Genomic DNA, 57671 nt, shown 5'->3' on the forward strand with positions numbered 1-57671 from the left:
CACCGACAATATTGAGAAGGCAGCCGACCCATTGCCACATATTGAGATGTTCATTTAAAAAAGCAACGGCAAGCAAAATCGTTAAAACTGGTCCAATTGAAGCAATCATTGCAGATTGAGAGGCACCTAATCGTTCAATGCTTTGCATGAGCATAACGGTGGGTAATACGGTAACTAAAAAGCCTAAGCCAATGCCATACCAAATTACACTAGAGGGGAGTTGTAATAGGAGTTGAATTGGATGAGGTGTGCTTAATGCGTAATGAGTTAATGTGCCGATACAGGCCACGGTTAAGGCTAACCCTGTGAAATTCCAAGAGCCAAATTTCTTAATGAGAGGTGGCGTCAGCAACAAATAGCCGGCGAAAGCCACGGCACTTGCAAATACGAAACTTGTCCCTAACCAGAAGTTGCCCTGAATTGGTGCGTTGTTGTGCTCCTGAAGCATAACCATCACGGTTCCACCATAACTAAGAAAAATGGCAAATAAACTTTTTACATCTAATTTTTGTTTGTAGAGTAAGCTTGATACGATGACTGTAAGCGTGGGATATAAAAATAGAATAATTCGTTCTAGAGAGGCGCTAATAAACATAAGGCCCATGAAATCGAGCCAACTTGCAAAGTAGTAGCCTAATAGACCGGCAAAAATTAAAATTAGCCAATCCTTCTTTTTTATGCCCTGATTATGATGCCTGTTAAACCAGCAAATTAATAGAAAGAACGGTAAGGCGCTTAACATCCGTAAAGCCATCAGGACTGTACCGTCTACTAATGGAGAAAGGGCATAAGTTTGTTTAATAAAAATCGCTTTTGTGCTGAATAGAAAAGCAGAGCAAAGCGCAAAAAAAGACCCAATTTGAAACGAAGATAAAGAAATTTTCATATACAGGACTGTATAAGAGAGACTATTGTCTGCAAAAAAAGAAAAACCTTCCTATATTACACCCCTAAACAAATATCATGAATCATCAGTTCAAAATATGGGTATTTATTAAATAAATAGTGGGTGGTATTTTAAAAAAGTTCAATTAGAATCCAAATTCTGTACAAAGAATACACATGGGGGAAACATTGCAGCTTGCAATGTTTTTGACAATGAGAAATTAGCTTGAGGAACGCTCATGCAGATCGGAATCCCAACCGAAACTGTCGTCGGTGAAAATCGTGTAGCTGCTACGCCAGAGACAGTAAAGAAGTTGATTAGCGCTGGTCATAGCGTTGTGATTGAACGTGGTGCTGGTGTAAAGGCTGCGTACATTGACAGTGCTTATGAACAGGTCGGTGCAACCATTACGGATGATGCCTATACGGGTAGTCAAATTATTTTGAAAGTTCGTGCACCACAGGGCGCGGAAATTCAGAAACTTGCAGCAAATACCGCTGTTGTAGCAATGTTTGATCCTTATCGTAACACCGAGCTAGATCAGTTTGCGAATCAACAAGTGTCTGCTTTTGCTTTAGAACTGCTTCCTCGTACGCTTTCTCGTGCACAAAACATGGATGTATTGTCTTCTCAAGCAAACTTAGCTGGTTATAAGTCGGTTTTACTTGCTGCTGCTGAATATCAACGCATGTTCCCAATGCTTATGACTGCTGCGGGTACTGTAAAGCCTGCGCGTGTTGTAATCATGGGTGTTGGGGTTGCTGGTCTTCAGGCGATTGCAACTGCAAAACGTTTAGGTGCAATTGTTGAGGCGACCGATTTACGTCCTACAGCAAAAGATCAAGTTGAGTCTTTAGGTGGTAAGTGGTTAGACGTACCAATGTCTGAAGAAGAGCAACAACGTGCAGCGGATGCCGCTAAAAATGGTTATGGATGGATGCCGGGTGAGCAATACATCAAAGACCAAGCTGCGATTGTAGATAAAGCTGTATCTAATGCTGACATCGTGATTACTACTGCATTGCTGCCGGGGCGTGATGCGCCACGTCTGATTAAAGCTGAAACAGTTGCCAAGATGAAACCAGGTTCTGTCATTTTAGATATGGCTGTTGAAACTGGTGGTAACGTTGAGGGCTCTAAGGTTGGTGAGACTGTGTTTACAGAAAATGGCGTGAAAATTTTGGGTGTTCCAAATATTCCCGCAACTGTAGCAACAGAAGCTTCTGCATTGTATGCGCGTAACGTTTTTAATTTCGTAGAGACCCTATTCGACAAAGAGAAAAACTTTGCGATTAATCAGGAAGACGAAATCCAAAAAGCCCTATTGGTCACTCATGGCGGTCAAGTACTGCTTAAGCGTGGTTAAGGAGATTTCTCATGGTTGAAACTATTACAATTTTCGTCCTTGCCATCTTCGTAGGTTATTACGTGGTTTGGGGTGTTACGCCAGCTTTGCATACACCACTTATGGCAGTAACCAATGCGTTGTCATCTATTATTGTGGTAGGTGCGATGTTGCAAACTGTAGGTCTGCCAGTTTTAGGTGTAGATGCTAACGTTGCATTTCAAAGTGTGAATGTGGTGAGCGTACTCGGTGCGATTGCAGTATTTTTGGCAAGCATTAATATTTTCGGTGGCTTTGCAGTAACTGCACGCATGCTGGAAATGTTCAAGCCTAAGCAAAAGAAATAAGAGGGCTTTGACATGGAATTTATTCAAGCAAATGCAAACTGGTTGTACCTTGTTGGCGCAATCCTCTTTATCTTGACACTTCGTGGCTTATCTGGTCCTAAAACAGCAATTCAAGGTAACCGTTACGGTATGATCGCGATGGCGATTGCAGTTGTAACGACCTTCTTTGTTGCGAATAACCCAGTCATCTGGATGATCGTTGGGGCAATGGTGTTAGGTGCAATTGTGGGTATTGCACGTGCACGTACAGTACCAATGACTCAAATGCCAGAAACTGTTGCGCTTATGCACTCATTGGTGGGTTTGGCTGCGGTATTAATTGCGATTGCTGCAATTTTACATAACAACCAATTAACTGCATTGTTTGCTCAAAATGAGGCGGCTTTGACTGCAGCTGGCGTACAACATGCACACATGAGTAAAGTTCACTTATTTGAATTGTTTGTTGGTTGTTTCGTTGGTGCGATTACCTTTACTGCATCTGTGTTTGCGTATGGTAAATTGGCTGCGAAAAAATGGGCTAAAACAATTTCTGGTGCATGGGTTAAACCTGTTCAAGCACTTATCTTTGTTGCGATGTTGGCTTGTGGTTTCTACTTCTTTACAACTGGCAACATGACTGCTTTCTGGGCAATGACAGCACTTGCACTTGCATTTGGTTGGGTTTGGATTGCGCCAGTGGGTGGTGGTGATATGCCTGTAGTGGTATCACTTCTTAACTCATTCTCTGGTTGGGCGGCAGCAGGTATTGGTTTTACACTTGAAAACAACATGTTGATCGTTGCTGGTTCGCTTGTAGGTTCATCTGGTGCGATTCTGTCGTACATCATGTGTAAAGCAATGAACCGTTCGATCATCAATGTATTGTTTGGTGGGGCAATGGGCGGTGCAGCAGTTGCATCTGCAGATAAAGGTGAACAAGTTCAACGTAACTACCGTTCAGGTTCTGCTGATGATGCTGGCTTCTTAATGTCAAATGCGGACAGCGTTGTGATTGTACCGGGTTATGGTATGGCGCAAGGTCGTGCTCAAAATGCGGTAAAAGAGTTGTGTGAACTTTTGAAAGAACAGGGTGTTCGCGTTCGCTTTGCAATCCATCCGGTTGCGGGTCGTATGCCTGGTCATATGAACGTATTACTTGCTGAAGCAGACGTAGCATATGAAGACATTTTGGAAATGGATGAGATCAACTCAGACTTCCCTGCAACAGATGTAGTACTTGTAATTGGTGCAAACGACGTTGTAAACCCAGCTGCAAAAGATGACCCAAGCTCACCGATTTATGGTATGCCGATTCTTGAAGCTCATAAAGCGCGTACAATCATGGTGATTAAGCGTTCTATGGCAACTGGTTATGCTGGTCTAGACAACGACTTGTTCTATAACGAAAAAACAATGATGATCTTTGGTGATGCTAAGAAAGTTGTTGAAGATATGACAAAAGCAATTAACGGTACAGGCCACTAATTTGCTTTGAAATAAAAAAACCACCTTCGGGTGGTTTTTTTATTTGAGCTGATTTTTTAAAGAAATTTTTCTACAAGGTCCGTAGATTGTTGATATAAGTCACGTGCGAGTTGCTGATTTTTAGCGTGTGATGATTTCCAGTCTGGCATATGTGCACTCACATATTCACCATTACGGTTCTGCCATGCATCTCCAGTTGCCATTTCTGTAATGAGTTTTGCTGGAACTGAGGTTGGGACTAAGCCTAATTTCATCGCCGCATAGGCAGGTTTGGGTAAGTCGCGATAAATATCAGAAGCAACACCACCTGGATGTAATGCATTATTAGTAATTGAGCTTCCAGTGAACTGTTCTGCTAATACATTACTAAATAATAAATTTGCAAGCTTCGATTGCCCATAATAGAACAGGGGATTGTAAAAACCTTCTGCACGAAACTTGTTGGGTTTAATTGAGCCCACCCAGTGGGCAATAGATGCAAGATGGATAATGCGCGCTTTAGGAGATTGTTGTAAAACGGGGAGTAGTTTTTGAGTTAATAAAAAATGGCCTAAATAATTAACCCCAAATTGTTGCTCAAAGCCTTCACTGGTCAACTGTTTGGTTTTGGCAAATAAACCTGCATTATTAATAAGTACATCAAGGTTGCCATATTTATCTGCAATTTCATCGGCAGCTTTTCTAGTTAATTCAAGACTATTTAAGTCGAGAGAAACGACATCGACTTGTCCTTGGTTAAGTGAGCTTAGTTTGTTTTGTGCTTCTTGCGCTTTCTGAGGATTTCGACATGCCAAAATCACATGTTGCCCTTGTTTAACGAGTTGTTCTGCTGTGGCGAAACCTATGCCCGTATTAGCACCTGTAATTAATATCTTCACTTTCTGTACTCCGGTTATGCTATTTATTGGTGGGGACTTCAAGAATTTGTATAGTGCTGTAAATTTGACAATTTGTCATGTCAAATTTAGATATATGTGATGATTGGTGTTTTGGGGATAGGGTATGGTATTTGAAAGTGCTTAAAATAGATGTGGATAAATAAAAAAAGCGGCTCAAAAGAGCCGCTTTTTTTAAAAGCAAAATTTTAAGCAACCGACTCTGGAGCGGTACGCCATAAGCTTTCTAAATCATAGAATTTACGAGCTGTTGGTAGCATTACGTGTACTACAACAAAGCCGAGATCAATTAAGATCCATTCTGCATCTCGTTCACCTTCAACGCCAATCGGGCGGAAACCGGCTTTTCGAGCTTCTTCTGCAACATTGTCAGCAAGTGCTTTGACATGGCGAGTAGAAGTACCACTTGCAATTACAATAGCATCAGCGACATTGCTAATTGAGCTAACATCTAACTGGAGAATATCTTTTGCTTTTACATCAACTAAAGCGTCGTGGACGACTTTGAGACAAGCTTGTACGTCTTTATTTGAGGTGTTCATTGCGAAATCGTGAGAATTAGACACGCTGGGCGATGGTTCTAAATTCATATAGGGTATATTTTCCTGACAATTACTCACTATCTAATATAGTGGTTTTCGCACTAAACTTCAAACAGAAGTCGTAACAGTTTATATATTTACATCATCAGAAAAGTATTTTTTCTTCCATGTAAACGACTGATTTGAACCATTTTCAGGTTTATATTCCGCTGCAATATAGTTCTGATATGAACTTTGCTTTAACCAAGAAAAAATTTGTTCATAAGGAATTTGAGCTGTATCAGGCTCATGGCGGCCCGGACAGTCTGCAAATTGAATATGTCCAATTAAGTTAATATTCTCTTGCAAACCCTCAAGTACATCTTCACCCATCATGGCCATGTGATAGCAGTCATATTGCATTTTGAGGGCAGGGTGATTGACTGCTTCTAGCATTTCTTGGCCCTGCGCAATGTTCTGCACCAAAAAGCGAGGCATATCCGTGCCATTAATCATTTCAAAAACGGGTTCTATATCATGTTCACTGAGTAAGTTGCAGGCAAGTTTTAAATTGGCTGCTAGTGTTTTTAAACAAGGAAGTAAGTCAGCATCTAGTGGTTGCTTACCCGCCAAAATATTAACACGAGGAACGTTTAAAGCTGTGGCATAGCTAATAGCCAATTCTAATGCCTCATGGAAAGCTGTTTCTTGGCCGGGAATGCCTGCTAAACCGTTTCCGCCTTGCATAAGATCACCTGCAGGCACATTAATTAAACAAAGGCTGAGGTTGTAGTGTTCGAGTTGAGTTTGAATATCTGCAATAGACAATTCATAAGGAAATTGAATTTCGACATATTCAAAGCCCTGAGCATGGGCCAGAGCAAAGCGTTCAATTAAAGGAACTTCTGTAAAAATCATGGATAAATTGACTGCAAGACGACCCATACTCAAACTCCGTTTATTTTTGCTCTATTAATTGAATCATAGTAGCTAAATCTTTCTCGGCAAAGCCATTTTTTTGGTGAGTTTGTAGCTGTAATAGAGCTTTTTGTGCAACTGGGATATCTAAATTAACATTGTTAGCCAATGTTACTGCGTTGTTAAGATCCTTTGATAATGTTTGAACTTTCCACTGAACAGGTTCAAAGGTATGAGTTGCCATACGTGGGGTGAGAATTTGAAAAGGTTTTGAATCTGCAAATCCACCCGCTAAAGCTGGAGCGAGCAAAGTCGTATCTACACCTGCTCGATCTGCAAGAGCAACAGCTTCTGCAATAAGCGCACTGTTGGCTGCAACAATGAGTTGATTGCAGATTTTGGTGGCTTGGCCAGTTCCTGTATCTCCCATCCGTGTTACACGTTGAGATAAAACATTATAAACAGGCGTTAATTCTGTAATGGTTTGAGCATCACCACCTGCAAAAATAACAAGCGTGCCTTGTTCTGCTCCAGCTGTTCCACCTGATACAGGTGAATCAATCCAAATAACGTCATGTGTGGCAGCAGTTTGAGCAAGCGTTTTTGTTGCAGCAACAGATAAGCTCGAGAAATCAACAATTACCTGTTTAGCTTTTAAGTTCGGCTGAATTTGTTCAAATACTGCCTCTACGGCTTTGTCATCTGCTAGACAGATTAAAATAACAGGATATTCGCCAATATTTATAAGATCTAGAGGCTGTGCGCCGATATCAATCAGTTCTTCACATGCAGAAGGGGTTCGATTCCAAACCGCAACTTGAAAGCCAGCTTGAATAAGGCGGGTTGCCATGCGGCTCCCCATAAGCCCTATACCTAAAAAAGCAATAGGGGTGTTGCGATCAAAATTCATAATCTAAGCTCTTTATTTATATTGGCGTGGTAAAAAATTAACTTCCGGATGTTTGTCTTTTTTACGAGCAAGTTTGCTATTTTTACCAAGTAATAATTTAAGTTGCCAGATTTTTTCTAGACGTAATGACTTTTCAGGTTGGTGTTCCATTGCATCAAGTACACGTTTTGCTGCAGTTAGGGCATCAGGTGAGCGTTGTAACATTTCAGCAGCTATTTCATTGGCTTTTTCTAGTGGAGAGTTGCTTAAATGAGTCACAAGACCAATTTCTTTTGCATAATTCCCATCAAAAACACGGGCTGTTAAGGTGAGTTCTTTTGCAAGGTCAACACCAATTAAGCCTTTCAATGAGCGAGTAAGTCCCATATCTGGAACTAAGCCCCAACGGCTTTCCATAATCGACATTTTAGTGTCTGGATGAGAAATGCGAATATCAGCTGCTAAGGCAAGTTGCATTCCGGCACCAAAACAATATCCTTCAAGAGCTGCAATCACAGGTACAGGTAAATTTTGCCAAATCAGGAATGCTTTCTGGAAGAGGCTTTGGCCAGGTTTAACAAGCTCCCAAATGGCAAAAGCGGAGTTTTTCGGATTATTCAGATCAGATAAATCAATTCCAGCACTAAAAACTTGTGCTTCCCCTGTCAAAATCACACAGCGGATATCTCTATCTTTTTTAATGGCTTTTGCTGTTGAAACGAGTTCTTTGAGAAGGGCAAAACTCATGGCGTTACGTTTATCAGGACGGTTTAGATAAACTGTTGCAATGCCATTATTCTTTTCAATACGTAAAAGTGCCATGAAATTCCCGCTTATTTTTTTATCGATAAGCGGAGCATAACATGGCTGTAATTTGGAAACATGACAGCTCAGTCATACCATTTGGTAGATATGCTAGTCAGGAATCACCAAGATTTGGTGGGCTGCACTTTCCACTTCTTTAACAACAAGTCCTAACTCATCAAAGCGTCTCATAACTTCTTCAATAAATCCTTCATCGGCTATACGGCGTTCTTTGCGTAGTGTTGAAATAAATTGCTCAAAATCACCTGTCACTTGTTGCAGTTTTGGAGTACCTACATAGCGGGTAGCACCATAAAGACGATGTAAAACATGCTCAAGTTGAGGGAAGTCTTCAAGCTCGATGAGCTGCTGCATTTCGTCTAGCTCAGTTGGGAAACTATCAACTAACATTTTAAGTAAATCTTGAGCAAGATCTTCTTTATTTGCTGCAAGCTGCAAACTTTGTTGCCAGTTTAGAATTTCTGGGTCTAATGCTTCTGCAACGACATGATGGTCTTTATCTAGAGCTTTTGATGTAAAGTTGTTTTTGGTCCATTGCGTTAAAATTTGGATAATTTGTTCCATTTGAATTGGCTTGGTAACATAGTCATTCATGCCTACTTTGAGGAGTTTTTGCTTTTCATCAGCAAGGGCATGCGCTGTTAATGCAATAATTGGAAGCTGCATTTCACCATCTAAAGTCGACTCTAATGAGCGAATAGCGCGAGTTGTATCAATACCTGACATAACAGGCATTTGAATATCCATAAATACCAAATCAAATGGTTTAAGCTTCTGGTCAATTCGCTCTTGGATCAGGTTCAGCGCTTCTTGACCGCTGAGAGCTTTAGTTGTTCTAACGTTGAGTTCGCCTAGCAAGGCTTCTAAAACAATTAAGTTAGGTAAATGGTCATCGACTGCCAGAATGTGTAAACCTTGACCATTAAAATCTTGTTGCTCCTCTTCAAAAATAGGCTGATCATTTAATAATTGAATGAGTCCGCTTCGACTTAATGGTTGATATAAAGGGCGAGCACGATATTCATTGAGCATATTTGGCTCAAGTGTCATTTGATAGCCATAGACTGCCAAATTGCCTTGATAACGACTACGGATTTCTTTTAATAACGCTTCAGTATCGCCGCTGTGATCAACAATGAGCCATGTATTATCTTTTTGATCAAGATGTTTTAAACGACTAAATAAGTCCAGAATCGATTGTGTCTCGATATGAGAAACATGATAGTTCTCAAGGTAATAACGTAAAACACTTGCTGTAGCAGGGTGGGCAAGATAAGACACCACTTGTAAATGTTCAAAGTGCGGGTGTTCAATCTCGTAATCTTCATCTACTACAAATTGTGCGGTAAACCAGAAGGTTGAACCTTTTTCTGTTGGAGCACGTTCCTGATTGTCCTCAAAGCCAATTTGGCCATGCATGAGATGAACGAGCTGTTTAGAGATCGCAAGACCTAAACCTGTACCGCCAAATTGACGTGTAACGGATGCATCACCTTGCGAGAATGATTCAAATAATTTTTTACGATCTGTACCGCTTAAACCAATACCACTGTCTTGAACACTAAAATGAAGTAGGCACTGTCCGATATCATCATGCTCCATACGAACACGAACAATAATTTCGCCATCTGGAGTGAACTTAATCGCATTCGAAATCAAGTTAGTCAGAATTTGTTTGAAGCGTAAAGCATCACCAATCACTTGTTGTGGAATATTGTCGGCATAGTAAAAAGCCATAGCGATATGCTTTTGGGCAGCCAGTGGAGACAGCATATCCATGACGTCAAAGACGGCTTCTTCTAAATCAAACGGCGCTGTTTCGAGCTCTAATTTACCAGCATCAATTTTTGAGAAATCTAATACATCATTAATTAATGCCAATAAATGGGCTGATGACTTGCGAATAGTTTGCAGGTAAAGATTTTGTTCGTTATTTAGGTTTTGTTGACGAAGTAATAAATGAATAAAGCCATCAATACTGTTTAAAGGCGTTCGAAGCTCATGACTAATATTGGCAAGAAAAACCGATTTGGCTTGGTTTGAAGAAATCGCTTGGTCACGTGCTTGACGATAGGTAATGTTTTGAACTTCTAAGGTATCTAGCGTTCTGCGTAAGTCTTCTTCGGTTTGTTCGGTGTGTTCTTTTAACTCTAAAAAGCTAAAGTGCAATCGTTTAACAACGTTTGCAATATCACGCTGTAATAAGCGCAATTCACCCGTACTGTTAATGACCATATGCTGGTCCAACGTGTCTGCATTTAAACGTTGCAACTGCATGCGAATTTCGTACATCGGTGCAATCCACCGACGCGAATAAAAATTCAAGCAAAGTAAAAGTAACAGTAAGGTCATTAAGCCAGTAATGACGAGGGCAATCAAAATACGGTAACGTGCCAATTCTAGTGGCTGATTATCCATTTCAATCACAAGCCAGACAGGTGCTTTTCCGGGTGTGTCGCTAATCCGCTGTCCATAAATATTGTTGTGGTTATAAGAGATTGGACCAAAAAAATTATTTTTTTCAGTAAAGTTTGGCCAATAACGATTGTCTCGATAACCGATACTTAAATAAGTCTGACCATTGCTATCAATTAACGCAGCACGTTTTAGATTTTTTTCATTAAACATGCTTTGCATGATGTGCTGAGCATGGTCATATTCATCGGGCTGTAGTTCAACTAGGTGGTATAAATCTAGTGCGATTTGATTATAGCGGGCTAAAATTGCTGAGGCATGATGTAGCTGTTGTTGTTTTACTGAATGCGAGGTTTCAGTTAAAACCAGAAAAGCACCAACACACGTTAAAATCATAATGGGCACAAAAATAAGAGCAATCAATTGCCCATATGCGTGATTCAGACGTAAGCGTTTCGATAAGGTTTTATTGAAATTAGACATGGCTACATCAGATTTATCTCTCTGTACGGCATCTTATCACGCTTTATTTTAAAACAGACGGCATTTTATAAATGACCGAGCTTTAATCGCTTTCATGAAAAAGCATATTGAAATGGGTGCAGTACCGAGCATTTTTTCATACAATAGGCCCACCTCGATATAGGTGTTGATCATGAGTAATACACAACCTGATTTTTTAGCTGACGAATTTTTGTTAGATCACTATGTAGGTAAGACACCTCTAGTTCGTTTGCAGCGATTAGCTTCTCATACGCAAGCGATAGTTTTAGCAAAATTGGAAGGTAATAATCCGGCAGGTTCTGTAAAAGACCGTCCTGCATATAACATGATTATGCAGGCAGAAAAACGTGGTCAAATTAAACCGGGTGATACATTAATTGAAGCAACTAGCGGTAATACAGGTATTGCGTTGGCTATGGTTGCGGCAATGCGCGGCTATAAAATGAAACTTATTATGCCGAACAACATGAGCCAGGAGCGTAAAGACGCAATGTTGGCTTATGGCGCAGAGCTGATTGAAGTAACACCACAGCAAGGTATGGAAGGTGCACGAGATTTAGCCTTGCAAATGGAAAAAGAAGGTAAAGGTCACGTTTTAAATCAGTTTGGTAATCCTGATAATGTTGAAGCACATTATTTAACAACTGGCCCTGAAATTTGGAAACAAACAGGTGGGAAGATTACCCATTTTGTAAGCTCAATGGGTACAACCGGTACTATTATGGGCGTTTCTAAATATTTAAAACAACAAAACCCAGATATTCAAATTGTTGGTTTACAGCCAGCAGACGGATCAAGTATTGCTGGTATTCGCCGTTGGCCAAAAGAATATTTGCCTACTATTTTTGATAGTAGCCGTGTGGATCGTATTATTGATATTCCACAAATTGAAGCTGAAAAAACTATGCGTAAATTAGCACGTATGGAAGGTGTTAGTGCTGGTACATCTTCAGGCGGTGCAGTTTGGGCATCAATCAAAATTGCAGAAGAAAATCCAGATGCTGTTATTGTTTGCATTATCTGTGACCGTGGCGATCGCTACTTGTCTACAGGTCTGTTTTCAGTACAGGACGATAACTCATAATTGAGAGAAATAATGCGTTTCCCTACCTTAGTTTTTGATATTGAAACTTTAACTGATTTAAAAGCGGGTGCGCATTTATATCATCTTGATTTACCTGAGGCCGATGTAGAGCAAGCATTGACGAAAATCCGTCGCCAAGAATCTGGTATGGATTTTCAGCGTTTGCCTTTACATGAAATTGTGTGTATTTCTGGCTTATGGATCGATGAGTCTGGTTTTCGATTATTTTCTTTTAGTCGAGAACAATATTCTGAAGCAGAAATTTTGCAGAAATTTCTATCTATTTTTGATAAGCGCCATCCGACTCTAGTAAGTTGGAATGGTTCACAATTTGATTTACCAGTTATCCTATTTCGCGCTATGTATCATGGGCTCTCTGCACCCGGTCTGTTTGATCAAGGTGAGATTGATAGCCAGAAGCGTTTTAATAATTACCAAAACCGTTATCACCATCGCCATATAGATTTAATGGACGTGATGGCAATGTTTAATGGTCGTAATTTTCAAAAGCTTGATGATATTGCCTGTATTTTAGGTTTACCGGGTAAGCGTGGTGAGTCGGGTTATCATGTGCCTGAATATGTTCGTAATCAACAGTGGTTAAAATTGACGAGCTATTGTGAAGGGGATGTGCTCAATACATGGTTTATTTATTTGCGTTGGTTAGTACTAAAAGGCCAATTAAATGCAGATGAGCATAACCATTGGATCAGTTCGAGTATTGAATATTTACAGACTATGCCACAGCAAGCCGATTTCCTTGAAGTATGGGAGCGTACTTCGAAACATACCGAATTTACTTCTCACTATTTTAATTCTTCAGATTTTTAGGTTCATTCTTTGAAACAACAAGCCAAATCTCGCAACCTTCAACAGCCTGAATATATTTTTCAGGTTGAAACACTTTCTCATGAGGGGCGTGGAATTGCGCATTATGGTTCTCATCCTGAGCACCCTGCAGATAAGCATGGCAAAAAAGTTTTTATTCGTTATGCATTGCCAGGAGAAACTGTAAAAGCTCGGATTACCCATCAAGCGAAGCGTCTTGAAGAAGCTGAAATGTTACAGTTGTTAGGAGAACCTTCAGCACATCGTATAGAGGCAATTTGTCCTCATTATGGTATCTGTGGTGGATGTAGCATGCAGCATATTCATCCTGATGAACAAATCCGTTTAAAACAAAATGTACTCCAGTCACATTTACAGCATTTTGCAGGTATTCAACCTGAACAGTGGCTAGAACCGATTCGATCTTTACAAAGTGATTATCGTCGTCGTGCTCGAATAGGCGTGCGCTATTTGCCAAAACCAGATCGCTTAATCATGGGTTTTCGCGAACATCATAGTAATCGTTTAACTTCGATCCATAGCTGTAGTGTTTTGGATAAAAACTTATCAAATAGTCTGCCTGAGTTACGCACTTTACTCCAAAGTCTAAAAGGCAAAGCGCACATTGGTCATGTAGAATTAGCAAAAGGTGATAATGAAATTTCTTTATTGGTTCGTCATGTAGAAAAATTAAACAATTCTGATGTCAACCAATTAAAGCAATTTGCGTTACACAAAGGGTGGCAGTTGTATTTGCAACCTAAAGGTCCTGAAAGCATTCGTCGTATTGATGATGAACAAGGTGCTTTACGTTTACATTATGCCTTAGAAAGGTTTAATGTAAATTTTGCTTTTTCGCCATTGGATTTTACTCAGGTCAATGCCACAGTAAATGAACAGATGGTTCAATTGGCATGTGAATTGCTTCAGTTGCAACCAGGTGAAAAGGTACTTGATCTATTTTGCGGTTTGGGCAATTTCTCACTCCCGTTAGCACGATGTGTTGGTGAGAGTGGTCAGGTTGTCGGTGTTGAAGGGAGTGAAGAAATGGTGCAGCGAGCAACAGCTAATGCGAGATGCAATAGTTTGGTGCAAGCAACCTTCTTTTCACAAGATTTAACAAAAGATTTTTCGCATCATTCTTGGGCAAATCAAGGATTTGATGCATTATTGATTGATCCTCCTCGTGCTGGTGCATATGAAATTATGCAGTATGTATCAAATTTTGGAGCAAAAAGAATCGTTTATGTATCATGTAATCCAGCTACACTGGCAAGGGATGCGGGTGTTTTGGTCCAATATGGTTACCAGTTAAAAAAAGCAGCAGTGATGGACATGTTTACGCATACCGAACATGTTGAATCCATTGCACTATTTGAAAAAATTCAAGAGATAAACGATTAAAAACATGAGTTACATATTGAGGAGAATGGTATGGTCACAGTACGTGAACAGTTACCTGAACAACTAACCGAGTTGTCAGAGGAAACGACTGTAGAGCATGCCGCCGAAACGCAAATCGGTTTAGCCTCATGGTTGGATCGGGTGCGTGAAATATTAGATGGGGCGGAGCTTGAACAACTTGAAAAAGTCGCTCATTTAACCCTGCAGAAAGAGTTAGATTCAACGGTTAATCATCGTTCCAATACTTTTGCTACAGGCGTTGGAATGGCCGATATTCTGGCACATCTTCACGTAGATGAAGATACTTTATCAGCAGCAATGCTTTATCGTAGTGTGCGTGAAGGCATTACCGATATAGAAGAAGTAAAACAGAAATTCGGAGAGCAAGTTTACAACCTTGTCAAAGGTACTTTGGCAATGGGTAAACTCTCAGAACTTATTGAAAAAAATAAACGGTTAGAAGATCACTTTAATAATAATCAACGAGAACATCTAAGCGGCATTTATAAAATGCTGATTTCGGTGACCGAAGATGTTCGTGTTGTTTTAATTAAACTTGCTGAACGTACTTATTCTTTGCGAGAGCTTGCAAATTCCTCTCGTGAACGCCAAGAACGTGTAGCGCGTGAAATCCTTACTATTTATTCGCCGTTGGCACATCGACTCGGTATTGCTCAGCTTAAATGGGAACTTGAAGATCTAGCGTTTCGCTATTTGGCTCCAGATCGTTATAAAGAGATTGCTTCATTACTCAATGAAAAGCGTTTAGAGCGTGAGCATTACATTCAGTTCGTCATTGACCGTTTGAAAAATGAGTTAGCGTCTTACGGCATTGAAGCTGAAATTACAGGGCGTGCAAAACACATTTATTCGATTTATCGAAAAATGAAGAGCAAAAACCTGAGCTTCGACCAACTTTATGACATTCGCGCTTTGCGTGTGTTGGTCAATAGTGTGCCAGAGTGTTACCACTCTTTAGGTATCGTACATCAAATCTGGCGCCATATTCCGCATCAGTTTGATGACTATATTACCAATCCGAAAGCCAATGGTTATCGTTCTTTGCATACGGCTGTAATTGCTGAAAACAAATCTCTTGAAGTGCAAATTCGTACTCACGAGATGCATGATGAAGCAGAGTTAGGTGTATGTTCACACTTTAACTATAAAGAAGGGTCAAAGAATACCGACCATTCCTTTAACCATCGTTTGCATTCATTGCGTGCCGTTTTAGAACACTATCAAGAACGTAATGAAACGACGGTACACCAAAACGAAGATGAAACAGAAGGCTTTGAACAGTTACAAGACTTTGAAGGCTTTGAAAAGATTTATGTTTTCAGTCGTGATGGTGATATTAAAGAATTACCGCGTGGCTCAACAGTTTTAGATTTTGCCTATCATGTGCATACAGAAGTAGGGAATAAGTGTTATGCAGCGCGGGTCAACCAGCGTTATGTGCCACTGACCTATACTTTAAAAACGGGTGAACAGGTTGAAATTTTAACTAAAAAAGATCGTGAACCAAACCGTGACTGGTTGGTGAACTCTTTGGGGTATATTAAAACCTCTCGTGCACGTGACAAGCTGCGTCATTGGTTTAGACAGCAAGACCGTAGTAAGAATCTTGAAGTAGGCCGAGAACTGCTTAATAAAGAGTTAGCTCGTCTTGCGATTCACCCAAAAAGTATCGACCTAAATGATTATTCATCACATTTTAATGTGAAGACCGGCGACGACATTTTGGTGAATCTGGTCAGTGGCGATATTAGCTTACATGCCCTGATTAATCAGGTGAACCGCCAAATGCATCTAGATCAGGATGAGCCTGAACTAGTACTTAAACCAACATTAAATCCACGTGCCAGCCATACACTATCAGCACATGGCATTTTAATTGATGGTTTGGATAATGTAGAGCTGCACATCGCTCAGTGCTGTCAGCCAGTGCATGGGGAATCAATCGCTGGATATATTACTTTGAACCGTGGTGTCAGCATCCATAAAGTCATTTGTTCTGACTATCAGCGTATGATTAAGCAAGAGCCAGAGCGTGCTGTGGAAGCTGATTGGGAAATGCAGCCAACACGTGGTCAAAGCGTTCAAATTGTGGTGGAAGCTTATGATCGTCGTGGTCTTCTTAAAGACTTAACTCAAGTGATTTTCTCTGACCAAATCAATATTCGTCAGGTTAATACAATTTCTGAGGCAGATGGTATTGCTAATATGAAGTTGCTCATTGAGGTTAAAGGTTTAGCGCAGCTTTCTCGTTTATTGGCTCGCTTAGAGCAGCAACCTGGAATTATTAGTGCGCGACGCATGATTCAAGGCGTTTAATAAATTGAGTAAAAAGGCTGTCAAATGACAGCCTTTTTACTGCAAATTATTTTCTAGATAAATAAATATTGGTGAGTCGATTTAGAAATTGTGGGCTCAACGTTGAGAGCTGATAAAGCAGTTTGGTTTTTATACCCACTGGAGTATGGGTAGGCGTCCAAAAATGAGCCCTTTTCTCTACAAGCGTAAGCACCTGCTGAGCAATATCATTGGGGGTTAAATCTATCCCCATATTTTGAATAGTGCCTGCATCCATATTATTAACCATTGCAGTTTGTACAAATAGCGGCATCACATCTAAAACACGAATACCATATTTTTTCCATTCCACATCTAAACCTTCAGTAATTCCACGAACTGCAAATTTACTAGCAGAATAAGAGATCAAATCAGCTTGACCATAAATTGCAGAGGCTGAAGAGAGGTTGATAACGCGTGCAAAAGACGCTTGCTTTAAGTAGGGTAGAGCAGCGTGACAGCCATTGATTACGCCGTTTACATTAATATTTATTGTTCTTTGGTGAGCTTTAATATCAGTCGTTTCAAACGCGCCAGAATATAAAATACCTGCATTATTTACTAAGATGTTGAGTTCGCCAGCCCATTCGGTAAATTCTTTTAATATGTGTTGCCACTGGCTGTAATCACTTACATCTAGATAGCCGGCACGGGCATTTGGGCCTAAGTCATTTGCTAGTTCCTGAGCAAGCGATTCATTAATATCATAAATGCCTACTTTATATCCTTGTTTGTAGAATACGCGTGCAATTTCAGCCCCAATACCTTGAGCGGCACCACTAATCAGAATACTGTATCTCATCTTTTTTCTCTTTGTCAGTACAATAGTGCGACAGATTTAATCGCTTTGATTTTGATCATAACAAATTAAAATCTTAGTTTGACTGACCGACTTTTTAAACTTGAGGGTTACCATGGATAAATTGCTTAAAATCATGCAAGAGTTACGTGAAAAATGTCCGTGGGATCAACAACAAACCCCAATGTCACTGACTAAATATGCGATTGAAGAAGCATATGAAGTCGAGGCGGCCATCCGCCATGGCGATATTAATGAAATTAGAAATGAACTAGGCGATTTGTTATTACAGGTTGTGTTTCAATCACAAATGTTTAGTGAGCAAGGCGCTTTTAACTTTCAAGATGTTGTTGAGGCAATAAGTGAAAAGTTAATACGCCGCCATCCACATGTTTTTCAGGCAGATCAATTTAATAATTTAACACCAGAACAAGTAAGTGAGCTTTGGAAACAAATTAAGCAACAAGAAAAACAAGGCAAGCTGCAATCAAGATTAGATGAAATTAAACATGGGCCAGCCCTGTTACAGGCACAAGAAATTCAAGCAAATGTAGCTAAGGTTGGGTTTGATTTCGAAACGGTAGAAGATGCTTATGAAAAACTAGAAGAAGAGTTGGATGAGTTTAAACAGGCCCTAAAAAATCAAAATATTGATGAAATTCAAGACGAATTTGGAGATTGCCTGTTTTCATTAGTCAATGTTGGACGTAAACTTGCGATTTCAAGTGAAACATCACTTTTATCGACAATACATAAATTTAGAAGCCGTTTTGCTTTTATTGAAGATCAAGCGCAAAAACAGCAAAGAACATTAGAGGACATGACTCTGTCTGAAATGGATGAATTGTGGAATCAGGCAAAGCGGCAGTTAAAGTTAGGGGAAAAAACACATGCAGCTCAGCATGAATCTTTGGAAGAATAAACACAATATTTTCATTGTTTTATTTTGGAGCCTGATCTCATCAGCCCTAGTTCAGGCTCAATCTTTTGATCAAAATTTTAAGGAGTGGAAAGCGAAACAGCAGATGTATGATCAGAAGTTGAGCGTGCAGCGGCCCTCTCATTCTAATAGTCCAAAAAGTTCAGTTATGACTGATTCGTCAGGGCAAATTCACTTAAATCAAGCCAATATTGATGAGCTCCAAAAGCTAAAAGGTATTGGTGAGAAAAAGGCTCAGGCGATTGTGGAATACCGTCAAAAGAATGGTGGCTTTAAAAATATTGATGAATTTAAAAACGTAAAGGGTATTGGTCCAGCCATTTTTGAAAAGAATAAAACGCGTTTGACTTTATAAAGCATCTATCTGTCAATTATCATTTCATGCGCAAACTACAGAGAATCAAATTGCCCTTTGTGTGCGTTAGAGCTATGATTAGCGACAACTTGTTATTTACGTCCTGACGTAGGAGACAGCGTCTTTTGCAAACCTTGCGAGCGTCAAAATGTGGTTTGTCCACAGCCCAACTTCCTTCTTCGATTTTAGATGTGATCGATAGCCTGACTAAAGCTGGCTATGAAGCTTATATTGTTGGGGGTGGTGTCCGTGATTTAATGCTAGGGCTTAATCCTAAAGATTTCGATGCAGTCACTAATGCAACACCTTCCCAGATTAAAGAAGTTTTTGGTCGACGTTGTCGAATCATTGGCCGTCGATTTGAATTAGCACATGTCTATTCAGGGCGTGAGCTTATTGAAGTCGCAACTTTCCGTGCTCCTCCTAAAAAAGCAGTCACCAGTGCTTCAGGCATGATTTTACGTGACAATAACTGGGGAACCATCGAACAAGACTTTGCTCGCCGTGACTTTTCAATCAATACGCTATATTACCAACCGCGTAAGAGTATTGTGCTTGATTTCTGCAAAGCAATTGACGATGTAAAAAATAAAACCCTACGTTTATTGGGCGATCCAGCACAGCGCTTCGAAGAAGACCCAGTGCGTATGCTGCGAACTCTACGTTTTGCAGCCAAGTTAAATTTCAAAATTGATTCAGATATTCTCGATATCTTTGATGCAGAGATGACGCAACTATTGCGTGATGTTTCTCCGCATCGTTTATATGATGAATCTCAGAAGCTCTTTACAATGGGACATTTGGCGCGTGTTTTGCCAATGTTGATTGAGTTTGGAGTTTGGAAGCAGCTCTTTGCCGATATTCAGCCTAACCTCACTCCATTTATTCTAAGAGCAGCAAAGAATACAGATCAGCGTATTCAAGTGGGTAAAACAATTAACCCTGCATTTTTCTATGCGGTCTTGTTGTGGCAACCATTTTTAGAGCGTTGTGAATTTTATTTATCTAAAGGTGTGGTACCAGCTGAAGCGCGTGCACAAGCTGGTTTAGATGTCTTAAAACGTCAGGCAACACGCACTGTGATTCCTCGTTTTGCAGAAACTTTTATTCGTGAAGTTTGGGAAATGCAGACCCGTTTGCTTAATCCGAAATCACAGCAAATTGAAGCATTAGCTGGACATGCGCGTTTCCGTGCTGGTTTTGATTTCTTGTTACTTCGTGAAAAGTCAGGTGATGACACAACACAGGGAATGGGAAGCTGGTGGGAAGCCTACCAAGAAATGTCGAATGACGAAAAAGAAGCTGCAATTAGCCAGTACAATCGTCAGAAGGCTAGAAACCGTCGTAAAGCTGTTGCTGAACCTGTTGAAAACAATAAAGTTGAGACGGAAATCGAACCTTTGGTTGATATTCCTGAACCACGCAGTCGTCGTGGGAAAAAAGAACGTGCTCGACAAGAACAATCGATGGGTCGTTTCGTTGAAAAAGCCTCTGCTTCAGAAGCTGGGGTGATGAGCGACCATCCGATTTTGAAGCGTAAGCGAGTACAACGCGATTTAAGCCAAGTTATTTTTGGGCCAACGCAATGACAACGAAGACCTATATTGGTTTAGGAAGTAATTTGGGTGATTCGCGCCAAATCTTATCTGAAGCCATTGCTAAGCTTAAAACTTTAGGTGAAGTGAAAGTTTCTAAACTTTATCAAAGTCCACCTATGGGGCCTCAAGATCAACCAAATTATTTAAATGCAGTTGCAGAGCTAAATACCGATCTCACGCCTTTAGATTTGTTAGACCAGTTACAGCGATTTGAGAAAGAAGCTGGTCGTGTACGCCTTCGTCGTTGGGGAGAGCGTACATTAGATCTGGATTTGCTTATATATGGTGATGAAAAAATTCAAAATGAGCGCTTAACTGTGCCACACATTGGAATTCTAGAGCGAGATTTCGTTGTAATTCCTTTATTAGATTTAGATGCTGATTTACATATTAACGATCAGCCACTTAAAAATTTAGAACTCATACAGCAGCCCACGCTGACTGTACTTGCTGATGAGTCTTGGGCTTAGAGCCTGACTTATTACGTTCTGCAAACTCCTGTAGAGGATACCATCATGATTAGTCTAAGTGACTTAAGAAAATTTAAAGCCGAAGGACGTAAGTTCTCTTGTCTAACTTGTTACGATGCGAGTATGGCAAAAGCAATGGAACTTGCTGAAATTGATACAATCTTAATTGGTGATTCTCTTGGAATGGCAATTCAAGGTCGTGACTCAACTTTACCTGTAACTGTTGAGGACATGGCTTATCATACGGCGGCGGTGCGTCGTGGTAACCAGCATGCTTTGATTATGACTGACTTACCATTTATGAGTTATGCCACCTTAAATGATGCTTTGCAAAACGCAAGAACAGTTATGCAAGCTGGTGCTCAGATGATCAAAATCGAAGGCGGCGCTTGGCTAAGTGAAACTGTACAAGTGTTAACTCGTAATGGTGTACCTGTGTGCGTACATTTAGGTTTAACTCCTCAATCTGTACACGTATTTGGTGGTTACAAATTACAAGCTAAAACACGTGAAGCAGCTGATCAACTTATTGCTGACTGTACGGCAGTGGTTGAAGCAGGCGCGGCAGTCCTATTGCTTGAATGTGTTCCTGCTCAGTTGGGACAAGAAATTGCTGAGTTATTTCCAAATACACCTGTGATTGGTATTGGTGCGGGTAATGCGACTGATGGTCAGGTACTTGTAGTACAGGATATGTTGGGTTTAACTTTTGGTCGAGTTGCGCGTTTTGTCCGTAACTTTATGAAAGAACAATCTGGCGAAACAGCAATCCTAGACGCTTTTAAAGCTTTTCATGCTGCTGTGCAGGACCAGTCATTTCCAGCCAAAGAACATACTTTCCACGTTGAGCTGTAATTCATGAAAACAGAAACCACCATACAAGGTCTTGCAGCTTCTTTAAATCCTGCTAGAGCTGCGCGTAAAATTATTGGTTTTGTCCCAACAATGGGAAATCTACATGAAGGACATCTCACACTTGTTCGTGAAGCGAAAAAGTTATGTGATGTTGTGGTTGTTAGTATCTTCGTAAACCCAACTCAATTTGGACCGGGTGAAGATTTTGATAACTATCCTCGTACTTTAGAACAAGATAGTCGTCTATTAGCTGATGTAGGTTGTGACATTATTTTTGCACCATCAGTTGAGCAAATGTACGGTACTCAGCCACGTTTAACCAATATAAGTGTTAGCCAAATTACTGATGCTTTATGTGGTAGTTCACGTCCTGGGCATTTTGATGGCGTAGCTTTGGTGGTCACTAAACTCTTTAATATTGTACAACCTAACTATGCTTTCTTTGGTCAAAAAGATTACCAGCAGTTAGCAGTGATTCGTCAGTTTGTACAAGACTTAAATATCCCGCTAGAAGTAATTGGTGTGCCAATTGTTCGTGCAGCAGATGGCTTGGCTCTTAGTTCAAGAAATGGTTATTTAAGTCCAGAGCAACGTCAGGTCGCTCCGGTTATTTATCAAAGTTTAAAGCAAGCTGAGCAGCAGTTACATCAAGGCAAAGATCTACAACAAGTTTTAGAAGATATCAAAACTCAGTTGACAGATAATGGGTTTGTTGTGGATTATGTCGAAGCTCGTCAGTCAAATCTGTTACCTGCTACTCAGTTTGATCGTGATATTGTGTTGTTCATCGCGGCAAAATTGGGTGCAACTCGTTTGATTGATAATTTAGAAGTTGCCTTTACACCCCAATAAACAGATCAAAGGACAGCCATGCCATGAAGCGTATACTTATCGTGACAGGACAGTCTGGTTCAGGAAAATCTTCGGCTCTCCAAGTGTTAGAAGATTTGGGCTATTACTGTATTGATAATTTGCCTTTGGCATTGCTGCCCGAAATTGTGGCAAAGCTAGATCATGAAAATAATCTAGAGCAGTTGGCATTAGGTGTGGATGTTCGAAGCACTCGTGCAGATATGCAAGAGTTTGATCATGTTTTTGAACAACTACAAAAACATGGCACAGTTGATGTGATTTATCTGACTACGCAAGATCAGGATTTGATCGCACGTTTTAGTGCATCGCGTCGTCCGCATCCATTGGCCAATCGTTTTAAAAGTCTGTTGCAATGTATTCATGAAGAAAAGCAATTGCTGCTCCCAATTCAGTTCCGTGCTACGGTTCATATTGATACAACGGATAAAAGTGTTCATGATTTAAAGCATATTTTACTGTCTAAATTGGGGCAGTCAGATAAGCTTATCGTGATATTGCAGTCATTTGGATATAAACATGGCATTCCTTTAGATGCTGATTATGTTTTTGATGTACGGCATTTACCAAATCCGCATTGGGATTTAGAATTGAGACGTTTTTCTGGTTTGGATGAGCCAGTAAGACTATTTTTAGAAGCAAGTCCGCAAGCAAACGAAATGTTTGATGATATTCTTCACTTCTTAAAAAAATGGCTTCCAGCATTTGCTGAAGGGCATCGTCACTATATGACGATTTCTATTGGTTGTACTGGTGGTCAACATCGTTCCGTTTATATCGTAGATAGACTAAAACAAGCACTTGAGGCAGAATGGTCTGTTCAGGTCTTACACAGAGAAATGAAGCACTGGTCATGATAGACACAACTGTTGATGTAATTAATAAACTCGGTTTACATGCTCGTGCATCAGGAAAACTGATAGAGGTCACTACAAAATTTCGTTCGTCGATCCAAATTGGAAAAGGCGATCATTTAGTAGATGCAAAAAATATTATGTCTTTGCTGATGTTAGGTGCAGGTAAAGGGACCACTTTACGATTGGTCATTGATGGTACCGACGAAGAGCAGGCATTAAATGAAGTACAGGCGTTATTCGCTGCAAAATTTTATGAGGCAGATTAATCGTGGCACGTCGTCCCCAACGTTATACTGAAGAAGATTTTGGCTCTTTAGAAGGACGTGCAAGTAAGACAGAGCAGAAAAAAGCAGTTCAACGTATGGCTGCTTTAGGTGAGCAGTTAGCACAACTTTCTATTAAGCAGATTCAAAAACTCCCAGTTGATGAACGTTTAATTGATGCGTTAATGGAAGTACAGAACATTAGTTCTTTTGAAGCTCGTCGTCGTCAGTTTCAACGTATTGGTAAATTATTGCGTAATGAAGATGAGACAGTTATTTTGTCTTATTTAACTCCGCAGCAAGGCGCAAAAAAGCAGGCTCAATTGATGCGTTGGGTTGATCGTATGATCGAACAAGGTGACCCTGCAATTAATGAATTTAGTAAAATTTATAATGCTTCGGAACGTCACACCTTGCGTCAGCATGTGTTGAGAATCAAGCGTGATAAGACTCAAGAAGTGAGTGAAGCAGAGCTTGAGGCATCAAAAGGTAAATTTGTTAACTATGTGCAGCAAATTGCCCTATTGTCTGATCAAGGCTAATTGCTCTTCAATAGTAAAAAGCGACGCTCAAGGCGTCGCTTTTTTATTTATACATTTTCAGCTCTTTCTTTTGCCCATTCACGCAAGATAAATTTCTGTAATTTACCTGTCGATGTTTTCGGAATTTCTGTAATAACCACATCTTTAGGTACTTTAAAGCGCGCTAATTCTTTTTGGCAGTGTGCAATAATTTCTTCAGGTGTTGCTGTAGTACCCATCTTTAATTCAATAAACGCGCATGGTACTTCTTGCCAACGTGCATCGGGTTTAGCGACTACCGCAGCGGTTAATACAGCAGGGTGTTTATACAACACATCTTCTACTTCTAAAGATGAAATGTTTTCTCCACCTGAAATAATAATGTCTTTCGAACGATCAGTAATTTTTGCATAACCATCTGGGTGGCAAACGGCTAGGTCGCCTGTGTGAAACCATCCGCCAGCAAAGGCTTCTTGAGTTGCTTTAGGGTTCTTTAAATAGCCTTTCATGACAATATTGCCACGGAACATGATTTCTCCCATGGTTTGACCATCATTAGGCACAGGTTCCATAGTCTCGGGATCTAACACACGCATGCTGTCTTGCAACGGGTAGGGTACACCTTGACGGGAATGAAGTTGGGCTTGTTCAGCAATTGATAGCTCATTCCATCCAGATTGAGAAGCGCATAGAGCAGAAGGTCCATAAGTTTCTGTTAAGCCATATACATGGTTTACGTTAATCCCCATGTTTCGCATCCCTTCAATAATGGCAACAGGGGGAGCTGCCCCAGCAACCATGACTTCAACATGGTGATCAAAGTTCGCTTGTTTTTCTTTAGGTAAGTTAAGAATCATTGAAAGAACAATAGGTGCACCACAGAAATAATCAACTTTATGGGCTGCAATCAATTGCATGACTAATTCTGGATCGACTTTGCGTAAACAAATATTGGTTCCACCACTTGCTGCTATGCTCCACGCAAAACCCCAGCCATTACAATGAAAGAGGGGTAGTGTCCATAAATACACAGCACGTGGTTTCATTCCACAAGCCAAGATATTGCTTGCAGCATTAAGATAAGCCCCGCGATGATGATAGACCACACCTTTAGGATTACCTGTAGTTCCAGATGTGTAATTTAAGCTAATCGCATCCCACTCATCTTCTGGTAAATGCCAAGAGAAGTTAATGTCGCCTTGAGCGATCCATTCTTCATATTCAAAGGAACCTAAAAACTGATTTTCACCTTCGTATTCCGTATCGGCTACATCAATTACAATAATGTGTTGATTCGGAATAAGTGAGAGAGCCTCTCTTGCCAAATTCACAAATTCAGGGTCAACCAACAGTACTTTACTTTCAGCATGTTCCAGCATGAAAGCGATTGTTTTTGCATCTAAACGTGTATTGAGGGTATTAAGTACCGCACCCGCCATAGGAACTGCAAAATGCGCTTCAATCATGGCTGGAATATTTGGCAATAAAACGGATACCGTATCATTTTTCTCAATTCCCAGTTGCTTGAGCTGAGATGCAAATTGGCAACAGCGTTGGTAAGTTTCTTTCCATGAAATTTGGCGCTTACCATGAATAATTGAAGCTTGATCTGGGTAAATATAAGCCGCACGCTCTAGGTAGCGTAGAGGTGATAACGCAACAAAGTTTGCGGGTGTGCGTGGTAACTCATCATAAGCACTAACCATGTGAAACAACTCCGTGTTCTATTTTTAATTCATTCTTTGAACATATGATTTAATATTAATCAAAGCATCTATGCTTTAGTCTTAAAGAGCGATACCCTCCAGTCAAAAAATGAGCAGAAATGCTATTTTCTTCATCTTAAACCACTTGTGTTAAACATGTTTAAAAATCATCTCAATATATTTTTAAGTCATTTATTGCTGTTTACGCGATAAGCAAAATGTATTTATGATTTTATGGACTCAAAGGTTTTCACATTGCTTGAACAAGTGTAAAATCTTTCAGGTTTTTAACTTTGATTTACACCGTTTTTATATTTTGAGGTTCGCCTCGATCATAATCTCGCGGTGAAATGCTCCTTCGTATAGGGCATCACTCCTTAAGGATTTTTTTATGCCAATTATCACATTGCCAAATGGCGATCAAAAGAGTTTTGATCACGCTGTATCTGTTATGGAAGTTGCCCAAAGTATTGGGCCTGGTCTAGCAAAAAATACTGTTGCTGGCCGTGTAAATGATCGCTTAGTTGATGCATGTGACTTAATTACCGAAGATTCGACCTTACAAATTATCACTCCAAAAGATGAGGAAGGTCTTGAAATTATTCGCCATTCTTGTGCACACCTTGTAGGGCATGCTGTTAAACAGCTTTTCCCGGAAGCCAAGATGGTGATTGGTCCAGTCATTGAAGAAGGTTTTTACTACGACATCTGGATGCCACGTCCTTTTACCTTGGATGATATGGCAGCTATCGAAGAGCGTATGAAAAAGCTCATCGATCAAGATTACGATGTCGTTAAAAAAATGACACCGCGTGATGAAGTTATTGCTGAATTTACTGCGCGTGGCGAAGAATATAAATTACGCTTGATTGCAGACATGCCTGAAGAAACACAAATGGGCTTGTACTACCATCAAGATTATTTGGATATGTGTCGTGGTCCACACGTACCGAATACCAAATTCTTAAAATCGTTCAAGCTCACTAAAATCTCTGGTGCATACTGGCGTGGTGATGCGAAGAACGAACAGCTTCAACGTATTTATGGTACAGCTTGGGCAGACAAAAAACAGCTCGCTGCATACATCAAACGTATCGAAGAAGCTGAAAAGCGTGACCATCGTAAAATTGGTAAAGCTTTAGACTTGTTCCATATGCAAGAAGAAGCACCGGGTATGGTGTTCTGGCATCCAAATGGCTGGACTATTTACCAAGTACTTGAACAATACATGCGTAAAGTTCAGCAAGACAACGGTTACCTTGAGATTAAAACACCACAAATTGTAGATTTTACACTGTGGGAAAAATCAGGTCATGCGGCGAACTATGCTGACAACATGTTTACGACTCATTCTGAAAATCGTAACTATGCCGTTAAGCCAATGAACTGCCCATGTCACGTGCAAGTGTTCAACCAAGGTTTGAAGTCTTACCGTGATTTACCGATTCGTTTAGCAGAGTTTGGTTCTTGTCATCGTAACGAACCATCAGGTTCTTTACACGGCATTATGCGTGTACGTGGCTTTACACAAGATGACGCGCACATCTTCTGTACTAAAGAACAGATCGGTCAAGAAGTTGCTGACTTTATTAAGCTGACTTTAGAAGTTTATAAAGATTTTGGTTTTGAAGAAGTGCAAATGAAACTTTCTACACGTCCAGAAAAACGTGTGGGTGATGATGCACTTTGGGATATGGCTGAAAAATCTTTAGCAGATGCTTTAGATGCAGCGGGTCTTGAATGGGAATTACAACCTGGTGAAGGCGCGTTCTACGGTCCGAAAATTGAATTCTCATTGAAAGACTGTCTCGGACGTGTATGGCAGTGTGGTACTATTCAGTGTGACTTCAACTTGCCAGAACGCTTAGATGCGTCTTATGTGACTGAAGACAATGATCGTGATCAGCCTGTGATGTTGCATCGTGCAATTCTTGGCAGTTTTGAGCGTTTTATTGGTATACTAATTGAACACTACGCTGGTTTCATGCCACCTTGGTTGTCGCCGTTACAAGCATGTGTCATGAATATTACGGACTCTCAAGCTGAAGCTTGTGAGAAAGTCGTAGCAAAACTCAAAGAAAATGGTCTTCGTGCTATTTCTGACTTGAGAAATGAAAAAATCGGATTTAAGATTCGTGAGCGTACTCTAGAGCGTATTCCTTACCTATTAGTTCTTGGTGATCGCGAAGTTGAAGAAGGAACAGTGAATGTGCGTACCCGCTCAGGAAAAAATTTAGGTACTATGTCAGTAGATGCATTCATTGACTTAGTGAAGTCTGCCGTCGCCGAACGTGGCCGGTATATTGTGGAGTAAGAAAGATTAAACAGCCTGACCGTAACCAACAACAAGGTGCAAAAAGCAACCGTCCAGCAATTAACGACGAGATCCGTGCAAAAGAAGTACGCCTCGTTGGTGCTGACGGTGAGCAAAAAGGAATTGTTTCATTAAATGAAGCACTGCGCGCTGCTGAAGAGGCAGATCTTGACCTAGTTGAGATCGTTGCAAACGCCGAGCCGCCTGTTTGTAAAATTATGGATTACAACAAGCACTTGTTTGACCTTAAGCAGAAGCAAAAAGATGCGAAGAAAAAACAGCATCAAGTGCAAGTGAAGGAAATCAAACTGCGCCCTGCAACTGATGTTGGTGATTATCAAGTTAAGCTTCGTGCTATTTTGAAATTCCTTGAAGAAGGAAACAAAGTGAAAATCACTTTACGTTTCCGTGGTCGTGAAATGGCTCACCAACAACTTGGCTTAGCTCAATTACAAAAAATTGAAGCTGATGTTGCTGAGTTTGGGGTTGTGGAACAAGCACCTAAAATGGAAGGCCGTCAAATGGGTATGTTACTTGGACCTAAAAAGAAAAAGTAATACTCAAAAAAAGCACTGCAAAAGCAGTGCTTTTTTATATCCTTATCATAATAAAAAAGATGATTTAATTTTCTCTGTTCAGTTTTATTTAAGACAATTGCTATATCTTTTAAAAGAAATTCAATTCTTGAATTTTATATATTTTTTAGTGTTGGAAATCTCATCGCCTCTCTTAAAACATGCTATAACGCAAGACGCAGTCATGATAACGATGAATAGGAAAATAGAATGATTGATCTATATTATTGGGGAACTCCCAATGGACATAAAATCACAATTGCCTTAGAAGAAATGGGACTGGACTACACTCTTTACCCAATCAATATTTTAGAAAATGATCAATTTCAACCAGACTTTCTGAGAATTTCTCCAAATAATAAAATTCCGGCAATTGTTGACCAAGATGGACCTCGTGGTGAGCCAATTTCAATATTTGAATCAGGCGCGATCTTGCAATATCTAGGTCGAAAAACTGGATTATTTTATCCAACTGATGAGCAAGAGCGAGTTGAAGTTGAACAATGGCTCATGTGGCAAATGGGTGGGCTAGGGCCTATGCTAGGGCAGAACCATCATTTTAACCGTTTTGCACCAGAAAAAATTCCATACGCTATAGACCGCTATGTAAATGAGACTAAGCGCTTATATGGTGTGCTGAATAAGCAGCTCATTGGCCAGAAGTTTGTTGCAGGTGAATACTCGATTGCTGATATGGCAATTTTACCTTGGATTTTGCGCTATGAATGGCAAGGTATTCAGTTAGAGGATTATCCTTATGTACAAGAATATATTGTTCGCTTGACGGCACGTCCTGCGGTACAAAAAGCACTATCAATTAAAGTCATCTAACTTTTATTGGTCGCGTAATGAATAAAGTGAAAGGTGATTTGGTCTAATTTAATATGCTAAGTTACTTTTTACTTTTTTTGAGCGCGTTTGGGGCGGCTACATTATTACCGTTACAATCAGAAGCTGTACTCGCCACCTTATTATTAAAAAAAGAATATTCTGCTTTTCTTCTAATTTCTTTCGCCACTTTCGGAAACGTACTGGGCTCGTGTGTGAACTGGTGGCTTGGTTTAAAAATAGAGCACTTTAAACACAAAAAGTGGTTTCCTGTTTCTGAAAAGCGTTTAGAGCAAGCTCAAAGCTTTTATCATAAGTATGGGTTTTATTCGCTGTTGCTAAGTTGGACACCTGTGATTGGTGACCCAATTACTTTAGTTGCAGGTTTATTCAAAGAAAATTTTTGGCGCTTTTTAATTATCGTTTTGATTGCTAAAGCAGGGCGTTATATTTTTATTTATTGGGTAATTACAGGTTTTATTTAAAATAAAAGCATCCGAAGATGCTTTTAATAAAATGGTCTAACTAGTCTTCTGAGCTTTTGGTAATATCGACTTTAAATAGATCATTGGTTTTTAGCCAACAGAAGGTGACCACTGCAAGTGTCATACAACCCCCAAAAATAGTGGCTGCAATTGTTCCTAAATATTTGGCTGCTAAACCTGACTCAAATGCACCAAGCTCATTACTTGATGAAACGAACATTCCGTTTACAGCAGCAACGCGACCACGCATATTTTCTGGTGGAAAAATTTGCAAAATGGTTTGTCTAACCACAACTGAAATACTGTCACAAGCGCCTGTCATAGCCAACGCAAATAGTGATAACCACATGTTATTTGAGAACGCGAAAAGAATCGTGAAAACACCAAATCCTGCAACAGCAAGTAGCATGTTACGCCATGCATGTTGAGTTGGTGGAAAGCGAGTCAAAGCAATCATAGTGACGAGCGCTCCAATAGATGGCGCCGCACGTAAATATCCCAGTCCTTCTGGACCGACTTTTAAGATATCTTCTGCAAAAATTGGTAATAATGCGATGACTCCACCAAATAAAACAGAAGCTAAATCAAGAGAAATTGCCCAAAGAACAATTTTAGTTTTCCAGATAAAACGGAAACCATCTCCTAAACTTTCTAAAACATTAGCAGTTTCAATTTTAGGAAAAGTACGCTTATGCAATAGGTTAATTAAGATGAAACAAATACCAAGTAAAACCGCAACACTAAATAGACTTGTTTCTCGGCCTAAATAGGCAAGCATGAAACCACCAAGCATTGGCCCGATAATTACACCACTTTGCCAACCGATTGTCGTCCATGTTGCACCATTTGCATACAGTTCACGAGGAATCAAAAATGGTTTTAAAGACGTTGCAGAGGGATTATAAAACCCACGTATAGTACCTAAGCCAAAAATAACAGCATAAATACCCCAAGAAAGGAAATTTACGCTGATATGACCTAACCCATGCAGATGGAACAGCGACCACAGCACTAAAGGAAGAGGAACCGAGAAAAACAAACAGATTTTCATAATAATCTGTTTATTAAATCTATCTGCAAAATAGCCACCCCAAAGCGATAGGGCAATAAATGGAATGGCTTCTGCTAATCCAATTAAGCCTAAAGTTAGAGGATCTTTGGTAATTTGATAAAGTGAATAAGCAACAATAATTTCTTGAATCAAAATTGCTAACGTTAAGCAAAATTGATTAATCGTAACAATTGAGAAATCTCTGTAGCGTAAGGCTGCAAATGCATCATGTTTCTGCATTAGAAATATCGTATGTTGATAATTTGATCGTATTATAAATGGAAAAAAGCATAGGCGCTTTATTTATTATTGATATTGCTGACAAGGTTGAATTTGGAAAAGTCTTTCTTGCAACCATAAAAACAGTAACTAATAGTTTTAATTTTGCTCAGGTTGCTATAAAATACGCGCTTCCTTACCTGCAGGTCGATTTTGCAATGGTGCAATCGCGCCGAACAGGTGCCTAAAAGAGGTTACTATGGCTAAGTTAAAAACTCGCCGTGGTGCAGCTAAACGCTTCAAAGCGACTGCAAACGGTTTTAAGCGTAAACAAGCGTTCAAGCGCCACATCTTGACCAAAAAATCTGCTAAACGTATCCGTCAATTACGCGGCTGTGTAATGGTTCATGTTTCTGACATGAATTCAGTTCGTCGTATGTGCCCATACATCTAAGGAGATTATAAATGGCTCGTGTAAAACGTGGTGTAGTGGCTCATCGTCGTCACAAAAAAATTCTTGCTCGCGCTAAAGGTTACTACGGTGCTCGTTCACGCGTTTACCGCGTAGCATTCCAAGCGGTAATCAAAGCTGGTCAATACGCTTACCGTGACCGCCGTCAAAAGAAACGTCAATTCCGTGCTCTATGGATTGCGCGTATCAATGCTGGTGCTCGTCAAAACGGTTTGTCTTACAGCCGTATGATCGATGGCTTGAAAAAAGCTCAAGTGATCATCGACCGTCGCGTATTAGCTGACATCGCTATGCATGATGCAGTAGCATTTGCTGCTTTAGCTGAAAAAGCTAAAGGTGCATTAGCTGCATAAGCTTAGAGATTTAAAGAAAGACCGCTTTTTAGCGGTCTTTTTTATTTTTAGCGGTTCTATTTTAAAAAGAGATAACAATCAGAGATAAAAGATGAAAGACGAAAAATTTCTTAATGATTTAATTAAAAAAGTACAGCAAGGTCACCAGTTCAAATATTTATATTTCTGGGGGCATACTCCTAAGAAAGCTGATCTTGTTGATAAGAGTTGTTTTAGCCAGTGGTTTCCTGCGCAATTTGAAGTAGAGAGTATCGAGTACTTTACTGCTGAGCACTATATGATGGCGCAAAAAGCAAAAATATTTAATGATGAAGAAATTTTTGCACGGATTTTGCAAGTTAAACATCCTAATGAGGCGAAACAACTAGGTCGCAAAGTACGTAATTATGAGGAACAGATATGGCAAGAAAAACGGTTTGATATTGTCGTACAGGCGAATTTTGCCAAATTCTCACAGCATCCTGAGTTGAAGAAATTCTTATTAGCAACGAAAGACCGTATTTTAGTTGAAGCATCTCCAGTCGATAAAATTTGGGGAATTGGTATGGCGCAGGACCATCCATATATTCAAGATCCATCTCTATGGCAAGGACTAAATTTGTTGGGTTTTGCTTTAATGCATGTTCGAGAGCTACTTTTAACTGAGTAGGTTGGTGTGAGACCAATCAATGCTTCACTTTAAAAGTAGTGACGTGAGGGAAGTAAATTGAAATCATTAAATGATATGGATATTCGTATAGCATCACTCAAGGATGCATTATCTATTGCAGAAGTACATGTACAGGGGTGGAAAGAAACCTATACAGGTATAATTAAGCAAGAAATATTAGATGAGCTTAAAATCCTAGATAAGGAGTTATTATGGAAAGAAATAGCAAAAAGCCCTGATCATAAGTTATTTGTCTATACTGAAAATGGGGCAGTGAAAGGCTTTCTCGATGGTTATTTAAACCCAGAAAATAATATTGCTGAAATTATGGCTTTTTATCTTTTAAAAGAAGTTCAAAAGCAAGGCATGGGACGTGAGTTATTTCAAAAGTTCTACCAATGCGCTTTAAATCAAGGATACAGTTTTATTCGCTTAGAAGTTTTTAATAAAAATCCAAGTCGTTTCTTCTACGAAAAAATGGGAGCTAAATTAATTGGGGAAACCGAACTACTTGAGTTCGGTCCCGAAATAACAGAGTTACTTTATCAATGGGAACTCTAATCTTTAAAGTCCAAAATAATAAGCCAAAGCACAAATAATAATCGTTAGAATAACCAGTTTAATAACGCCTGAACCAGTGCCTTTATGGTGCTGAGACTTGAGATGCTGTGGATTTTCATTTGATTGCTCAAATGGAGATGCTTTAACTACAGGCACCATCTGAGCTGTCTGATAATGGTTGGCAACTTTCACAATAAGCTTGGCAAACAAATCATCAGTTTTTTGTGTAAAGTTTCTTAAATTGATGAGTTGCTCTTGGTCTAGTTCTTCTCCCAAAGGATCATTTGCAATACGTTTCTTTTGTTCTAAGTAGTCAGCTAATGCTTGAGTGCGAGATAAAAGTTGATGGGCATAATCTGCGGGATAATTCTCTGGAATTAATGCAAGTTTTGGCTCTAAGCTTTTAATATTTGTACCATCAAAAAGAGCATTTTGAAGTTCTGGCTCCTCAAAGCCTGCTGCATATTTACTATGAAATAATTCACTATCCATAAAATCAGCTATTTCTTGCCATGGCGGATTTTTTAAATCAGCTTCAATTTTTTTTGATAATTTTTCATTGAGTTCAAAACGCCAGAAAGTTTCTAAACGAAGCTCACAGGTTTGTGAAGCAGGAGCTTCAAACTCATTATCATTGTTATACCATTCGGCAAGCTCATGGCCAAAAATCCAAGCAAATTTCTTATCATTTTGATGGCTCACGATAAAATGAGTATAAGGTAAGAGCTCGACATTGCTATTTGGATTTTGTTCTTCATTGAGAAGGCTTGATAAATGTAAGCTGAGCTTTGAGGTACCTTGTTTTTTTAATGCTTCTAGCCAAACTTGGAAGTGTTGGGCCAACAAATGTTGAGAAGTTAAGTCACGAAACTGAAAACTATGATGGTCGAAAATATGATGTTGTCGCCATTGGTTAAAGCTTAAATTCTGACGGAGGTATTCATTACCATATGTCACAAGCGTAAGTTGTTGTTTCCAAATCTGATTAAGCGCCATAATAGTTGATCTCATTGACGATACTACTATCTTATACGTTTTATCTTTTTGTTGCCTAATACATTTTTCATGATGGATAAACTTCATCAATTCAATGAAAAACTGTTAGAATGCAGTGTTTTATTATATTTTTTAAATTTGTTGCTTTGAGAGTTAATATGTCACTGGAAGCCCTGACCACAGAAGCGCTTGCTGCCATTGCAGCAGCTCAAGACCTTGTTGCACTTGATCAGGTGCGTGTGCAATTTACAGGGAAAAAAAGCCAGCTTGCAGAACAATCGAAAGCATTAGGGAAAATGGACCCTGAAGAACGCAAAGTACAAGGTGCTGCGATTCATGCTGTTCGAGAAACAATTAATACTGCATTAACAGAACGTCAAGCGGCACTACAACAGGCAGCACTTGCACAAAAGCTAGCAAGTGAAACGATTGATATTACATTGCCGGGCCGTGGTCAACGTATTGGTACAGTTCATCCTGTTACTCAGGTACAAGAGCGAATTTGTCAGTTCTTCACTAAAGCTGGTTTTACAGTTGCAACCGGTCCAGAAGTTGAAGATGACTATCACAATTTCGAAGCATTAAATATTCCTGGTCACCATCCGGCACGTGCTATGCACGATACTTTCTACTTTGATGCTACTCACTTGCTACGTACGCATACCTCTGGGGTACAGATTCGTACAATGGAGACGAGTGAGCCGCCAATTCGTATCGTATGCCCTGGCCGTGTTTACCGTTGTGATTCGGATCAAACGCATTCACCAATGTTCCACCAGATCGAAGGCTTATATGTTGCTGAGAACACAAGCTTTGCTGAATTAAAAGGTTTATTGATTAACCTACTGAATGAATTTTTTGAGAAAGATTTAAAAGTACGTTTTCGTCCTTCATATTTCCCATTTACAGAGCCTAGTGCAGAAGTAGATATCATGGATGAGCGTGGACGTTGGTTAGAAGTTTTAGGCTGTGGCATGGTACATCCAAATGTATTGCGTGCTGCGGGTATTGATCCTGATAAATACAAAGGCTTTGCTTTTGGTTTAGGGGTAGAGCGTTTTGCAATGTTGCGTTATGGCATTAATGATTTGCGTATGTTCTATCAAAATGATGTGCGTTTCTTACGCCAATTTGCCTAACATTTTTTCAGGATTAAAAAAGGTTTATAAAGATGAAGATTAGCGAAAATTGGCTACGCACATGGGTTAACCCGGCAATTGATAGTGAGACATTGTCTGATCAGTTAACTATGCTTGGTCTTGAAGTTGATGAACTTGCACCTGTTGCTAAGCCATTTACTGGCGTCGTGGTCGGCGAAGTTTTAACAGTTGAGCAGCATCCAGATGCAGATCGTTTGCGTGTAACGACAGTTAATATTGGTTCGGGCGAGCCTTTACAAATTGTTTGTGGGGCACCGAATGTTCGTGCTGGCATGAAAGCTCCAGTTGCAACGATTGGTGCTGTATTACCGGGTGATTTCAAAATCAAAAAAGGTAAACTTCGTGGAGTTGAGTCACAAGGCATGCTTTGTGGTGCTTCTGAAATTGATCTTGAAGATAAAATCGATGGTTTGCTTGAGTTACCTGCTGATGCTCCAGTAGGGATAAATATCCGTGAATACTTAAAACTCGATGATAACGTCATCGATATCAGTATTACACCAAACCGTGGTGACTGTTTCAGTATCCGTGGTATCGCTCGTGAGATTGCAGTAATTAACCAACTGCAAATGAATGAACCTGATATTAAATCAGTTGAAGCGACAATTGCTGATGAGAAGAAAGTAGTGATCAGCACTGAAGGTGCTCCACGCTATTTAGGACGTGTAATTAAAAACGTTAATGTAAAAGCTGCTACTCCTGAGTGGATGGAGCAGGCTTTAGCTCGTTCAGGAATTCGCACGCACAGTATTTTGGTTGATGTGACGAACTATGTCCTTATGGAACTGGGTCAGCCAATGCATGCTTTCGATTTAGCTAAAATCGAAGGGACTGTACATGTGCGTCAAGCTCAGCCACAAGAAAAATTACAACTCCTTAATGATCAAGAAGTTGAATTACAAGAAGATATTATGGTGATTGCTGATGACCAGAAAGCTTTGGCAATTGCTGGAATTATGGGTGGTTTAGCATCAAGCGTAACTGATGATACTACCGATATCTTCCTAGAAAGTGCTTTCTTCGCGCCACTTGCTATTGCTGGACGTGCTCGTCGTTTTGGCTTGCATACTGATTCTTCACAGCGTTATGAACGTGGTGTAGATTTTGAGTTGCCGTTAATTGCCATGAACCGTGCTTCGCAGCTTATTCAAGAGTTGGCAGGTGGTGAATTTGGTCCAATTACTGTGGCTGAAAAAACTGAAATTTTACCAAAGCGTGAAGCAATTGAACTGAAACAAGCTCAGGTAGACCAATTGTTGGGATATCAATTGACGGCTGATTTCATTGCAGATGCTTTAACTCGACTAGGGTGTGAAGTAACTGTTAAAGCTGAAGGTGAGTGGAATGTAGTACCTCCATCACATCGCTATGACATGGCTATTTATCAAGACTTAATTGAAGAAGTGGCACGTATTGATGGTTATGACAATATCCAAATTAGCTTACCAAGCATGGATGTTCAATTAGCTAAATATCAAGACCGATTTGAAATTGCAGAGTTACGCCAAACTATCGTGACTTTAGGTTATCAAGAAGCAATTAGTTTTAGCTTTGCTGATGCAAAACTTGAAAAGCAATTGAACCCGCAAGTAAATCCGTTAATGCTAGCAAATCCAATTTCAAGTGATTTGGCTGCAATGCGTAGTACTCTACTTTCAAGTTTAATCCCTTGCGTACAATATAATCTCAATCGTCAACAAAGTCGTGTTCGTTTCTTTGAATTAGGACTCCGTTTTGATTATCAAGATGCTAAAAGTATTGAAGATCTAAAACAGATTCCAACTTTAGCTCTAGTGGCCGTTGGCTCGCAACAACCAGAATCTTGGCATGTGAAGCCTCAACCAATGGATTTCTTCGACTTCAAAGGAGAGATTGAAGAGATTTTAGCTGCTGGTCGTGTCAAAGTTGAATATGTACGTTCAGAGCGTGCATGGTTGCATCCAGGGCAGTCTGCTGAAATTTTAGTTGATGGGCAATCAATTGGTTACTTAGGCCGTCTGCATCCATCTTTAGAAAATGAGCTAGATTTAAGCACAACTTGGGTTGCTGAACTTAATCAAACAGCCGTTTTGCAATCTTATGTATCTAATTTTACAGAATTATCACGTTTTCCTTCGATTAGACGTGATATTGCGCTTTTAATCTCTGATAATATAAATGTTAGAGATATTCAGCAGTTAATCGAAAAAACTGGTGGAGAGCTTTTAGACTCTACATGGTTATTCGATGTGTATACGGGGCAGGGTGTCGAAGAAGGTAAGCGCTCATTGGCGTTTGCATTATTATGGCAACATCCTTCACGTACGCTTGAAGATGCTGAAATTAAATCTGGTATGGACAATATAATCCAAGTGTTGGAAAACACTTATCAAGCGACATTGAGGGCCTCATGACAGCATTAACTAAAGCAGACATGGCTGATCATTTAAGTGAGTTAACCAGCTTAAATCGCCGTGAAGCAAAACAAATGGTCGAGTTGTTCTTCGACGAGATTAGCCAAGCGCTTATTGCAGGGGAGCAGGTTAAGCTTTCTGGTTTTGGTAATTTCGAGTTAAGAGATAAACGCGAACGTCCAGGACGTAACCCTAAGACAGGTGAAGAAATTCCAATTTCAGCACGTAGGGTAGTGACCTTCAGAGCGGGTCAGAAGTTTAGACAACGCGTTGGAAATGAGCAGATCGATTGATCTGCTTTTTTATATTTTAAATAGCTTTATATAGTTTATTGGGCAGCAATATAGGACCGCTTAATCTTAGAAAATCAAAATTTAGATATAAAAAAAGAGGACAAAATGTCCTCTTTTTTATCTAATCTAGAATATAGATTAGTGTGCAGCAGAAGCAGCAGCAACGTCAGAAGCAGCAGCAGCAACGTCAGAAGCAGCGGCAGCAGTTTCAGAAGCAGCAGCGTCAACAGCTACAGCAGCTTCAGAAGCAGCTTCAGTAGCTTCAGAAGCAGCAGCTACAGCTTCAGAAGCAGCAGCAGGAGCTTCTTCTTTCTTAGAACAACCAACGAAAGCTAAAGTAGCAGCAACAGCAGCAGCAACAGCGAATTTTTTGAATAACATGGCATCACTCTCACAAAAAAGATTTGAGATTAAAAAAACCTAAGTTGGACTGTTTTGCTTTTATTATTCCTAAAACGTAGCTAGGTAACAACGCATGGAGCAGTCTAACTGGTCTGCCGCTATGCTATCACTGCAAATGCTGAAATACTACTGTCGTCTGTCAAAAAAACGTATGAAAAAGAGAAAAACAGACTGTTTTTTAACAGAAAAAAACAATTAATCAGCTCGTGTATATTGGAAAAGGTAGAGGTAAGCTACTAAAAAAACTAAGCTTTTTTATGCAAAAATATTTATTATCAAAAGCTTATAAATAATTTTACATAAAAATAAGCAAAATGTATTTTTGTGTAAAGCTTGTCAACCAAATAAAAAGCCACTCAAAAGAGTGGCTTTTTATTAAGGTTTAAGCAATTAAGTTGAAGCTTTACGTTTCATTTGATCAAAGAAATCATCATTTGTTTTGGTTTCTTTCATGCGGTCAAGTAAGAATTCCATTGCTGCCAACTCATCCATAGGGTGAAGTAGCTTACGGAGGATCCATACTTTGCGTAATTTATCTTCATCCATTAAACGCTCTTCACGACGTGTGCCAGATTTTTTGATATTCATAGCAGGGAAGACACGTTTTTCAGCAATACGGCGATCAAGAGTAATCTCTTGGTTACCTGTACCTTTGAATTCTTCATAAATTACATCATCCATTTTACTGCCTGTTTCAATCAAAGCAGTAGAGATGATTGTAAGTGAACCACCTTCTTCGATATTACGTGCAGCACCGAAGAAACGTTTAGGACGCTCTAATGCATGAGCGTCTACACCACCAGTTAACACTTTGCCTGATGACGGAATAACAGTGTTGTAAGCACGTGCAAGGCGGGTAATAGAGTCAAGAAGAATCACAACATCTTTTTTATGTTCAACAAGACGTTTAGCTTTTTCAATTACCATTTCTGCAACTTGTACATGGCGAGCCGGTGCTTCATCAAATGTTGACGCAATAACTTCACCGCGAACAGTACGCTCCATTTCGGTTACTTCTTCTGGACGTTCGTCAATTAATAGAACAATCAAGAATACTTCGGGATTGTTTCTAACAATCGATTGAGCAATATTCTGAAGTAACATTGTTTTACCCGCTTTCGGCGGTGCAACAATAATAGAACGTTGGCCTTTACCAATTGGCGCAACTAAATCAACGACACGAGCAGTTAAGTCTTCTGTCGTACCATTACCTAATTCCATAACCAATTGTTCGGTCGGGAAAAGGGGAGTTAAGTTTTCAAATAAAATTTTATTTCGAGAATTTTCTGGCGTGTCATAGTTAATCTGGTTAACTTTGAGCAACGCAAAATAACGCTCACCTTCTTTTGGAGGGCGAATAGTACCTGTGATGGTATCACCTGTACGCAAGTTAAAGCGTCGGATCTGTGAAGGACTCACATAAATATCATCCGGACCTGCTAAATACGAACCTGCGGCAGAACGCAAAAAACCAAAACCATCAGAGAGAATTTCGAGAACGCCATCACCAAAAATTTCTTCGCCATTCATCGCATGGCGTTTCAAAATGGCAAAAATAATATCTTGCTTTCTGTTACGAGCCATACCTTCCAGGCCCATAAATTCAGCAATTTTAATTAGTTCGCCGATTGGTTTTTTCTTGAGTTCAGTTAAATTCATAAGGGTCAGAATTAGGAAAGAGTAGAGTGTGGTTTAAAAAGAAGAAAAATCGCTCGCATACAAAAAAGATTATCGCAATTGTATTTACACAATAACAATTCAGAAGTCTGATTAATTGTTTCGAAGAGAAATGTGAAAAAACAATTTCTGTTGCCGAGTGGCGATCTTTATGTTTGTGTCTTGTAAGAAGCCGGACGAAGATGATTCCCTTCAGTGCCTCTTGAGCATGCAATATAAGCCAGCCTAGCAAATTTGTCAATTTATAGGCGAAAAAAATACGCTATAAAAAAGTATAGCGTATTTTCTTTTTTAGCATTTTGACTTAAACGTTTTCATCAATAAAGCTAACAAGTTTAGAGCGAGGTACAGCACCAATTTGTTGAGCTACAACTTCACCATTTTTGAAAAGTAGTAAAGCAGGAATGTTACGGATGTTGTATTTCACTGCTGTATCTTCGCAAGAAGTCACATCAACTTTAACAATTTTTACTTTACCAGCATATTCACTTGATAGGTCTTCAAGCACAGGTGCGATTGCTTTACAAGGTGCACACCATCCTGCCCAGAAGTCAACAAGTACAGGGGTTTCAGCATCTAAAACATCTGCTTGGAAGTTATCATCAGTTGTATTTACAATAGTCGCAGACATGGTACGGCTCCAATTTTTAGAAAAAAGTGCTATTACAGGAGAAAATTATCTCTATCAGTATTACATAGCTACTTAGTTCAATGTAAGGGTTTGATGCTATTATTCAAGGCTTAACTAAAATTGTCTAATGGATGCTCACGATATTCATCATCGACTTGTACAATCAACTTATAAATAGAAAAATTTAAATCACAGCTAATTGTTGATCAAAATGGCTTTTCAATTGCATTCTTGTGAATTACTCTAGGCGTGAATTGTTATGGGTTTAGTTCAATAATGTCTGATTTTCTGATTGATGAAGAATTACTTGCCGCCATAGATATGGGGTCGAACAGTTTTCACCTTGCAATTGCACGGGTAGATCATGGCGAAGTTAAAAAAGTTGCTTCGATGTCAGAAAAAGTACAGCTCGCAGCTGGTTTAGATGAGAATAAAAACCTAACAGAAGCCGCTCAGCAACGAGGCTTAGCCTGCTTGGCTCGTTTTGTAGGAAGATTAAGTTCTGTTCAACCAAATCGCTTACGAATTGTGGCGACCAATGCTTTGCGTCAGGCAAAAAATGGTCATGAATTTATTCAAAAAGCAGCAGAAATTTTGCCTAAACCTATTGAAATTATTGCTGGGCGAGAAGAAGCGCGTCTGATTTATCTTGGCGTATCGCATACCATGGCAAATGGTGGTCGACGTTTAGTTGTAGATATTGGTGGTGGTTCTACTGAGTTCATTATTGGTGAAGAGTTTGAGCCTATTTATACAGAGTCATTGCAAATGGGATGTGTGGCTTATACAAAAGCCTACTTTGCCGATGGCGAAATCACACAAAAAGCCTTTGATAAAGCAGTAGTTGCTGCCCGTAAAGAACTTTCAGCTATTGCAACAACGTATAAAATGGAAGGTTGGGATACTGTCGTTGGTTCTAGTGGAACGATTAAAGCTTGCCGCCAAATTATGGTGAATATGGGCTTGAGTGATGAGCAAGAAAACGTCACTCGAGAAGGGTTATACAAACTCAAAGATAAATTACTTAAGTTTAAAAATATTTCTGAAATTGATTTTGAAGGGTTAAGAGAAGACCGACGAGCAGTTTTGCCAGCCGGATTGGCAATTTTGTACGCAGTTTTTGAGGTTTTAGAAATTGATCGTTTGGCATATTCTGATGGTGCATTACGTGAAGGAGTCATGTATGACCTATTAGGTCGTTTTAAACATGAAGATATCCGTGATCGTAGTGTACAAGCTTTAATGGGACGTTATAACGCTGATCCAAAACAAGCAGAAAGAGTCGTAAATACAGCACAACAATTATTTGATGGTGTTGCAGAACCTCTCAATTTAACGAGTGAAGACAGTGACTTACTGCGCCGAGCTGCCTATTTGCACGAAATTGGTTTGGCGATTAGTCATGGTGGGTATCACCGTCATGGTGCTTATTTATTGCAGCATTCTGATATTCCGGGCTTCTCACAAATTGACCAAAATCACCTTTCACATTTGGTCGCTCACCACCGTCGTAAATTGCGAAATGATGTAAAAAATGAAATTTTGAAGGCTGGTGGTCATAAATTACTTTATCTATGTTTATTACTTCGCCTAGCAGTTTTACTCAACCATAGTCGAAGTGATCAGATGCTTCCTGCCATTGAACTGACCATCATAAATGATCAACAATGGCAACTTAGTGTTTCTGGTGATGCCAAACAATGGCCATTGTTAGTTGCCGACTTGCATGATGAGCAAGAGCAGTTTAAGCATTGGGACATTGAATTGAATATTCAGTCGGAAAAATTTATCGATTAAAGGGATAATATTCGACCTATGAAAAAAGCTACTCAGTCCAAAGCGTGGACAACGGTTCAAATTGCACGTCATCCTGATCGTCCGCAGTTTCTAGATTATGTCGGTGAAATCTTTACAGAGTTTGATGCCTTGCATGGTGATCGTTTGTTTGGTGACGATGGTGCGATGGTAGGTGGTCTTGCTCGTTTTGATGGTCAGCCTGTGATGGTTATTGGCCAACACCGTGGTCGTAGTACCCGTGAAAAATTAAAGCACAACTTCGGTATGGCTAACCCTGAAGGTTACCGTAAATCTCAACGCCTATTAGATATGGCAGAGCGTTTTAACCTTCCGGTCTTCACATTTATTGATACTATGGGTGCTTACCCAGGTGTTGGTGCTGAAGAGCGTGGACAAGCTGAAGCAATTGCAACTAGCCTTGCTCAACTTTCAAGTTTGAAAGTTCCTGTTGTTGCAACAGTACTCGGTGAAGGCGGTTCTGGTGGTGCTCTAGGTATTGGTGTTGCTGACCGAGTAATTATGTTGTCGCATAGTATTTATTCTGTGATTTCACCAGAAGGCTGTGCATCTATTTTGTGGAAAACTGCTGAAAAAGCGGCTCAAGCAAGTGAAGCTTTAGGTTTGACAGCAGATAAATTACAATCTCTAGGTATTGTTGAATATGTAGTAGATGAAGGCGAAGGGGCTCATTTAGACCCTGAGCAAGTCATGCAAAACCTAAAAGTAGTTTTGAAGCAAGCTTTGGATGAGTTGCTACCAATGGATGCAAATGAACGATGCGAAGCACGTTATCAACGTTTAATGAAGTTTGGCAGCGAAAATTTAGGCATCGCGTCTTAAAACAGGCTCAAGAGTTTTCAGAAAATAGTATTTTTCTTATTGGATGTAGTGGCGGCATGGATTCAATGCTGCTACTACATTTGATGTCTCAAATTTTCCCTCAAAAGATCCGAGTAATTTATATAGATCATCAACTGCAATCAAAAAGTGCAGAGTGGGGCGAATTCGTTGCTAAACAAGCGACTCATTTAAATATTCCTTATACCATTCAAAAAGTTCAAGTTACTGACGGTAATTTGGAAGCTCAAGCACGTCAGGCACGTTATCAAGCTTATCTACAACATTTGCAAGCCAACGAAATTTTAGTGCTTGCTCATCACCAGCAAGATCAGGCTGAAACCGTAATATTACGTTTATTGTCGGGTGCGGGGGTTGATGGGCTTGCTGCTATGCAGTCTATTGATCATCGTGTAGATATGACAATTTGGCGCCCTTTTTTGGATTTAACCCGTGAGCAGATTGCCGAGTGGACTACTCAACTTGAGATTGAGTATGTAGTTGACCCTACAAATTACGATATCCATTATGATCGAGCATGGTCGCGTGAAGAACTTTGGCCCTTCTTACAAAACCGTTTTCCAAAAATGCAGCAAGCACTTAGTCGTACTAGCTATTTGATGCAAGATGCTTCTGAAATTTTAGAAGAAGTTTTAAAAGCTGATTTGCAAAATTGTGGTATGGACGAATGTTTGGATTTAACTCAGCTATTAGAACTATCTTCTGCTCGACAGCGTCAATTGCTTTCGGTTTGGATGAAAGGTGATGGGCAATATCGCCCTGCATTTGAAATGGTTGAGCGGTTAAAAAATGAAGTAATTGTTTCAAAGTCTGATGCACAAGCGGCATTACATTGGAACCAGTTTTACTATGTCCGTTATCAACATCATCTTTATAGATTGAGTCGACAAGTTTTTCTTGCTGAAAAATTAAACCCAGTTGAAACCGAGATGGAGCATTATTTTCAACTAGGGGAAATAGTGGAATGCGCTTCAGGACAATTTCAAATTACTCAAAAAAATATGGGTTTGTCTGCATCTTTATTAAATAAAAAATTAAAAATTATTCGACGCCAAGGTGGTGAAAAGGTCCATTTATATGGTCGTGTTGGGCAATGGCCATTAAAAAAAGCAATTCAAGAAGCACATATTTTGCCTTGGCTTCGTCATACAATTCAAATATTAGTCATAGATAATGTTATGCTTGGGGTTTTTACACCGAAAGGATTTTGGTTGGCTCAGTCTCCGTATTGTGAGCAAGGAGGGTGGCAACCAGATTTAATTTCTTATTCTTGTAATCTGGTAAATGGCGAAGATGGTTATGACAAGTGCAGTAAATAGTAATATCTGTTTTATTGGTGGTGGTAATATGGCCCAAGCTTTGATTGGTGGGCTCATTTCAAGAGGTTTACCGCCAACACGTATTACCGTTTCAGATCCTGTTGAGCAAATACGTCAATTATTGCAAGAAAAAGAAGTCCATGTGACACAAGATAATGTAGCTGCAATTAAAAATGCTGATGTCGTTGTACTGGCAGTAAAACCACAAGTTTTGGCGACTGTTTTACGTCCTTTAAAAGGACTGTTATCAGATAAGTTGGTTATTTCAATTATTGCTGGTGCTGAAATCCAAACGATATCAAACTTAATTGATAGCAATCGAATTGTTCGAGTTATGCCAAATACGCCAGCTCTAGTTCAGACGGGTGCACATGGTATCTATGCAAATGATGTAGTAGGTACTTCGGATCGTGAATTAACAAGTCAGATTTTAGCAGCCACAGGCTTAACAATTTGGGTAAACTCCGAAGCTCAAATTGATGCGGTAACAGCGGTTTCTGGCTCAGGTCCTGCATATTTCTTCTATCTCATGGAAAGTATGATCCGTGCGGGTAAAAATTTAGGACTTGATGAAAAAGTTGCAACTGCGTTGACTCTTCAAACGGCATTAGGTGCAGCTCAAATGGCAATTACGAGTTCAAACACTCCTTCTGAACTTCGTAAGAATGTGACATCGCCAAATGGCACAACTCAAGCTGCACTTGAAGTTTTTGACCGTGCACAAATCTCCCAAAATATTCAATCTGCATTGGCTGCTGCACAGAAGCGTAGTCAAGAATTGGCTCAAGAATTGAGTGACAGTGCGAAATAGCTTAAATAGGATAAGACAACTATGGGTGCAAATTCTGCGCTAATTTTTGGAATTTTAATTAATGTCGCGATTTTATTGGTCTTTTTCCGTTTTTTAATGCAATTGGCGGCAGTAAGTCCTTATAATCCTGTGGTTTTATCGACCGTAAAGGCGACTAAAATTGTTGATATTTTTGGCCGAATTTTTCCGACGGTCGCAAAAGGCCGATTTAATTTGGCTGCGTTGGTTCTTTTAATTATTTTATATTTGCTGAAAATTTTTGGCGTGATGTATCTTTCTGGTTCTATGCCAAATAGTCCGGTTCACTTAGTGATTCTGACATTTGTGACTATGATTCAGGACCTAATTCGTTTCTGCCGTTATTTAATTTTCGCGACAATTATTTTGAGTTGGGTGGTTATGTTCACTCAATCGCGTTCACCTTATATTGAAGTGATTCAAGATTTAGCTGAACCATTACTCGCACCATTCCGTCGTTTATTGCCTAATATGGGAATGATTGACTTGTCTCCAATTTTGGCGTTTTTGGCGCTTTATATTGCCGAGATCTTAATGAATGAAGTTGCAAAAGTTCTTTTAACGGGACTTTAAGTTAACGCAAAAAAAGGGCTGTTAATACAGCCCTTTTTTTATTTCTACTAATTAATGGGCATCATCCCAGTTTTGCCCTTGCCCAACTTCAACAACTAAAGGCACAGAAATTTTTACTACAGATTCCATGACAGTCGCGATTTGCTTAGAGAGCTCCTCGGCAATGTTTTGATCTGCTTCAAACACTAATTCATCGTGTACTTGAAGAAGTAACTTGGCTTGATCTTTTGGCAAGATTTTATCGACTTCAATCATTGCGAGTTTAATGATATCAGCAGCACTACCTTGTAAAGGCGCATTAATTGCAGCACGTTCGGCAGCCTTACGTACCATTACATTTCGTGCATCAATATCTGGTGTATAAAGACGACGACCTAAAATAGTTTCAACAAAACCTTGCTCTGATGCAACTTGACGTGTGCGTTGCATATATTCATAGATGCCAGGATAGCGTTGGAAATATTGCTTAATATAGTTTTGCGATTCTTGACGTGTAAAGCCTAATTGACGAATCAAACCAAACTCAGACATACCATACAGTAGACCAAAGTTTACTGCCTTAGCTTGACGACGTTGATCATTGGTCACATCTTCAATTGCAATGCCCAATACTTCTGCAGCAGTACGGCGGTGAACATCTTGTCCATGCTGGAATGCATGTACTAAAGCATCATCTTGAGAAAAATGAGCCATTAAACGTAATTCAATTTGCGAGTAATCGGCAGCCAATAATACTCGACCTTCTGGCGCAATGAATGCTTTACGAATTTGGCGCCCAATTTGTCTACGAATTGGAATATTTTGTAAGTTAGGATCTGAAGAGGAGAGGCGACCTGTTGCTGTAAGTGCTTGGTGATAACTTGTATGTACACGATGCGTGTCGTTATGAGATTGCTCAACTAGACGATCAGTATAGGTACTTTTTAGCTTTGCTAAACCGCGATGCTCTAGAATAATTTCCGCTAAAGGATGTTCAATTTTTTCTAAAACACTTTCACTGGTGCTGTATTGTCCAGTTGCAGTTTTTTTACCGCCTTTGATTCCTAATTTATCAAATAGGATTTCACCTACTTGTTTAGGAGATGCAATATTAAAAGTTTCATCTGCAATTTCCATCGCTTGATTTTCAAGCCCTTCCATCGTTTTTGCAAATTCAACGCTTAATTTATCTAAGAAGGCATGATCTAGACGAATACCATCTTCTTCCATACCCGATAAAATACGGGCAACTGGCATTTCGATGTTATATAAAATATTTTCTAGCTCAGGAAATGGCTTAAGTTTGTTTGAAAGCACTTCATACAAACGATAGGTCACATGAGCATCTTCTGCAGCATAGTGAGCAGCAACTTCAATCTCAATTTGATTGAAAGTCTTTTGTTTAGCACCCTTACCAGCAATTTGTTCAAAAGTGGTGGTTAAGTGGCTTAAGTAGACACGAGCTACGTCATCCATGCCGTGACGAGTGGCCGCTGCATTCAATACATAAGATGCAAGCATGCTATCGAAATACCAGCCTTTAAGTTCTATGCCATGATTGGCAAAGATATGGGCATCATATTTAAGGTGATGCCCAATTTTTTTAACTGCTTCATTTTCTAGCACAGGCTTAATTTGAACCAGAATTTGATCACGATCTAATTGCTGCGGCGCATTTTCATAATTATGCGCTAATGGAACATAGTAGGCATCTTTCGCATCAAATGCGATTGAAAAACCAACCATCTCTGCAATACGGTAATCAAGGCTTGTAGTTTCTGTATCAATAGCAAAATGATCGGCATTTTGCATGCGTTGCCAGAGCTGATCCCATGCTTCTTGGGTTAAAACAGTGTGATAATTTGCAGTTCCAAGCTGGTCATCTTGACTAGTTAAGCTTGCTTGATCTTCGGTTTCTATAGATTCAGCAGGTTTAACTTCATTTTGAACAACAGTTTGTGAAGCTTGTTGTTTATAGCTTGAGCTATTTGGATTGTTTGGATGATCAAGCGACTGTAATTGGTTTCTAAACTCAAGCTCAGTATAAAGATTACGTAGAGCCTCTACATTTGGATCAGTAAGCTTTAACTCATGCCAATCGAGTTCTAAAGGAAGATCACAAACAATGCTAGCTAACTGGTGGTCAAGCTTAATATTGTCTAAGTTATCTTTAATATTTTGGCTAAGTTTGCCTTTAAGTTGGTCTGCATTGGCAATAATATTGTCTAAAGTGCCATATTCAGTTAGTAACTTAGCTGCTGTTTTTGCACCTACGCCAGGTACACCCATGATGCCATCAGACGCATCGCCCATAAGGGTTAAGTAATCGATAATTTGATTTGGCCAAACACCAAATTTTTCAAATACCCCGTCGGTATCCATGACGCGATCTTTAAAGCTATCTTCAAGCTTTACATGATCATTGACGAGCTGAGCCATGTCTTTATCTCCGGTTGAGATAAGTACATGATGGCCTTCGAGTACGGCACGTTTAGCGAGCGTACCGATAATATCATCTGCTTCTGCACCCGGAAGACTATATAAAGGAATTCCTTGAGCTTTAATCAATGCATGTAAATATGGAATCTGTTGAGATAACTCTTCCGGCATGGTTGGGCGATCACCTTTATAAATAGGTGAAAGCTTGTGACGAAAAGTTGGCTCAGGCGTATCAAAAATGACAGCCATATGTGTTGGCTGCATACGGCGCATTAATTTTTGAATGGCAGAAATTGCCCCACGTATTGCATTGGTATGTAACCCTGTAGAGGTCGTCAATGGTGGTAATGCATGATATGCACGAAATAAAAAATAGGACCCATCAACCAAGACAAATGGTGGCATTGAACAATTCCTTAATCTGAATTACGGGTATTTTACGTGAAAACGGCTATGAATGCAGGTTTATGATTTTTGCAGTATTTTGTATGTATAAATATACGCTTGTATTGGCTTGAAGTAAGATGACCTGTAATGAAGGTGTCATATTGCTAAGCCCATGTATAAAAAAGACAAACAGGGAATGATCATTGTTTTGATCGCTTTGACTTTGTTTTTAGCCATTTCAATTGGTTTTAAATTTCAGAGTGCCGTTATTGCTTTATCTATTGCACTTACTGTCATTCTAGTTCAATTACTATCAAATCTACATGAGCGTTTAACTCATTTAGAACAGCAGTTTTCTCGGCAGAAAACGCCACTTTATTCTATTCACATGCAAAGAACAGTGATTTATGCAGCCGCCTTGGTTGCATTAGTTGCTTATATAAATCATTGGATGTGGATTGCTGGTGGGGCTTTACTGGTTTTATTGCTATGTTTGATTCAAACCATTAGTGCATTTCATACTCGACTATTATACCTCGAGTCAGCAAAACAAACTGTTCATGTAAATGAGACCATACAAACAGAAGTTATAAATCCTGTAATAGAACAAGTTAGTGCCAGCAATACGGACACGCTAGTCCCAGCAGAAACGGCACCTTTAAATCAAACAGAACAATCAGCCCATGTACAGACTGCATGGTGGCAACCAGCCGTGGATTGGATGATTCATGGTAATCCAATCTTAAGAGTTGCTGTTGCTGTGCTTATGGTTGGGGTAGTGTTGCTATTACGTTTTGCAAGCGAGCATTGGCAACTTAGTTTAGGTGTGAAACTTGGATTTATTGCGATTGCTGGAGGTGTGTTAACGGCATTTGGGTATACATTGCAAAAGAAAAATCAGCTGTTTGCTGTGGCATTGCAAGGTGTTGGGCTGGCTGTTGTATTCCTGACACTTGTGTTCTCACATCATTTTGGTGTAATTGCCAACCTAACTACAGCGAGTATTCTGTTTACGATTTTATTAGCTATTACTGTATTCCTGAGCTTAAAACAACAAGCTATTTATTTGGCAATATTAGCACTGGGTATGGCTTATGCGGCTCCTTTAGTTATTCCTCAATATCGCCCTGATGTAACCTTCCTATTTAGCTACTACTTAGTAATTAACTTAGCAGTTGCTGCGGTTAATTTTATTCAGCCTTGGAAAATCTTAAATCAAATTGCTTTCTTTGCCACAATGTTTATTGGTGGTAGTGCAATCGCATTTTATGCAGAACCCGCAAAATTTAATACATTAGACTGGATTTTGTGGTGCCATATAGCGCTGTTTATTTGGCTTAGTGTTCGTTATAGCCAAAATATATCTCGGACGTCAGCAAGTGAAAAACAAGAAGGCATTCGTTTACCTCCGCTCTTAGATGTTGGTCTTATTTTTAGTGTGCCAGTACTGGGCTTTACCCTTCATGCTTACTTGGTACATGAGTCTACACAAGCCTTGACGATTGGTGCCGCCGTCTTGGCGGGTACCTATGCGCTATTAACTTTTTGGATTAAAAAAACTCATCCTCAGCTTTCGGTCCTTGCGAAAAGCTTTTTCATTCTCGCGGTTGCGTTTTTTGCCTTAATTTTCCCGCTTGCAAAAGGAGCACATTGGACAGCGATTGGTTGGGTTGCCCAAGGTACGGCTTTAATTGTGTGGGGAGTAACTGAGCGCTACCGTTTAAGCCGATATATTGGTGTGGTTTTAGTTTTACTTAGTTCTATTGCGCTGTTTTATCAGGTGTGGGTAAACGAAGAGTTCCCAACGCTAAGCACAAGCATCTATGCAATTGCTCAATTTATTTCTGCCTTTTATTTATTGCAATACAACAGTAAAGAGCAACGCTATTTTAGCGCAAGTATGTTTAGTGGCATTTTCTTGTGTTTAGGGATGTATGCGGGTGCTGTAGCTGGTGTAGAAATAATGGCATGGCATCATCATGCTTTGAGTCCGTATTTGATGTTCGCCGTAGTTCTAATCGCAATATTTAGCGCAGTTGTTCACTATAAACTTCGTGTGCAATGGCAAAGTTTGCAGTTAATTTTAATTAGCCTGTTACTGTTGTTAGTTTTGGGCGAAGCCTTTGCGAGTCAAGTGTTTACGTTGTTTAAATGGGTAGACTCATTACAACAAACTACTTTCTTAGTCGCTACCATTATTCTAAGTGCCTTATTTATTATGGCTCAACCGCAGTCGGATGAGTCTGGGTACTTAAATGTCTGGGTTGGTTTAAGCTGGTTGGCGTTAGCAGTAGTTGGTTTGGCAATCTTTCCAAAAATGCCAGTTGTTGCTCTGGCTTTTATCCCTGTGGTTTATTCGCTTTGGACGTATAAGGCTCATAAAACTACATTGTTGCATCAAATTCCGGTTTGGTGTTTAAGCTTAATTTGGTTGCTAGTTGTGAGCGTTGATCGCCACTCTGCTGAGTACCTTTATTTTGTTCCTTTATTTAACTTAACTGATTTTCTTTCTATTGTAGTATTTGCAGGTCTGCTCTTTATTATTTATCAACATGCTTTTGATCAAGATAAATCACAAGAGTGGACTTTTAAAATTACAACAATTTTAGCTGGGTTATTGGTATTCAGTAGTGTGGTCGTTAGGGGCTTACATCATTACTGGGGGACACCACTATGGAGCTTAGCAATTTGGACGAATGGTGAAGTGCAGTTAAGTTTGACATTGCTTTGGGTCATTTTGGCATTTGTATTAACTACATTCTAAAGCCGTAAAATGATTCGTCAACTCTGGTTTGTAGGTGCTGCTCTTTTAGGTATTGTGGTATTAAAGTTGATTTTACTTGATCTATCACAAAGTGCGACATTAACTCGAGTCATTTCGTTTATTGGGGCAGGTGGAGTAATGTTAATTATTGCTTATCTTGCGCCATTACCCCCGTCATCTACCGTACAGAAGAATCAAGAGCCTAAGCTTTAGGCTCTCGTTTTAATTCTTTTTGATTGCTATATTGATCGATATCGTCTTCAGCAAAACCAGTAGATGGTCGATCAATCAAGCCCATTTTAGGAACAGGAATTTCAATTCGGTTATCTAAGAATCCATTTCGGATTCGTTCTTGCATTTCATCTCGAACTTTTAAAGAGTTCTCTTGTCTACACCACATTGTGAATAAAAGCTCAATTGATGATTCCCTGAATGCGGTAACCGTAACTGCAGGTTTGGGATCATCCAGTACAAGTGGATAATGGGCTGCTACATTCAGTAAAACCTCACGTACTTTAATAATATCTTCGTGAAAGTTGATTGCGAGCGTAATTGGGATACGTCGTATCGGATATTTAGACAAGTTGTGTACAGGCGCACGAATGAGTTGTTCGTTCGGTAAACGAATATAGACATTGTCGAGTGTAAGTAATTTTACCGAAAGTAAATCAATTGAGATGACTTCGCCTTCAATTGTATTACCACGAATGAGAGTAATTTGGATCGTATCACCGACTTCAAATGAACCTTCACCAATCAAAAATAAACCACTAATCAAGTTACTGGCAGATGTTTGCGATGCAAAACCGAGTGCTACAGTTAAAATCCCTGCTGCACCGAGGAATACACTAAGTTTGAACCCAGCTTCTTTCAAACTCGTCATGATGAAGAGTAAAAAAATAAAATAAAAAATACCACGGCGCCATACAAGGCGTTGGTGAGCATTAAAACGTGAGCCAATGGTTCTAATAAACGTATTCGAAATAATACGAGCAAGAACAAAGCCAATGAAACACAGTACAACAGCGACTAAAATTTCACTAATACGTTCGGTATTGATATTGGTAAATATACTTTTGAGGCTATCAGCGATATCTTTTGGAATATTTGAATCAGCCATATAAACCTCTTAAAAGAATGAATCAAACATATTGAATAATGCTCCACCAGGTGAGCGTGGTGGGTGAACATAGGTCACTTCACCAGCAAGAGGTGGCGTACGATTTTCAATACGAATACGTGCCGGACGATCAGAACCCTCATAATAAACTTTAATTTGAGAAGTCCATAAGCGTCCCGTACTTTCACTATAAAATAGCGGTAGGGCCGTCACTGGCACATTCATGCGATCAAAGCGTAATTGATGATTACTTGTGTTGTGAAAGTCGATTGGAGTAACAGCACGGAAAGCGCGTGGTGTTAATAGATTCAAATCAGTACGGCCATCCACGGAAGTGGCATAACAGATTTCTCCTTGCTGCGCATTAGGACCAAACCACGTATCTTTAGGCTGAATCACAGGAATCTCAAACAAAGGTTCATGCTGACTTTCAACTAAGCCTGCAATCCATAATGGTGTGCTGATATATAGAGTCCCACGTTGACCTGCTGGAATGTAAATAGGATCAACAGGTTTAATGACCACAGAACGATCTGCCAGACGTGGCATCAGTAAAAATTCTGGATTGGTCTTTCGAAACATGTAACGTTCTACTTGAACCGTATGCGGAAAGGCAAAATGTGGATCGGCAATTGGGTGCCAATCTTGTTCATTATCATCTTGGAGAGATGGACGATAATATTCGATGCGCCATTCTTTTATGCCACGTGTTAAACGAAAGAGCATTGAACCGAATTGCCATGCTTTGGACTGGTTAATTTCAAAGTGCTGTTCACCCCACCATTTTAAAGAATTCTGGGGGTGAGGCTGATATTCATTATTTTCAAACAAGACGCAAAATTCCTCTACCGAGTTGTTAAACAGACTTCACGCTGTAATCTGCTTAGAGTACACTCAAAATCATCTTACTCATCATTATAAATTGTGATGCAAATATTGAAACAAATACAAGTTCCATATAGTTTTGCCAAGCGTCATGGTGTTTTATTTCGTTATGACGGTGATCAGGTATTTATTATTAGACGCCAAAACACTGAAAAAATTGCATTACAGGAAGCAAGACGCATCTTGGGTAAGCCAGCTCATTATCAATTATGTACTGAACAAGAATTTAATACGCTCTTAAGTACGAGTTATGCAGGTGATACAGGGGAGTCACAACAAGTTGCAGCTGGTTTAGAAGATCATCCGGACTTATTGAGTTTGGCCGATCAGGTTCCCGAAACAGAAGATTTGATGGACCAAGAAGATGACGCACCTATTGTTCGTCTGATCAATGCACTTCTTTCTGAAGCAATTCGAGTAGGGGCTTCTGATATTCATATTGAAGCTTTTGAAAAGAAACTATCTGTACGATTACGTGTAGATGGACAATTACGTGAGATTGTACAACCACGCCGTGAGTTGGCGCCTTTACTTGTTTCGCGTATTAAAGTTATGGCGAAGCTTGATATTGCTGAAAAACGTGTACCACAAGATGGACGTATTTCTTTACGTCTTGCTGGCCGTGAAGTGGATGTGCGTGTTTCAACTTTGCCATCGTCACATGGTGAAAGGGTCGTTATGCGTTTGCTTGATAAACAAGCGGGCCGACTCAACATGACTCACTTGGGTTTAATGGCTAATGACTATGAGCGTTTAACTCAGTTAGTGCATCGTCCTCACGGTATTATTTTGGTCACAGGGCCTACTGGTTCGGGGAAAACGACCACCTTATACGCAGCTTTGTCTGATCTAAATGACAATACTCGTAATATCTTAACTGCTGAAGATCCAATCGAATATCAACTCGAAGGCATTGGCCAAACCCAAGTGAATACCAAAGTAGATATGACATTTGCTCGTGCTTTAAAAGCAATGTTACGTCAAGATCCTGATGTGGTAATGGTGGGGGAGATCCGTGATCTGGAAACTGCTGAAATTGCGGTTCAAGCATCTTTAACAGGCCATTTGGTTTTATCAACACTACATACCAATACAGCTATTGGTGCAGTTACTCGTCTTAAAGATATGGGGATTGAACCCTTCTTGTTATCAAGCTCTTTAATTGGGGTGATTGCTCAACGTTTGGTTCGTACTTTATGTCCACATTGTATGACATGGCGTGAAGCCGATACTTTTGAGAAACAGGTTTTTCAACATATTAATAATGAACCATTATTGCAGTTACCTGAAGCTAAAGGGTGCGATCATTGTTCACATTTAGGTTTTAATGGGCGTACAGCGATTTATGAAATCGTACCAGTTGATGAACCCATGCGCCGTCTGATTCATGGTAATGCAGCGGAATATGAATTAGAAAATCATGCTCGTGAGTATTCCGGTTCTATTCGTGATGATGGTTTGCGCAAAGTACTGGCGGGGAAAACTACACTCGAAGAAGTGCTTCGTGTAACTAATGAGGCAAGTGAAGCATAATATTTAAGATGTAAAAAATGCCCGATTTGATTCGGGCATTTTTTAAATATAAAAACTTATTCAGTCACAATATTAAACGTCACATCAATATTATTGCGAGTTGCATTTGAATATGGGCAAACAATATGAGCTGCTGCAACTAACTTTTCAGCTTCTTCACGATCCATACCCACTAAGTAAACATTTAAAGTCGCTTCGATGCTAAAACCTGTAGGAATTGGACCAATACCTACTTCACCTTCTACATAAGCGTCTTTGCTAATGTTAAATTTATCGCGGTTTGCAACAAATTTTAAAGCACCTAAAAAGCATGCTGAATAACCAGCTGCGAATAGTTGCTCTGGATTTGTTACAGCACCACCAGCGCCACCCATTTCTTTAGGTACACCAAGTTGTACATCTAATACGCCGTCTGATGAAGTCGCACGGCCATCACGACCACCGGTTGCTTTAGCTTTTGCACGATAAACAACTTTTTCTAATGACATCGTTTTTATTCCTAAAATAAATTGAATACAAATATATCGTACACGACTTAATTATTTTGACAAGTATATTTTTTAAAAAAATTGCTGTTTATTTGACTAAGTTTGTACGGAGTTTAGTAAGTTGATCTTTAAGGCCTAGTAGTGTTGTCATATCACATGAACTTGCTTCTAATACGCCTGATGGAATATGGATTGCTTGATCTTTTAATTTTTTTCCTTCATCACTTAGCGTAATAATCACTTGTCTCTCATCTTGAGTTGAACGGGTACGATGAAGTAAATGCGAGGCTTCTAACTTTTTCAAGATAGGAGTGAGGGTAGATGATTCTAAAAAAAGTTTAGCTCCAATTTCTGAAACAGTCACTTCATCCTGCTCCCATAACACCAACATCACTAAATATTGGGGATAGGTAATGCCCAAAGGTGCTAGAAGTTTTCTGTAGAGTTGATTAAGCGCTAAATTCGTTGAATAAATGAGGAAACATAATTGATTCTCAAGCTTTAAGTTTTGACAGTCTTGGTCCATATCTTCCTCAAAGAAACTAGTATTGCTTTTGTAGTATATCGCGTTCTATTCAGTTTCTTAAATGTTCATAAGAATAGGTTATGAATAAAGTAAATTAAGGGATATAAAAAATGGAATAATTACATCAATTATTCCATAAGATAAAAATATTCTAGATGAAAGTGTTTACCACAAATCTGCAATCTTTTTCATTAAACGCGCACGATACTTCGCAGTAGGATTATTTGCATTGCGTTGCTGCTCTTGTTCATAAAAATCTTGCCATGCAGTAATCATTTCAAGCGTAGTTCCTTGTTTTTTAATTACAGAAACATCTGCTGGCTGAATATTTTCTAAACGTTGTCTTGCACCTTCTGCGCCTGTACCCCAGCCAATAATTCTTTGGCCAAAAGCGGGCAAGGGGATATTTTTAGGGGTTGCTGGAAGAATATCTGAGTTGAGCTGTGCAGCAGGCGAAACAAAATGGTTTGTTGTACCAAACTCTGCATAACAATGAATATTTGCCCCCAAGCAAAAAATGCTAAATAAGTATTTCCACATGAATAATTAAACTTTTAATAATGAATCAATTTACGGTGAGTCATCAGAGGCATTGAAGAGCGGACGAGTTCTTGTGCTGTTAAATCAAAGGGTACAGTGATTAAACCACTCCCTTCATATCCAATCATACTTAAAATTTGGCCACGACTATCTGTTGCCCCAGAGTGTCCCCAGGTTTGTCGTTTTTCACCATGCCAGCCCTGTTGTGCTGCGCCTAAAACATAACATTGGCTATCCATTGCCCGAGCTTGTAGCAAAAGCTGCCAGTGCATTTGTCCAGTTGTATAAGTAAATGCAGCAGGAGCAGTAAGAATATGAGCGCCTTGTTGTCTCAGAGTTAGAGCAAGCTCTGGAAAACGTAAGTCATAACATACCATTAAGCCAATATTGCCAAAAGGGGTAGATGTGACTACTACGTCTGTTCCAGGTTCAAAAAAACGAGACTCTTGATAACCACCGACCGCATCGCCCACTTGTACATCAAATAAATGGATCTTGTCATAACGTGCTTCTGTACGCTCAGGGCTAATACAAAGACTAACCGTCCGGACTCGACCATCTTGAATGGTAGATCCATCTGGACGAAATGGGCATGGTAAGGTACCGGCCACAATCCAGATTTGATATTGATGTGCTAGTTTCTCAAGCCGTTGTTGA

General features: G+C 39.7%; 56 protein-coding genes and 1 pseudogene (1 of these 57 running past the window's edge). 36 read left to right on the forward strand and 21 right to left on the reverse strand.

Features of this window, described 5'->3' with window-relative positions; all coding sequences use genetic code 11:
* A partial coding sequence (locus J655_RS20230; RefSeq protein WP_032052907.1) for a DMT family transporter occupies window positions 1-886 on the reverse strand: 886 nt, incomplete at its 3' end.
* 238 nt (window positions 887-1124) lie between these two features.
* On the opposite strand from J655_RS20230, the gene J655_RS20235 reads away from it, so the two are divergent.
* Genes J655_RS20235 through J655_RS20245 form a run of 3 tightly spaced genes read left to right on the forward strand, consistent with a single transcriptional unit; the run spans window position 1125 to window position 4045 of the window.
* Complete coding sequence (locus J655_RS20235; protein WP_032052909.1) at window positions 1125-2252, forward strand: Re/Si-specific NAD(P)(+) transhydrogenase subunit alpha; 1128 nt, start codon at window positions 1125-1127, stop codon at window positions 2250-2252.
* An 11-nt stretch (window positions 2253-2263) separates the two neighbouring features.
* Window positions 2264-2578, forward strand: coding sequence for a proton-translocating transhydrogenase family protein (locus J655_RS20240; protein ID WP_000230434.1), 315 nt, complete (start codon window positions 2264-2266; stop codon window positions 2576-2578).
* A gap of 12 nt (window positions 2579-2590) precedes the next feature.
* On the forward strand, window positions 2591-4045 hold the full coding sequence (locus tag J655_RS20245) for an NAD(P)(+) transhydrogenase (Re/Si-specific) subunit beta (RefSeq protein WP_032007079.1): 1455 nt from the start codon (window positions 2591-2593) through the stop codon (window positions 4043-4045).
* 56 nt (window positions 4046-4101) lie between these two features.
* On the opposite strand, the gene J655_RS20250 is transcribed toward J655_RS20245, so the two are convergent.
* From J655_RS20250 to J655_RS20275, 6 genes are all read right to left on the reverse strand, one after another.
* Window positions 4102-4923, reverse strand: coding sequence for an SDR family NAD(P)-dependent oxidoreductase (locus J655_RS20250; protein ID WP_032007080.1), 822 nt, complete (start codon window positions 4921-4923; stop codon window positions 4102-4104).
* 206 nt (window positions 4924-5129) lie between these two features.
* Window positions 5130-5531, reverse strand: coding sequence for a ribosome silencing factor (rsfS, locus tag J655_RS20255; protein ID WP_001047580.1), 402 nt, complete (start codon window positions 5529-5531; stop codon window positions 5130-5132).
* An 81-nt stretch (window positions 5532-5612) separates the two neighbouring features.
* The gene (locus tag J655_RS20260) at window positions 5613-6407 is read right to left on the reverse strand and encodes a hydroxypyruvate isomerase family protein (RefSeq protein ID WP_017402740.1); all 795 of its coding nucleotides are present in this window, start codon (window positions 6405-6407) and stop codon (window positions 5613-5615) included.
* A gap of 13 nt (window positions 6408-6420) precedes the next feature.
* Window positions 6421-7290, reverse strand: a complete 870-nt coding sequence (locus tag J655_RS20265; protein WP_002117186.1) for an NAD(P)-dependent oxidoreductase — start codon at window positions 7288-7290, stop codon at window positions 6421-6423.
* 12 nt (window positions 7291-7302) lie between these two features.
* Window positions 7303-8091: a crotonase/enoyl-CoA hydratase family protein gene (locus J655_RS20270; RefSeq protein ID WP_019767978.1), complete on the reverse strand. Its 789-nt coding sequence runs from the start codon at window positions 8089-8091 to the stop codon at window positions 7303-7305.
* A 93-nt stretch (window positions 8092-8184) separates the two neighbouring features.
* The gene (locus J655_RS20275) at window positions 8185-10992 is read right to left on the reverse strand and encodes an ATP-binding protein (RefSeq protein ID WP_032052911.1); all 2808 of its coding nucleotides are present in this window, start codon (window positions 10990-10992) and stop codon (window positions 8185-8187) included.
* Window positions 10993-11164: 172 nt separating this feature from the next.
* Here J655_RS20275 and cysM point away from each other — a divergent pair, with 172 nt between their 5' ends.
* Genes cysM through J655_RS20295 form a run of 4 tightly spaced genes read left to right on the forward strand, consistent with a single transcriptional unit; the run spans window position 11165 to window position 16666 of the window.
* Window positions 11165-12097, forward strand: a complete 933-nt coding sequence (gene cysM / locus J655_RS20280) for a cysteine synthase CysM (RefSeq protein ID WP_019767976.1) — start codon at window positions 11165-11167, stop codon at window positions 12095-12097.
* Between the two features lie 12 nt (window positions 12098-12109).
* Window positions 12110-12928: a 3'-5' exonuclease gene (locus tag J655_RS20285; protein ID WP_005066255.1), complete on the forward strand. Its 819-nt coding sequence runs from the start codon at window positions 12110-12112 to the stop codon at window positions 12926-12928.
* A gap of 9 nt (window positions 12929-12937) precedes the next feature.
* Complete coding sequence (rlmD, locus tag J655_RS20290; RefSeq protein WP_019767975.1) at window positions 12938-14329, forward strand: 23S rRNA (uracil(1939)-C(5))-methyltransferase RlmD; 1392 nt, start codon at window positions 12938-12940, stop codon at window positions 14327-14329.
* Window positions 14330-14359: 30 nt separating this feature from the next.
* A complete protein-coding gene (locus J655_RS20295) occupies window positions 14360-16666 on the forward strand; it encodes a RelA/SpoT family protein (protein ID WP_002117181.1) in 2307 nt (768 codons plus the stop codon).
* A gap of 46 nt (window positions 16667-16712) precedes the next feature.
* Here the strand turns inward: J655_RS20295 and J655_RS20300 are convergent, their stop codons facing one another.
* Entirely contained in the window at window positions 16713-17486 is a 774-nt protein-coding gene (locus J655_RS20300) for an SDR family oxidoreductase (RefSeq protein WP_019767974.1), read from the reverse strand.
* A 112-nt stretch (window positions 17487-17598) separates the two neighbouring features.
* Between J655_RS20300 and mazG the strand changes: the two genes are divergently transcribed.
* From mazG to yjgA, 9 genes are all read left to right on the forward strand, one after another.
* A complete protein-coding gene (gene mazG, locus J655_RS20305) occupies window positions 17599-18405 on the forward strand; it encodes a nucleoside triphosphate pyrophosphohydrolase (RefSeq protein ID WP_019767973.1) in 807 nt (268 codons plus the stop codon).
* Window positions 18374-18778, forward strand: a complete 405-nt coding sequence (locus tag J655_RS0104755) for a ComEA family DNA-binding protein (RefSeq protein WP_019767972.1) — start codon at window positions 18374-18376, stop codon at window positions 18776-18778. The genes mazG and J655_RS0104755 overlap by 32 nt, the downstream gene beginning before the upstream one ends.
* 125 nt (window positions 18779-18903) lie before the next feature.
* Complete coding sequence (gene pcnB / locus J655_RS20310) at window positions 18904-20367, forward strand: polynucleotide adenylyltransferase PcnB (protein WP_019767971.1); 1464 nt, start codon at window positions 18904-18906, stop codon at window positions 20365-20367.
* The gene (gene folK / locus J655_RS20315) at window positions 20364-20846 is read left to right on the forward strand and encodes a 2-amino-4-hydroxy-6-hydroxymethyldihydropteridine diphosphokinase (protein WP_019767970.1); all 483 of its coding nucleotides are present in this window, start codon (window positions 20364-20366) and stop codon (window positions 20844-20846) included. Before pcnB ends, folK begins: the two co-directional genes overlap by 4 nt.
* A 45-nt stretch (window positions 20847-20891) precedes the next feature.
* A complete protein-coding gene (gene panB, locus J655_RS20320) occupies window positions 20892-21701 on the forward strand; it encodes a 3-methyl-2-oxobutanoate hydroxymethyltransferase (RefSeq protein WP_002117298.1) in 810 nt (269 codons plus the stop codon).
* 3 nt (window positions 21702-21704) lie between these two features.
* Window positions 21705-22553 (forward strand): pantoate--beta-alanine ligase, encoded by an 849-nt coding sequence (panC, locus tag J655_RS20325; protein WP_002117191.1) that lies wholly within the window; start codon window positions 21705-21707, stop codon window positions 22551-22553.
* 23 nt (window positions 22554-22576) lie between these two features.
* Window positions 22577-23428 carry an RNase adapter RapZ gene (rapZ, locus tag J655_RS20330; RefSeq protein ID WP_002117179.1) on the forward strand — a complete coding sequence of 284 codons (852 nt, stop codon included), beginning with the start codon at window positions 22577-22579 and terminating at the stop codon, window positions 23426-23428.
* Complete coding sequence (locus J655_RS20335; RefSeq protein WP_000567533.1) at window positions 23425-23694, forward strand: HPr family phosphocarrier protein; 270 nt, start codon at window positions 23425-23427, stop codon at window positions 23692-23694. Before rapZ ends, J655_RS20335 begins: the two co-directional genes overlap by 4 nt.
* Before the next feature lie 2 nt (window positions 23695-23696).
* On the forward strand, window positions 23697-24233 hold the full coding sequence (yjgA, locus tag J655_RS20340) for a ribosome biogenesis factor YjgA (RefSeq protein ID WP_019767969.1): 537 nt from the start codon (window positions 23697-23699) through the stop codon (window positions 24231-24233).
* A gap of 47 nt (window positions 24234-24280) precedes the next feature.
* On the opposite strand, the gene J655_RS20345 is transcribed toward yjgA, so the two are convergent.
* Window positions 24281-25918, reverse strand: coding sequence for an acyl-CoA synthetase (locus J655_RS20345; RefSeq protein WP_032052914.1), 1638 nt, complete (start codon window positions 25916-25918; stop codon window positions 24281-24283).
* Window positions 25919-26309: 391 nt separating this feature from the next.
* On the opposite strand from J655_RS20345, the gene thrS reads away from it, so the two are divergent.
* The 4 genes from thrS (at window position 26310) to J655_RS0104765 (ending at window position 30120) form a co-directional block, all read left to right on the forward strand.
* On the forward strand, window positions 26310-28232 hold the full coding sequence (thrS, locus tag J655_RS20350; RefSeq protein ID WP_002117224.1) for a threonine--tRNA ligase: 1923 nt from the start codon (window positions 26310-26312) through the stop codon (window positions 28230-28232).
* 5 nt (window positions 28233-28237) lie between these two features.
* Window positions 28238-28789 carry a translation initiation factor IF-3 gene (infC, locus tag J655_RS20355; protein ID WP_075383312.1) on the forward strand — a complete coding sequence of 184 codons (552 nt, stop codon included), beginning with the start codon at window positions 28238-28240 and terminating at the stop codon, window positions 28787-28789.
* Between the two features lie 228 nt (window positions 28790-29017).
* Window positions 29018-29638 (forward strand): glutathione S-transferase N-terminal domain-containing protein, encoded by a 621-nt coding sequence (locus tag J655_RS20360; protein ID WP_002117212.1) that lies wholly within the window; start codon window positions 29018-29020, stop codon window positions 29636-29638.
* Window positions 29639-29691: 53 nt separating this feature from the next.
* Window positions 29692-30120 carry a YqaA family protein gene (locus J655_RS0104765; RefSeq protein WP_019767966.1) on the forward strand — a complete coding sequence of 143 codons (429 nt, stop codon included), beginning with the start codon at window positions 29692-29694 and terminating at the stop codon, window positions 30118-30120.
* A 40-nt stretch (window positions 30121-30160) separates the two neighbouring features.
* On the opposite strand, the gene nreB is transcribed toward J655_RS0104765, so the two are convergent.
* On the reverse strand, window positions 30161-31411 hold the full coding sequence (gene nreB, locus J655_RS20365; RefSeq protein WP_002117292.1) for a nickel resistance MFS transporter NreB: 1251 nt from the start codon (window positions 31409-31411) through the stop codon (window positions 30161-30163).
* A gap of 38 nt (window positions 31412-31449) precedes the next feature.
* On the opposite strand from nreB, the gene J655_RS20370 reads away from it, so the two are divergent.
* From J655_RS20370 to J655_RS20390, 5 genes are all read left to right on the forward strand, one after another.
* Complete coding sequence (locus J655_RS20370) at window positions 31450-31638, forward strand: hypothetical protein (protein WP_017482380.1); 189 nt, start codon at window positions 31450-31452, stop codon at window positions 31636-31638.
* A gap of 11 nt (window positions 31639-31649) precedes the next feature.
* Window positions 31650-31844, forward strand: coding sequence for a 50S ribosomal protein L35 (rpmI, locus tag J655_RS20375; RefSeq protein ID WP_002054552.1), 195 nt, complete (start codon window positions 31650-31652; stop codon window positions 31842-31844).
* An 11-nt stretch (window positions 31845-31855) separates the two neighbouring features.
* Window positions 31856-32215 carry a 50S ribosomal protein L20 gene (gene rplT / locus J655_RS20380; RefSeq protein WP_000124858.1) on the forward strand — a complete coding sequence of 120 codons (360 nt, stop codon included), beginning with the start codon at window positions 31856-31858 and terminating at the stop codon, window positions 32213-32215.
* A 91-nt stretch (window positions 32216-32306) separates the two neighbouring features.
* Entirely contained in the window at window positions 32307-32864 is a 558-nt protein-coding gene (locus J655_RS20385) for an NADAR family protein (protein WP_017482379.1), read from the forward strand.
* A gap of 57 nt (window positions 32865-32921) precedes the next feature.
* Window positions 32922-33425, forward strand: a complete 504-nt coding sequence (locus J655_RS20390; RefSeq protein ID WP_032007092.1) for a GNAT family N-acetyltransferase — start codon at window positions 32922-32924, stop codon at window positions 33423-33425.
* A 3-nt stretch (window positions 33426-33428) separates the two neighbouring features.
* Here the strand turns inward: J655_RS20390 and J655_RS20395 are convergent, their stop codons facing one another.
* Window positions 33429-34421, reverse strand: coding sequence for a hypothetical protein (locus tag J655_RS20395; protein WP_019767964.1), 993 nt, complete (start codon window positions 34419-34421; stop codon window positions 33429-33431).
* Window positions 34422-34579: 158 nt separating this feature from the next.
* Here J655_RS20395 and pheS point away from each other — a divergent pair, with 158 nt between their 5' ends.
* Genes pheS through J655_RS20410 form a run of 3 tightly spaced genes read left to right on the forward strand, consistent with a single transcriptional unit; the run spans window position 34580 to window position 38267 of the window.
* The gene (gene pheS, locus J655_RS20400; protein ID WP_002117277.1) at window positions 34580-35560 is read left to right on the forward strand and encodes a phenylalanine--tRNA ligase subunit alpha; all 981 of its coding nucleotides are present in this window, start codon (window positions 34580-34582) and stop codon (window positions 35558-35560) included.
* A 32-nt stretch (window positions 35561-35592) separates the two neighbouring features.
* A complete protein-coding gene (pheT, locus tag J655_RS20405; RefSeq protein ID WP_032007093.1) occupies window positions 35593-37974 on the forward strand; it encodes a phenylalanine--tRNA ligase subunit beta in 2382 nt (793 codons plus the stop codon).
* Window positions 37971-38267: an integration host factor subunit alpha gene (locus J655_RS20410; RefSeq protein WP_000126166.1), complete on the forward strand. Its 297-nt coding sequence runs from the start codon at window positions 37971-37973 to the stop codon at window positions 38265-38267. Before pheT ends, J655_RS20410 begins: the two co-directional genes overlap by 4 nt.
* A gap of 138 nt (window positions 38268-38405) precedes the next feature.
* On the opposite strand, the gene J655_RS20415 is transcribed toward J655_RS20410, so the two are convergent.
* Window positions 38406-38648, reverse strand: coding sequence for a hypothetical protein (locus tag J655_RS20415; protein ID WP_002117215.1), 243 nt, complete (start codon window positions 38646-38648; stop codon window positions 38406-38408).
* 94 nt (window positions 38649-38742) lie between these two features.
* Here J655_RS20415 and J655_RS24790 point away from each other — a divergent pair, with 94 nt between their 5' ends.
* Entirely contained in the window at window positions 38743-38868 is a 126-nt protein-coding gene (locus J655_RS24790; RefSeq protein ID WP_002117184.1) for a hypothetical protein, read from the forward strand.
* A gap of 191 nt (window positions 38869-39059) precedes the next feature.
* Here J655_RS24790 and rho read toward each other — a convergent pair whose 3' ends face one another.
* Together rho and trxA are read right to left on the reverse strand one after the other, a co-directional pair.
* Window positions 39060-40328: a transcription termination factor Rho gene (rho, locus tag J655_RS20420; protein ID WP_002117304.1), complete on the reverse strand. Its 1269-nt coding sequence runs from the start codon at window positions 40326-40328 to the stop codon at window positions 39060-39062.
* 322 nt (window positions 40329-40650) lie between these two features.
* On the reverse strand, window positions 40651-40977 hold the full coding sequence (trxA, locus tag J655_RS20425) for a thioredoxin (protein WP_002054512.1): 327 nt from the start codon (window positions 40975-40977) through the stop codon (window positions 40651-40653).
* Between the two features lie 276 nt (window positions 40978-41253).
* On the opposite strand from trxA, the gene ppx reads away from it, so the two are divergent.
* From ppx to J655_RS20450, 5 genes are read left to right on the forward strand one after another with little or no spacing between them, the layout of a single operon-like run.
* The gene (ppx, locus tag J655_RS20430; protein ID WP_002117171.1) at window positions 41254-42774 is read left to right on the forward strand and encodes an exopolyphosphatase; all 1521 of its coding nucleotides are present in this window, start codon (window positions 41254-41256) and stop codon (window positions 42772-42774) included.
* Between the two features lie 18 nt (window positions 42775-42792).
* Window positions 42793-43614 carry an acetyl-CoA carboxylase carboxyltransferase subunit alpha gene (locus tag J655_RS20435; protein WP_005066304.1) on the forward strand — a complete coding sequence of 274 codons (822 nt, stop codon included), beginning with the start codon at window positions 42793-42795 and terminating at the stop codon, window positions 43612-43614.
* Window positions 43551-44951, forward strand: coding sequence for a tRNA lysidine(34) synthetase TilS (tilS, locus tag J655_RS20440; protein ID WP_081032049.1), 1401 nt, complete (start codon window positions 43551-43553; stop codon window positions 44949-44951). The genes J655_RS20435 and tilS overlap by 64 nt, the downstream gene beginning before the upstream one ends.
* Complete coding sequence (gene proC, locus J655_RS20445) at window positions 44926-45762, forward strand: pyrroline-5-carboxylate reductase (protein WP_005804294.1); 837 nt, start codon at window positions 44926-44928, stop codon at window positions 45760-45762. The genes tilS and proC overlap by 26 nt, the downstream gene beginning before the upstream one ends.
* A 21-nt stretch (window positions 45763-45783) precedes the next feature.
* Entirely contained in the window at window positions 45784-46353 is a 570-nt protein-coding gene (locus J655_RS20450; protein WP_000501183.1) for a YggT family protein, read from the forward strand.
* 51 nt (window positions 46354-46404) lie between these two features.
* Here J655_RS20450 and polA read toward each other — a convergent pair whose 3' ends face one another.
* Window positions 46405-49176 carry a DNA polymerase I gene (gene polA, locus J655_RS20455; RefSeq protein WP_005804295.1) on the reverse strand — a complete coding sequence of 924 codons (2772 nt, stop codon included), beginning with the start codon at window positions 49174-49176 and terminating at the stop codon, window positions 46405-46407.
* Between the two features lie 154 nt (window positions 49177-49330).
* Here polA and J655_RS20460 point away from each other — a divergent pair.
* Window positions 49331-52135 (forward strand): annotated as a pseudogene (locus tag J655_RS20460) (DUF2339 domain-containing protein).
* On the opposite strand, the gene J655_RS20465 reads toward J655_RS20460, so the two are convergent.
* The gene (locus J655_RS20465; protein ID WP_005066312.1) at window positions 52125-53042 is read right to left on the reverse strand and encodes a mechanosensitive ion channel family protein; all 918 of its coding nucleotides are present in this window, start codon (window positions 53040-53042) and stop codon (window positions 52125-52127) included. The pseudogene J655_RS20460 and the gene J655_RS20465 overlap by 11 nt on opposite strands.
* A 9-nt stretch (window positions 53043-53051) precedes the next feature.
* Window positions 53052-53873, reverse strand: coding sequence for a hypothetical protein (locus tag J655_RS20470; RefSeq protein WP_005804297.1), 822 nt, complete (start codon window positions 53871-53873; stop codon window positions 53052-53054).
* A 96-nt stretch (window positions 53874-53969) separates the two neighbouring features.
* On the opposite strand from J655_RS20470, the gene gspE reads away from it, so the two are divergent.
* The gene (gene gspE, locus J655_RS20475; RefSeq protein ID WP_005804298.1) at window positions 53970-55460 is read left to right on the forward strand and encodes a type II secretion system ATPase GspE; all 1491 of its coding nucleotides are present in this window, start codon (window positions 53970-53972) and stop codon (window positions 55458-55460) included.
* Window positions 55461-55516: 56 nt separating this feature from the next.
* Here gspE and J655_RS20480 read toward each other — a convergent pair whose 3' ends face one another.
* The 4 genes from J655_RS20480 to J655_RS20495 form a co-directional block, all read right to left on the reverse strand.
* Window positions 55517-55948 carry an organic hydroperoxide resistance protein gene (locus J655_RS20480; RefSeq protein ID WP_005066315.1) on the reverse strand — a complete coding sequence of 144 codons (432 nt, stop codon included), beginning with the start codon at window positions 55946-55948 and terminating at the stop codon, window positions 55517-55519.
* 88 nt (window positions 55949-56036) lie between these two features.
* Window positions 56037-56474 (reverse strand): MarR family winged helix-turn-helix transcriptional regulator, encoded by a 438-nt coding sequence (locus tag J655_RS20485; RefSeq protein WP_005804299.1) that lies wholly within the window; start codon window positions 56472-56474, stop codon window positions 56037-56039.
* A gap of 165 nt (window positions 56475-56639) precedes the next feature.
* Window positions 56640-57014: a DUF4951 domain-containing protein gene (locus J655_RS20490; protein WP_005804300.1), complete on the reverse strand. Its 375-nt coding sequence runs from the start codon at window positions 57012-57014 to the stop codon at window positions 56640-56642.
* A gap of 14 nt (window positions 57015-57028) precedes the next feature.
* Window positions 57029-57671 carry the 3' portion of a carbon-nitrogen hydrolase family protein gene (locus J655_RS20495; RefSeq protein WP_005066320.1) on the reverse strand. It continues 182 nt past the right edge of the window, so only the last 643 of its 825 coding nucleotides appear in the window; its start codon lies off the right edge, out of view; it ends in the stop codon at window positions 57029-57031.

It is taken from the genome of Acinetobacter sp. 1294243, from assembly GCF_000588015.1.
In the GTDB taxonomy this organism is placed as follows: domain Bacteria; phylum Pseudomonadota; class Gammaproteobacteria; order Pseudomonadales; family Moraxellaceae; genus Acinetobacter; species Acinetobacter pittii.

What these genes read in the sequence shown, in the direction of transcription:
- J655_RS20235 (WP_032052909.1), top strand. Translation starts at nt 1,125, where the DNA reads ATGCAGATCGGAATCCCAACCGAAACTGTCGTCGGTGAAAATCGTGTA.
- J655_RS20240 (WP_000230434.1), top strand. Translation starts at nt 2,264, where the DNA reads ATGGTTGAAACTATTACAATTTTCGTCCTTGCCATCTTCGTAGGTTAT.
- J655_RS20245 (WP_032007079.1), top strand. Translation starts at nt 2,591, where the DNA reads ATGGAATTTATTCAAGCAAATGCAAACTGGTTGTACCTTGTTGGCGCA.
- rsfS (WP_001047580.1), bottom strand. Translation starts at nt 5,531, where the DNA reads ATGAATTTAGAACCATCGCCCAGCGTGTCTAATTCTCACGATTTCGCA.
- J655_RS20260 (WP_017402740.1), bottom strand. Translation starts at nt 6,407, where the DNA reads ATGGGTCGTCTTGCAGTCAATTTATCCATGATTTTTACAGAAGTTCCT.
- J655_RS20265 (WP_002117186.1), bottom strand. Translation starts at nt 7,290, where the DNA reads ATGAATTTTGATCGCAACACCCCTATTGCTTTTTTAGGTATAGGGCTT.
- J655_RS20270 (WP_019767978.1), bottom strand. Translation starts at nt 8,091, where the DNA reads ATGGCACTTTTACGTATTGAAAAGAATAATGGCATTGCAACAGTTTAT.
- J655_RS20275 (WP_032052911.1), bottom strand. Translation starts at nt 10,992, where the DNA reads ATGTCTAATTTCAATAAAACCTTATCGAAACGCTTACGTCTGAATCAC.
- cysM (WP_019767976.1), top strand. Translation starts at nt 11,165, where the DNA reads ATGAGTAATACACAACCTGATTTTTTAGCTGACGAATTTTTGTTAGAT.
- J655_RS20285 (WP_005066255.1), top strand. Translation starts at nt 12,110, where the DNA reads ATGCGTTTCCCTACCTTAGTTTTTGATATTGAAACTTTAACTGATTTA.
- J655_RS20295 (WP_002117181.1), top strand. Translation starts at nt 14,360, where the DNA reads ATGGTCACAGTACGTGAACAGTTACCTGAACAACTAACCGAGTTGTCA.
- J655_RS20300 (WP_019767974.1), bottom strand. Translation starts at nt 17,486, where the DNA reads ATGAGATACAGTATTCTGATTAGTGGTGCCGCTCAAGGTATTGGGGCT.
- mazG (WP_019767973.1), top strand. Translation starts at nt 17,599, where the DNA reads ATGGATAAATTGCTTAAAATCATGCAAGAGTTACGTGAAAAATGTCCG.
- J655_RS0104755 (WP_019767972.1), top strand. Translation starts at nt 18,374, where the DNA reads ATGCAGCTCAGCATGAATCTTTGGAAGAATAAACACAATATTTTCATT.
- folK (WP_019767970.1), top strand. Translation starts at nt 20,364, where the DNA reads ATGACAACGAAGACCTATATTGGTTTAGGAAGTAATTTGGGTGATTCG.
- panB (WP_002117298.1), top strand. Translation starts at nt 20,892, where the DNA reads ATGATTAGTCTAAGTGACTTAAGAAAATTTAAAGCCGAAGGACGTAAG.
- panC (WP_002117191.1), top strand. Translation starts at nt 21,705, where the DNA reads ATGAAAACAGAAACCACCATACAAGGTCTTGCAGCTTCTTTAAATCCT.
- rapZ (WP_002117179.1), top strand. Translation starts at nt 22,577, where the DNA reads ATGAAGCGTATACTTATCGTGACAGGACAGTCTGGTTCAGGAAAATCT.
- J655_RS20335 (WP_000567533.1), top strand. Translation starts at nt 23,425, where the DNA reads ATGATAGACACAACTGTTGATGTAATTAATAAACTCGGTTTACATGCT.
- J655_RS20345 (WP_032052914.1), bottom strand. Translation starts at nt 25,918, where the DNA reads ATGGTTAGTGCTTATGATGAGTTACCACGCACACCCGCAAACTTTGTT.
- thrS (WP_002117224.1), top strand. Translation starts at nt 26,310, where the DNA reads ATGCCAATTATCACATTGCCAAATGGCGATCAAAAGAGTTTTGATCAC.
- J655_RS20360 (WP_002117212.1), top strand. Translation starts at nt 29,018, where the DNA reads ATGATTGATCTATATTATTGGGGAACTCCCAATGGACATAAAATCACA.
- J655_RS0104765 (WP_019767966.1), top strand. Translation starts at nt 29,692, where the DNA reads ATGCTAAGTTACTTTTTACTTTTTTTGAGCGCGTTTGGGGCGGCTACA.
- nreB (WP_002117292.1), bottom strand. Translation starts at nt 31,411, where the DNA reads ATGCAGAAACATGATGCATTTGCAGCCTTACGCTACAGAGATTTCTCA.
- J655_RS20370 (WP_017482380.1), top strand. Translation starts at nt 31,450, where the DNA reads ATGGAAAAAAGCATAGGCGCTTTATTTATTATTGATATTGCTGACAAG.
- rpmI (WP_002054552.1), top strand. Translation starts at nt 31,650, where the DNA reads ATGGCTAAGTTAAAAACTCGCCGTGGTGCAGCTAAACGCTTCAAAGCG.
- rplT (WP_000124858.1), top strand. Translation starts at nt 31,856, where the DNA reads ATGGCTCGTGTAAAACGTGGTGTAGTGGCTCATCGTCGTCACAAAAAA.
- J655_RS20385 (WP_017482379.1), top strand. Translation starts at nt 32,307, where the DNA reads ATGAAAGACGAAAAATTTCTTAATGATTTAATTAAAAAAGTACAGCAA.
- J655_RS20395 (WP_019767964.1), bottom strand. Translation starts at nt 34,421, where the DNA reads ATGGCGCTTAATCAGATTTGGAAACAACAACTTACGCTTGTGACATAT.
- pheS (WP_002117277.1), top strand. Translation starts at nt 34,580, where the DNA reads ATGTCACTGGAAGCCCTGACCACAGAAGCGCTTGCTGCCATTGCAGCA.
- pheT (WP_032007093.1), top strand. Translation starts at nt 35,593, where the DNA reads ATGAAGATTAGCGAAAATTGGCTACGCACATGGGTTAACCCGGCAATT.
- J655_RS20410 (WP_000126166.1), top strand. Translation starts at nt 37,971, where the DNA reads ATGACAGCATTAACTAAAGCAGACATGGCTGATCATTTAAGTGAGTTA.
- J655_RS20415 (WP_002117215.1), bottom strand. Translation starts at nt 38,648, where the DNA reads ATGTTATTCAAAAAATTCGCTGTTGCTGCTGCTGTTGCTGCTACTTTA.
- J655_RS24790 (WP_002117184.1), top strand. Translation starts at nt 38,743, where the DNA reads ATGGAGCAGTCTAACTGGTCTGCCGCTATGCTATCACTGCAAATGCTG.
- rho (WP_002117304.1), bottom strand. Translation starts at nt 40,328, where the DNA reads ATGAATTTAACTGAACTCAAGAAAAAACCAATCGGCGAACTAATTAAA.
- trxA (WP_002054512.1), bottom strand. Translation starts at nt 40,977, where the DNA reads ATGTCTGCGACTATTGTAAATACAACTGATGATAACTTCCAAGCAGAT.
- ppx (WP_002117171.1), top strand. Translation starts at nt 41,254, where the DNA reads ATGTCTGATTTTCTGATTGATGAAGAATTACTTGCCGCCATAGATATG.
- J655_RS20435 (WP_005066304.1), top strand. Translation starts at nt 42,793, where the DNA reads ATGAAAAAAGCTACTCAGTCCAAAGCGTGGACAACGGTTCAAATTGCA.
- tilS (WP_081032049.1), top strand. Translation starts at nt 43,551, where the DNA reads ATGCGAAGCACGTTATCAACGTTTAATGAAGTTTGGCAGCGAAAATTT.
- proC (WP_005804294.1), top strand. Translation starts at nt 44,926, where the DNA reads ATGGTTATGACAAGTGCAGTAAATAGTAATATCTGTTTTATTGGTGGT.
- J655_RS20450 (WP_000501183.1), top strand. Translation starts at nt 45,784, where the DNA reads ATGGGTGCAAATTCTGCGCTAATTTTTGGAATTTTAATTAATGTCGCG.
- polA (WP_005804295.1), bottom strand. Translation starts at nt 49,176, where the DNA reads ATGCCACCATTTGTCTTGGTTGATGGGTCCTATTTTTTATTTCGTGCA.
- J655_RS20465 (WP_005066312.1), bottom strand. Translation starts at nt 53,042, where the DNA reads ATGGCTGATTCAAATATTCCAAAAGATATCGCTGATAGCCTCAAAAGT.
- gspE (WP_005804298.1), top strand. Translation starts at nt 53,970, where the DNA reads ATGCAAATATTGAAACAAATACAAGTTCCATATAGTTTTGCCAAGCGT.
- J655_RS20480 (WP_005066315.1), bottom strand. Translation starts at nt 55,948, where the DNA reads ATGTCATTAGAAAAAGTTGTTTATCGTGCAAAAGCTAAAGCAACCGGT.
- J655_RS20485 (WP_005804299.1), bottom strand. Translation starts at nt 56,474, where the DNA reads ATGGACCAAGACTGTCAAAACTTAAAGCTTGAGAATCAATTATGTTTC.
- J655_RS20490 (WP_005804300.1), bottom strand. Translation starts at nt 57,014, where the DNA reads ATGTGGAAATACTTATTTAGCATTTTTTGCTTGGGGGCAAATATTCAT.